The organism is Ideonella sp. (assembly GCF_041914305.1).
Taxonomy (GTDB): domain Bacteria; phylum Pseudomonadota; class Gammaproteobacteria; order Burkholderiales; family Burkholderiaceae_C; genus Ideonella.
In genome coordinates this window covers 54,749-111,004 of sequence record NZ_JAYSDQ010000021.1, presented here as the reverse complement: position 1 = coordinate 111,004, position 56,256 = coordinate 54,749, and the positions used below count along the sequence as shown (strand labels likewise).

The following is a 56,256-nucleotide window of genomic DNA, read 5'->3' as shown; positions in this document are numbered from 1 at the left end:
TGACCAATTTGCTGAACTCGTCGAAGTCCTTGGCAATCACACCGGCGCTCTCCAGAGGTCTCCGTCGCGGTCGAGCAGCGTCGGCTCGGTCACACCGGGCGCACTGCCCTCTCCGAACAGCTCTGCCTTGGCCTTGCGGATGCTCTCGACCAGTTCTTCCTCCGTCATCTGCGCCCCGCTGCGCGGCGGCCTGCGGCCAGTGTTGTCGCTGGGCTTGACCCAAGCGGCACGGAAGCCCTGCCAGGAGTTTTGAGCGGCGGTCTTGATGGCCTGCGCCAGTGACAAACCCGCCGCGGCGGCTTCGACCTCGACACCTTCGAGCGCGAGCATCGAATTCACCGCCCGCTTCCTGGCCCGCACGACCAGCCATGTCGCCGCGGCCTTCGGATCGACTCCCTTGGCGGCCAAGGTGCTGGCATCGAAGAGTTCGATGTCCGGCGCTTTGCCGGTGCCCCGACGCTTGCGTTCAGACCGGGCCCTTGCGGCGCGCGCTACTGGGTCCTTGCTCCCAGTCCGTTCTTTCTTCAAATCAGTCTTTGCTTGTGTCGTATTGGCCGTATCCGGTTGAACCGCTTCCGGATGATCCGGAAGCGGTGAAAAACCGTTGGCGGGCGTAGTCGTGCACTCCTGCGCCGCCGGGGTCGCGTGCGCATCGCCAGCCAGCGGGGCGGCGTTCGCGGCCGGTGGCTCGACGTCGCGCGGAGGCGAACTCGGCCCGGTTGTTCCGGGCGGGGCCGAGGACTGGCCCGTTTCGGAAGACGGTGAATCGGGTGCCGGCGCATCGGTCGATTCCTTCACGGCCGCGAACGAGCGCTTCTTTGCGGCGAGAGACGACCGGCGTTGGGCCAGCTGCTTCTTGGTCAGGAAGTCGTGCCCGAGTCTTTCCTCCGCAAAGGGCATCTCGCTGACGATGTACTCCACCCCGGCCATCGTGCCGTCCTCGCGGCGCTTCTGCACCCGCTTGATGTAGCGGGTGATCATCAGCTCGCGCAGAACGGTGTAGACGGCGTCTCTTCCGCTCGGCACACCAACGGCCTCAGCGGTTTGGTTGACCAGGTTGGCCACCGAGACCGCCCAATGGTCCGGCTTGGACAACAGATAGGTCAACATGCCTCGGGCCGGCCACGACAGTCTCGGATCGGAGCTGACTTCGTTGCTGATGACATAGAAACCTGTCGTGGGACGAGGGCACCGGCGGATCATCTGGGGTATTCCTTGCGAGTTGGGCGCGGCTGCGCCGCGCAATCAAAACTGCGGTCTTCTTTTGGGAAACGAAGGGACGAGACTAGCCCGCAACGCCGCAGAAGCGGCGGCGCAGAAGCGTCTGAAGGGGAAACCGGTGGCCTACACCGTTTGCGTCACGGCCGCCTGGCGTCGCGGCGGCTGAAATGCCGCCGCATGCGCTGCGCGCTTAGTTCAGGCGTCGCAATACTTCTGCTGTCTGGCCCGCATCGCCATTGCTCAGGCGAGCGAACATCGCGGCTGCCGCCTGCTCGACATGCACCGGGTCGACCTCAATGGACGTCGCATTGACGTGGTACTCCACCACCTCGACGACCCCATCGTCCCGGCTGATCTCCTTGCGCTGGACATAGCCGGCGATCATCAACTCGTGCAGCAGGTCATAGATCGCTTCGAGGTCATTGGGCGCATCCTCGGTGTCGGGCGCTTCGCGCATGAGATGGTCGACTGCGTGCGTCCAGGGTCCGGGTTGGTTAATCAGGTACGCCAGCAAACCGCGTGCCGGCCACGACAGCCTCGGGTCGTTGGCGACATCGTCGCTCGCAACACGGTGGGCGCCTTCGGGACGAGGGGCACGGCGAATGAGCATTTGAAGTTCTTCCATTTGTTGAGAATGCACGGCTGTCGCCGTATGAGAGAGAGCACACATTCGGGAAACGACGGCGCGAGTTCGACCGTCACCCCTCGCTGCGCGCGGGGCGAAATTCGTTGAAAAGTGGTTGTGGCGCCTGTGCGTGGCGCCCGAGGCTCTACGCCTGCAGCCGCGCCCGACTGGAGCGTGCTGCGCTGTCCATGGGCACTACGCGACGACGCGCCTGATGCCCTCGTCGCAGGCTCGCCCCGCACGATCCGCAAGTGCCGGCACCGGCGGCAAGCCTCGCAGCACGTTGCAGGGGATCGAGTCATACAGGCGCTCCAGCGTGCGCCCCAAATGAAACCGCGGCGCCTTCGACGCACGCAGGTACAGGTCGCTCACCGCGGCCTGTGACACACCGGCCTCCACGGCCATCTGCGCCTGCGTCTTGCACAGCGCACCCTGGATGGCGTGGATCACCGCGCGCCAGTCGGTCTGGCCGTCAAACTCGATGCGCTTGAACGGCCCACGCCGCGTATGCGAGCAAGACGGGGTGTTCGGGAAGATCGTCAATTGGGAATCCCTGTGTTGTTGTTGAGACCCAGTTTAGTGATTTCCCTATATTTTTCAACTTAACAGGAATTCTTATAAAATCTCACGCAACAGGAGAACGATTCCATGCGCACCCCCCGACGACAGCCCCAAGCACTCACCCCCTTCGCCGACCGCATGCAGACCGCACGCAAGCGCATAGGACTCACTCAGTCGGAGGTAGCCGAGCATCTAGGCTTGACTCAGCCAACCGTGTCCACACTGGAGATCGATGGCGAGCGAAGCGCATATCTACCGGCATTCGCGCGCCTGTATGGCGTCGATGTCTATTGGCTGTACAGCGGCGAAGGCGAGATGCTGACCGGCACGGGGCGCAGGTTCTCCGTCGAGGCGGAAGAACTCGCGCGCAGACTCGACCGCATCGATGACCCGGACGTCAAGCGGCGCGTCTACGCACTGAGCCAGCTCGTCGCCGATCTGGGAACCCTTCCGCCAACGGCCACAGCATCCCGCACCTCGAAGCCCAAATCGGACGCCAGCGCGAGCGCGCCCCGCACGTCACAGACCGGCCGTCCACGCCAAAGCAAGTCTAGTGCTGCAGATAGTCCCGCACCCACCGGCATGCAGACGTCGCGTCGCAAAACACGCGCCTGATCACCCCACGCAGCGCACTTTCGGTCTGGTAGGCCAAGCTCGACTCGGCGTCGCTCCATGGCGCCACCACTACGATCGGCAAGCGCAGCAACGCAATGCCGGTACATCGGTCACAAAGCGACACTGCCGCTTCCTGGCCGAACATCAGTACCGCATGCGACAGGTCCAGCAAGAGGACTTTGACTGGCCCGATGACTTTGCGCTCGATGTCGGCGAGCAGCCTCAAGACCGACTTCAGCGACAACGGCCCAGCTACCGTGACCGTCACGGCGCCACCGCCATCTGCAGCGGTCTTTACGCAAAGCGAATCGCAGTTGTATGTGAACTCGTTGACGATCTTGCGGTTCAATGGGAACTCCCACATGGGGAAATCCATTCTAGACAACAAGTTATCAATTGTGTCAGCACTAATCGGTTTAGCGCACTGACTGCGGACGGATGCTGTGTCGCTCTACGGCCACGCTGATTCGGTCTTCACGGGTTCGCTTCCTGTTGCGATGACGCGATCTTTGGCGCTCGGCAGCTCACCGAGTGAGCCCACGCCCCGTCAGGGCATGACTTTAGTCACTTGACCAATCTCCACACCCGGCCGCCAGAGGTGCCGTGGCCCTTGCTGCGTGGGACCGTTCCCACGCATCGGATCTGACCCGTCCGCACCAGCCACGCGTAGACGGATCCGAACGCCCGGTCGTCGGGAGGAACGATGCCAGCCGCTTTGCAGCTGTTGGTCAGCTCTTCACCGCTGGTATCGCCGCGTCCGCACAAAACAGCCAGAACATGCAGGCGCGCACGAAGCGAAAAGCCCGGCATCGATAGCGATGCGCGTTGCTCGGCGTATTCACCCGCCGTTCGGCCGGCAGCGCGCGCCTGTTCGGGTGAACCGGTTGATCCTTTGGGATCCTTGGGCATCCGGGGCATGCATGGCCTCGTGCGTGGAACATGGCTTCGGATGCTGTGGCACGTGTCTTGCGCGCGGTGCGTGCGTATTCCCAATCGCACGCCAGGCGGAACAGCGAGGCGTGCGCGCGCAGCCGGCCCGACCATCACCGTTGGGAAAACGGCCCCGCCCACCTCGCCACTGTTCTTTCTAAGGTGGCCGCCGACGGACGCGGTTCTTCGCGCCCGCAGTTCCACTCTTTGAAGGAATTTCCTTGCGTCTGAGAACTCCGTTCATCGTGGGCGGCTCTGCTGCCGTCCTGCTCGCACTGTTCTTCACCGATCCCGACGACGGCGTGTCCACAGGCATGCTGCTGCTGGCGCTGCTCGTTGGCATCCTCGCGATTGCCTTTGCACACTTGGGCCGCAAGGCCCTTCACGACTACCCCGAGGCCGACATGCGCCGGCTGTTCGGCGCAGCCGGCAACGACCCTGTCGGCGCGGGCCTGGCGCTCATCGCGCTGGCGATCGTGTTCTCGGCGCTGTTGGGACTCTTCGGCAGCGCGGCTCGTGCGGCCGATGTCCGCAGCTACGTGCCGGCGGGTGCCTATGTGCACCTGCCCACCTTGAAGGCTGAAGCGAAAGCCTACTGGCCCGACCACCCTGCGCCCGAGGTGCTTGCTGCGCTGGTCGAGCACGAGTCGTGCGGGTCGTTGCAGGCAGCGAACTGCTGGAACCCTCGAAGCCGTTTGAAGACCCCACGCGAGGAGGGCGCCGGGTTTGGCCAGATCACTCGGGCCTATCGAAGCAGCGGGGAGGTTCGCTTTGATGCACTGGCCGACCTGCGCAGCCGCCACCCGATTGCGCTGGCGGGCCTGAGCTGGGCCAACGTCTATGCACGCCCAGACCTGCAGCTGCGCGCGCTGGTTCTTCAGTCCAAGGACAATTTCGTGGCGCTGCGCGCCGTGGCCGATCCGTTTGAGCGACTGGCGATGGCAGACGCCGCCTACAACGGCGGGCTGAGTGGCGTTCAGTCTGAGCGGCGGGCCTGCGGGCTCAAAGGCACCTGCGACCCTCAGCGCTGGTTCGGGCACGTCGAGACCGTCTGCCTAAAAGGCCGCCGGCCTCTGTACGGCGGACGCTCCGCCTGCGACATCAACCGCCACCACGTCACCGACGTGATGCTGGTTCGATCCCCGAAGTACCGCGCTCTGATGGCCTGACGCGGGCCCGGCCTCATGCTGAATCGCTCTGTCCCGATCCTGGCCGGCCTGCTCTTAGCGTCGCTCGCCGGCACTGCCGGCGTGTGGTTGCACGGTCGCACTGCGCTTGCCGAGGCCCGGCAGTCGCATCTGGCCTATGTCGCACAGGTCGAGCGCAATGCACGCGAGGCCTCCGAGGCCGCCCGCATCGAAGAACAACGCAGAAAGGAAGCCCAACTTGAAATCGTCCAGCTTGCACGACGGTCGGCGCAACGCACCGCCGAGGATCTGGCTCGCCGCGTGGCTGTGTCTGAGCGGCTGCGCGAGCGCGCCGGCCAACTCGCCATCCGTTGTGCCGGCCCCAGCGATCTACCCGTTGCCGATGGAAGCCAGACAGCCGGTTCGGCCGGCGCTGTGCTCGTCGACATGCTCGGGCGGATTGAGCAAGCTGCAGGAGAGCTTGCTGCCTTCGCCGACGCCGCTTCAAACTCCGGTACAGCGTGTGAGCGAGCCTATGACTCATTGACCGATGGAAGACGGCAAGACATTCCTTGACTCGACGCCACTGAACTGGTCGGCGGGATCGTCCCTCGCCCCGAGCTCGATAGCCCGCTGCAGTTCAGTGCTGTGGCAAGTGTGCTGACATCAAGCGCGACGACCAATGGCGCGAACATCGCGGGCCTTGTTGCTGGCATGCCTCGCCCTCGCAATTTGACATTGCGCGCGCTCCTCATCGGCTTCGCCCTGTTCAGCGAACGCTACCCAGAAGGTGCGCACGTCCGCCAAACGCCAACGTGTACAACGCGGCCTGCGCACCGCAGGTAGCGGCGCATGCCCGGCCGCAACCTGTGCATGCCACCAACTGACCGACATCGCGCCGGTGGCGGCGCAGGCCGCAGCGTCAATGAGCGCGACCTCTGCCAGGTCGGGCAAAACGGCATGTACTGAAGATCGCCGTTGATTCTCTGTGGTCATTGCTGGCCGTAGCAGTTTCGATGAAGAGATTGAACCGCCACGGCCAGTTCAGTCAGCACTCCATTTTCCCAACGACCAACACGGGGCCACTTGCCGTCGGGCACGACGCACGTTCAGATACCGCACGACAAGCAGGCCGGCTTGTGCGTTCAGGTAATCAGGCAGCCTGACTGACAACAGTTGCCACAGGTTTGCCATTGCCGTCACGCAGCTCATCAAGGTAGTCGGCCCACTTTTTCATCATGTCGCGTCGCTGGTCGGAGTATTGAGTACGGTTGTAGGCACGTCCATTCAGGTCCGGCACCGAATGATCGAGCTGAGCTTCAATGATGTGAGGGTCAATATTTAGCCGCTCGGCGATCATGGTTCTGGCCATGGCGCGAAACCCGTGCGCCGTCATGTCATCGTTGCCGTAACCAAGTCGGCGCAACGCGGCGCGAATAGTGTTTTCGCTCATGCACCGTTTTGTAGAAAGCATGGAGGGGAAGATGTAGCGCCCCTTGCCGGTAAGTGGCTGCAGTTCCACCAAGGCTTCGACTGCCTGCCCAGCCAGCGGCACAACGTGGGGCGGATCATTCTCCTTCTGAGTCTTGGCACGCTTCATCAGCATCGAAGGCACGGAGATCGACGCATCATCAAAGTCGACCCATTCCCATTCCAGTTGCCGCAATTCACCGGGCCGCAGCAGAAGCATGGCTGACAAGGACAAGGCCGTACGCGTTACCGGATGCCCGCGGTACCCCATCATGTCTCGCAGCAGTTGGGCCGCCCCCTTCGGATTGGTAATGGCTGCCAAGTGGCGCGTCTGTACCGGTTGCAGTGCGTCCTTTAGATCGGCGGCCGGATTCCTGGGGCAGTATCCGGCAGCTATCCCATACCGAAACACCTGCCCGCATGCGTCTTTGATTCGATGGGCGGTCTCGATTGCACCGCGCTCTTCGACCCGCCGCAGACACTTGAGCAATTCGGGCGGCTCGATAGTGCTCATCTGACGAAAGCCCAACCATGGGAATACGTCCGTCTCGAAACGGATCATCGTCCGTTCGGCAGTCCCTTCGCTGACCTTGACCTGGTGCACCTTGGCCCACCACTCTCGGGCAACGTGTTCAAACGAGCCGGGAGGCGGGAGGCCTTCGGCGACCATGCGTTCGGCATCAGCCTCGGCGATCCTGGCTGCCTTCTCGGCTTTGCGAGCCGCACTTGGGTTGATGCCTGCGGCAACCTGCCGGCGGGCTTCATCGCGTTGCGATCGGGCCTGGGCGAGCGGCACGTCCGGGTAGACGCCGAGCGACAGCATGCCTTCTCGGCCGGCAAACCTGTAGCGGAAACGCCACCAGCCTGTTCCGTTGGGCTGCACTTCCAGGTGAAGGCCGCCGCCGTCGCTCTTCTTAGCCTTCTTGCCGTCTTGAGCCGCGACCTTCAATGCTGCGCGGATCGCCTTGTCTGAGAGGGTGTCTAGGGATGTCATGCGGGCAACTCTATCGGCGCTTGCTCGACCGAGGTACCCGTTATCCGCAAACTTACCCGTCCGATCGCTGGCAACATGGGCCTTTAGCTGGTCCCATGCGGAAAAGAAAAAACCCCTAAGTGGTTGATTCACTTAGGGGTTTTGCACTTTTCTGGTCCTTGCTGGACCCAAATCTGGTGGCCTGGGGCGGAATCGAACCACCGACACGCGGATTTTCAATCCGCTGCTCTACCAACTGAGCTACCAGGCCAAGTAAGCCCAAAAGTATATCACGCCGCTCCGCCGCGCCGGTTGCGCGACAGATCGACACCGAGTTGCTTGAGCTTGCGGTACAGGTGCGTGCGCTCCAGGCCGGTCTTCTCGGCCACGCGCGTCATCGAGCCGTTCTCGCGCGCCAGGTGGAACTCGAAATAGCTCTTCTCGAACGCATCGCGCGCTTCGCGCAGCGGGCGGTCGAGGTCGAAGCTTTGTTCGGCTTGCGGGCCCAGGTCCACCGGCAGCACCGGCAGGCCCATGCCGCCGGTCATCGCCGACTCGACCGTCATCATCTCGGCGTTGCCGCCGCCCAGCAGCGGCTGCGGGGCGGCCATCATCGTCGTGGGTGCGGCGGCCGGCGCCTTGTTGGCCGGCGTGCGGGCCAGCGACTGCTCGACGGCGCGCAGCAGCTTTTGCAGCGTGATCGGTTTTTCGAGGAAGGCGATGGCGCCGTACTTGGTCGCCTCGACCGCGGTGTCGATCGTGCCGTGGCCGCTCATCATGATGACCGGCATCGTCAGCAGGCCGCTCGAGCCCCACTCCTTCAGCAGCGTGATGCCGTCGACATCGGGCATCCAGATGTCGAGCAGGACCAGGTCGGGCCGCAGGCGCTCGCGCGTCGCCCGCGCCTGCGCGGCGTTCTCCGCGAGCTCGATGGTGTGCCCTTCGTCGGTGAGGATTTCCGACAACAGGGCACGAATGCCCATCTCGTCGTCCACTACAAGAATCGTTGCCATGCATGTCCGCGGACCACGGCACCGCTGCGGCTTTGACAAGCCGACTCAAGCGGGCGCCACTGGATCCGCGCGTTGTCCCTGTTCGCTGAAGCTCGAAAATGATAACGAAACCTGCGCCCCGGCCGGGCCACCGTCACCGCCCTCTCGTGGGGGCAGGTTGACGATGCGCACGCTGGCGCCATGTTCGTCGGCGATTTTCTTGACCACGGCGAGCCCAAGGCCGGTGCCTTTGCTCTTGGTGGTCACGTAGGGTTCGAAGGCGCGTTTCTGCACCTTCTCGGCGAACCCGGGGCCATTGTCGGTCACTTTCAGGCGCAGCACGCGGGCGCGGCCGTCGGGGTGGCGCTCGAGCTCGGTGCTGAGCAGCACGCGCGCGTCGGGCCGGCCGGCGCACGCATCGAGCGCGTTCTGCACCAGGTTGTGGATCACCTGGCGCAGCTGGGTCGGGTCGCCGCGCAGCAGCGGCGCGCCGCTGTCGACCTGCGCCACAAGGTGGCCTTGCTCCTGCGCGTCGCCGTACAGCGCCAGCACCTCCGCCACCAGCGCGTTCAGGTCCACCGGCTGCAGTTGCGCCGCCGGCAGGCGGGCGTAGTCGCGAAACTCGTTGACGAGTTGCTTCATTGCTTGCACTTGCGAAACGATGGTGGCGACCGAACGGTTCAGCATCGCCTGGTCGTTGGGCTCGGCCAGCTTGGCCTCGAGCTTGTGCTGCAGCCGCTCGGCCGACAGCTGGATCGGCGTCAGCGGGTTCTTGATCTCGTGCGCGAGCCGACGCGCGACTTCGCCCCAGGCGGCCGTGCGCTGGGCCGAGACGACCTCGGTGATGTCGTCGAAGACCATCAGCCGCGCGCGGCCCGGCAGCGGTGCGCCGCGCACCAGCAGCGTGATGCTGTTGTCGTCGCGCTCGCCCAGGCGCAGCTCGAACGCGTCCTGCCAATGGTCGCGCTCGCCGTCTTCGGGGCTGGCCTGGTGCTGCTCGAAACGCTGCCAGACACCCTCGGCGAAATCGGCCAGCCCGGGCACGTCGCCCAGCAGCCGGCCGACATAGGCCGACAGCGGCGCCCGCAGGATGCGCGTGGCGCCGGGGTTGACGGTGTCGATGTGGCGCTCGCGGTCGAACACGATCACGCCGGCGGTCAGGTTGTCGAGGATGGTCTGCAGCCGTGTGCGCGCACTGTCGAGCTGGCGCAGGCTCGCCTCGGCGTGCGCGCGGGCGCTGCCGAGCTGCTCGGTCATGTCGGCAAAGCTGCGGGTCAGGCCGCCGATCTCGTCGCGCGACGCGAACACCGGCTTGGCCCCCAGGTCGCCGGCGGCCACCTGCTTGACGCCCTCGGCCAGCATCAGCAGCGGCCGGGCCAGCTGGTTGCCGAGCACCACCGCCAGCAGCACCGCACCAAAGACCGACAGCACCAGCGACAGAGTCAAGGTGCCGATGTACATGCGGCGCAGGCCCTCGCGCGCGAGGATGCGCTGCTGGTACTCGCGGTAGGCAGCCTGCACCACCAAGGCGTTGCCGGTCAGCGCGCGCGGCAACGGTTGCACGACCATCAGCGTGAGCTCTTCCTCGGCCAGCGACAGGCTTGCCGACGGCACCCGCGCCAGCGCACGCACGCGTGGCCCGGGCCCGGAGGTGACGCTGATCTCGTCTTCGAGCCCTTCGATCTGGCTGACCGAGCGCTGCAGCCGCGCCTGCCGCAGCAGGGCCTGCGCCGGCCGCTCGGTGCCGAGCGCCGCGCTCTGCCCGGCGGTGACCTTGACCTTGCCGTCGGCGCCGAGCAGCGTCACCTCGTCGGCGCCCAGCTGCTCGCGCAGCCGCTCGAGCACCAGCGTGTTGGTGCTGCCGCGGTCGGCCAGGCGTTCGCCAGCGGTGCGAGTCTTGGCCTCCAGGTCGGCGGCCAGCGCCGCGAGCGTGTCCTTGCCCAGCGCCAGGCCGGCGTCCAGCGCCCGCTCGACGCGGGTGTCGAACCAGGCCTCGATGCTGCGCGAGACGAACTGGTAGCTGACCATGTAGATCAGCGCCCCGGGCAACACGCCGACCAGCGCAAAGATGCCGGCCAGCTTCAGCAGCAGCCGGCTGCCGAACTTGCCCTGGCGAAACCGCAGCGCCAGGCGCACCCCGGCCCCGATCAGGAACAACAGCAGCAGCGCCGCCACCGCGGCATTGACCCAGAACAGCCAGACGAAATGCCGCTCGTAGCGGCTGGGGCCCTGCGCCAGCAGCGACAGCACGAACGCCAGCACCAGGCCCAGCCCGGCGGCCACCAGCAGGGCGACGCCCCAGCCCCAGCGGGTCGATACCTTCATCGCAAGCAGCTGCCAACGACCGCGGCACGGCGAACGCCGCCGCACCCCCAGCGGCGTGCGCGGATCCGGCTTTGCCGGTCCGCTGCGCGAGCCCCCTCGGGGGGCCGAGGCCGGACAGGAACAGTCCTGAGGACTGTTCGTGCCTGCCGAGGGGCCGGGCCTCTGGCCCGGCGCGGCCTGCAAGGCAGGCCCCGGACGGGGCCGTGGGGGCTCATGGTTCTATGCGCACCTTGCGCTCAACCGACAGCTGCCAGTCGGCTTGGGCGGCCAGATCCAGCTGCATCGGGCGCGGCAGCTGGTTGTTGTCCAGCCGGTAGCTGAACTCGACGTAGTACTTCTCGCCCGGCTCCAGCTGGTCGGTCTCGGCCAGCTTCCAGCGCGAGGCACGGGCGGCCATGTCCAGCGCCTCTTCGGCGCTCGGGTAACTCTGGCTCAGGGTGCCGAAGCCCAGGCGCCAGGTCGACGTGAGGGGTTGGTACGACAGGCGCCAGGTGCGCGTGACCCGTGCGACGCGCTCGTCGCGCCAGTACCAGCGCGAGCGGTACAGCGCCGCCTGGGCGACGAAGTAGACCGGCACACCGCGCTGCATCGCGTCTTCGACCGCCTTGCTCAGCACCGGCTTGGCGACGAAATCGAGCAGCAGCGTGCCGTCGGCACGGCTCACCTCGAAGGTCGTCAGGTCGATGCTGCCCTCGGCCCGAGCCGGGGCGGCCAGCGCCATCCAGCACATCAGCAGCGCACCGATCACCGCGCGGAGGACACGGTGTGCAGCGGGTGCGAGGGCCGTGGCAGCGCGGTTCACAACGACGGGCAGGCTTGTTCTAGGGCTTGTGCAACAGGGCGTAGAAGAACCCGTCGGCCAGGGCCGCTTCGGGGTCTGTGCCGGCATTGTCAGCCAGCGGCAGCAGGTGGCCGGGGGAGTCCGGGTCCAGCCGGGCGGCATCGGGGCCTTGGCGTTGCAAAAATGCGTCGATCTGCTCGGCGCCCTCGGCGCGGAAGATCGAACACGTCGCGTAGAGCAGACGCCCGCCCGGCTTCAGCAGCGGCCACAGCGCCAGCAGCAACTCGGCCTGCGTCTGCGCCAGCGCGCGCACGTCGTCGGGGCGGCGCAGCCAGCGGATGTCGGGGTGGCGGCGCACGATGCCCGAGGCGGTGCAGGGCGCGTCGAGCAGGATCGCGTCGAAGGGCTGGCCGTCCCACCATTGGGCGACCTGGCGGGCGTCCGCCGCGCGGGTCTGCACCTGCGGCCCGGCCAGGCCCAGGCGGCGCAGCGTCTCGTCGACGCGGGCCAACCGGGTGGAATCGGCGTCCAGCGCCAGCAGGTCGATCTGCGGCGCCAGCTCGAGCAGGTGCGCGGTCTTGCCGCCGGGGGCGGCGCAGGCGTCGAGCACACGGGCGCCCGCCGGCAAGCCGCTGCCCAGCAACAGCGGTGCGGCGCGCTGCGCCGCCAGGTCCTGCACCGACACCTCGCCCTGTGCGAACCCGGGCAAGCGGTCGACCGGGCAGGGTTGATGCAGCACCAGCGCCTGTTCGTGGCCCGCCCCGTCGGCCGGCCGGGCCGCCAGGCCGGCGGCGGCCAGGCGCTGCTGGTAGTCGGCCCGGCTGATGCGGCGGCTGTTGACGCGCAACACCATCGGCGGGTGTTGCTGTGCCTGGTTCAGCAGCGCTTGCCACTGGGTCGGCCAGTCGTGGCGCAAGCGCTCGACCCACCAGGTGGGGTGGTTCCACGCGCCGAGCACGCTGTGCCCGGCCTGGGCCACGATCGCCGGCCGTTCGCGAATGAAGCGCCGCAGCACCGCGTTGATGAAGCCGGCGGCGGCCGGCACCTTGCGCCGCGCCGCGTTCACCGCCTGGTCGACCAGCGTGTGGTCGGGGTACGGTGGCGCGTCGCTCGGCCACAGCAGGGCCAGCGCGCTGGTCAGCAAGGCATCGACGGCCGGCGGCGGCGTGCGCGGGGCCAGCAGCTCACGCGCGGCGTTGGCGCAACCCCAGCGCCGCAGCACCGCAAACGCCAGCGCCTGGGTGCCGGGGCGCGCCGGCGGCGGACAGGCGGCCAGCACCTCGGTCAACGAGCGGCCGGCCAGCACGGCCTGCACCGCGTCGGCGGTCAGTTCGAGCAGGCGCGACAAGGGCGGCGAGCCGGGCGAGGCGGCGGCGGGGGCAGCAGGGGCGTTCACCGCGGGAGTCTACCCACCACCGATGCGCGCCCCGTCGGGAAGCACCCCGTCGCACCAAGGTTGAACGGCCTGGCTCACAATGATTGCCCGATCCGCAGACCGGCAAGGCGCCCGCATGCCCCAAGACCCATCCCCCGACAAGCAGCGCACGCCGGCGCTGATCCTGCACGAGACCGATCTGGCCCAGTTGCCGGCGTCCGAGCGCATCCGCTACCGGCTGATCGGCGCCGACCGGCGCTACCACGCCAACGACAACATCTCGGCCTTCGTGCGCGAAGGCGAGCTCGACGAGCTCAAGGCCGAGGTGCAAGAGAAGATGAGCGAGGTGCTGAAGGCACTGGTGATCGACACCGACAGCGACCACAACACCCAGAACACCGCCCGCCGGGTGGCCAAGATGTTCATCGAAGAAGTCTTCCGCGGCCGCTACCAGCCGATGCCGCCGGTGACCGAGTTTCCGAACATCTCGCGCCTGAACGAGCTGATGATCGTCGGCCCGATCACCGTGCGCAGCGCCTGCTCGCACCACATGTGCCCGATCCTCGGCCGGGTCTGGATCGGCGTGCTGCCCAACGAGCACTCGAACCTGATCGGCCTGAGCAAGTACGCCCGCATCGCCGACTGGATCATGACCCGGCCGCAGATCCAGGAAGAGGCCGTCATCATGCTGGCCGACGAATTGCAGGACCGCGTCAAGCCCGACGGCCTGGCCATCGTGATGGAGGCCGACCACTTCTGCATGCAGTGGCGCGGCGTGAAAGACAACGACTCGGCGATGACCAACAGCGTGATGCGCGGTGCGTTCCTGAAGGACGCGAACCTGCGGCGCGAGTTTCTGTCGCTGCTGTCGAAGAAGGAGTAAGCCTGTGCTCGTTCGCCTGATGTACGCCAGCCGCGCCGCCAAGCCGCTGGACCCGGAAGAGCTGGCGCAGATCCTGCGCCAATCCCGCGCGACCAACCCCAAGCTGGGCATCACCGGTGTGCTGTGCAGCTCGGGCGAGCTGTTCATCCAGGTGCTCGAAGGCGGCCGCACGGCGGTCAACCGGCTCTACAACCAGATCGTCACCGACAGCCGCCACACCGAGGTGACGCTGCTGTCGTACGAAGAGATCGACGAGCGGCGCTTTGCCGGCTGGGCGATGGGCCAGGTCAACATGGCGCGGCTGAACCCGGCGCTGATGCTGAAGTATTCCGAGACCTCGGCTCTCGACCCGTACGCAGTGTCAGGCAAGGCGGCGGTCGCGCTGTTCGACGAGTTGGTGGCGACGGCGGCGGTGGTCTGCCAGAGCTGAGGCCCGTCGGTCTCGTTCCAGAATCCGCAAAGAAGAAAGGCGCCCGAGGGCGCCTTTCTGTTGGGTCGCGACCGCCGGGAGGCGGCCGCGTCGTTCATCACATGAACTTGTACTGCAGCGACAGCTTCAGCATGCGGCCCTGGACGTCTTCGCTGTCCGGCGGGATGATGCCGCCGAAGCCGAAGGCGCGGAAGTCGGGCGGCGGACGCTGCTTGAACACGTTGCGCACGTGCAGGCCCAGCACCAGGTTCTTGATGCCCGAGTAGGCGATCGAGTAGTCCCAGCGGTTGTAGTCGCCGATCTTGCACTGCTCCGGCGTCACGCCGTTTTCTGCGCAGCCATCCGGCGACCAGGTCGTGTCGTCGAAGTCGGCCTGCAGCGCAGTGCCACTCTTCCACACGTAACGCAGCGACTGGCTGAAGTCGCCCGTCTTCAGGCCGGTGGTGATGGCCGTCACCCAGCGCGGCACGCCATAGCGGCCCGCCTGGTTGTCACCCCAACCGTCGCGGGTGGTGCTCCAGGCGTAGTAGCTGAGGGTGTAGGTCGCATCGACATCCAGCGACACCGGGCCGATCGGGGTCGGCACCTCGCCCTTGACCGAAAGGTCGACCCCGGCGGTCTTCGTCTTCAGCAGGTTCTCGAACTGGCCGTGCACCGATTGCAGCGGGCCGGCAGCAACCCCGTACTGAGCCTGCTCGGCCGACGTGAAGGTGGTGTCGTCCGTCAGCGCGCCGCGATTGAGCACGCCCGGCGGCAGGTTGTCTTCGGTGGTCAGCAGATCCTGCACCGACTTCAGGCCGATCTCGTTCTTGCGGTAGATGTTCCAGTAATCCACCGTCGCGCTCCAGTGACGGATCGGCTGGAAGCCGATCCCGAGCGTGAACGAGCGCGACGTCTCGGGCTTCAAGTCCGGGTTGTTCGCTGTGACCAACGCCACGCTGGTCTGGCACTCGCTTTGCTGAATGTTGTCAGCGCGCGCGTAGAGCAGGGCCTTGTTGGGATCGGAATCGGGCAGACCGTCGGCCTGCGCCACCAAGTCTTCAGCCAGTGCCACGGCTTGCGGGCAACGCTTCGGATCGTCGATGCCCGGCTGGAACGCGAACTTGGTCGACTGCGCGCTTTCGGTCAGGTTCGGCGCACGGAAGCCACCTTCGTAGGTGCCGCGCAGCAGCAGCTCAGGCATCGGCTGGTAGCGCAGACCAACCTTGGGCGAGAAGTGTGTCGGGAAGCCGGGGAAATGGTCGAAGCGGCCAGCGACTTGCGCCTCCAGGTCCTTCATCAGCGGCAGGCTCAATTCGGCAAAGACAGCACCGAAGGAGCGTGAGGCGTCGGACTGACTGACGCCGAAACCGACGATGTCGCCGGTGGCCAGGCGCTCGTCCGGGGTGATCGTCATCTTCTCGTGGCGCAGGTCGAAGCCAGTCGCCAGGCCCACATTGCCGGCATCCCACTTGGCGATGTCGCCGCTGATCTTGCCGTCGAGGAACGTCTGGGTCGATTCACCCTTGTAGCCGAAGGTCGGGAACAAGGTGTTCAACACCGCGGCCGAGTTCTTCTGGCCGATGTGGTAACCGTTGGCCTTGTTGAAAAAGTCGGGCGCCAGCACGTCGGCGTTGTAGTCGCCGATCATGGCCTTGAAGCCGCTGTCGCTGAAGGCGCCGCGCTGCTTGTCCTTGGTGTTGCCGCCCAAGATGCCGCCAGCCACTTCCCAGTCGAAGGTCGACCAAGCGCCTTGCACGCCGGCCAGCACGCGGTACTGGTCGGTGGTGGTGTGTTCTTCCGACGGGCCATCGACGAAGCGATAGCGGAACTCGACCTCTTCGCCGGTCGGGTTCAGCGGATGGCCGGCCGGCAGGCCGCGGTAGTAGAAGGCCTTGCTGCCGCTGGTCAGCGGGTCGCCCCAGAGTGTCGAGCCCAGTCCCACGCCGTAGGCCTGGAACGCACCGTTGTAGGCCGCTTCGATGCGCGAGTACAGCACTTCGGCAAAGCCGGTCATGTCCTCGCCCAGGCGCATCCGGCCCGTCACCAGCAGGTTGGTCCGGTCGGTCGGCGGGATGACCTCGAAACGCTCGTAGCGGTCATAGCGGCACAGGCCGCCGATGATCATGTCGGGGTCGCAGCCATCGACGGGGCCGACGCCAATCACGTTGCCCGGGTACGAGTAGGTCGACGGCGTGCCGAAGCCGGGGGAGAACTCACCGTACTTCTTGTTGGCGTCGCCCAGGACGTCGCTCCAGAAGAAGTTGTCGCGGTGATAGAACTCCAAGTTGGCCAGCACGTTGTAGCCGTCGTTGGACATGTCGCCGAAACCGCCGGTGATCGACGCCGACTGGCTCTGGAACTTGCCGTTGTCGATCGACTGCTGGCCGCTGGCAGCGACCTGCACGCCCTGATAGGACGTGCGGGTAATGATGTTGATCACCCCGGCGACGGCGTCCGAGCCGTACAGCGCCGAGCCGCCGCTCTTCAGGATTTCGATCCGCTCCACCGCATCCAGCGGCAGCGTGTCGAGGTTGCTGAAGACTTCGGAGTAGTCGGCCAACGGGTAGGCGGCGATGCGGCGCCCGTTCAGCAGCACCAGCGTGCTTTGCTTGCCCAGGTTGCGCAGCGAGGCGGACGATGCGCCCGGCGCGAACGAATTGCTGCCGCCGATGTCGGTCAGGCTGCCGGTCGAGCTGGACAGGGTCGCCAGCGCTTCGCTGATCGTCGTGGCGCCGGTCTGCTGGATGTTTTCGCGACGCAGGACCTGGACGGGTGAGGCGCCTTCGGCATCAATGCGCTTGATGCGGGAACCGGTCACCTCGATCTTCTGAGCGGCGGGCTGATTGGTGGTGTCTTCCTGGCTCCAAGCGGCCGTCGCAAGGCTGGCGCAGGCGAGCGCCAAGACCGTGCGCCGGATCGCTGGGCGGGAAGCCTGGTGGCGATGTGGCATGAGGGAGTTCACGAAAGGTTGAAGAACTCTTCACGCTAAGCAACATTCGCCGCCCCGAAACGTCGGGTTAACACTTAGTTTCCAAAACGGCTGACATTTGTTGACCGGAACGCCTTTTTGACAGCGAATCCGCAGCCCAGACGTGGCGTTTTGCCTACAGTCTGGAAGCAGGCCTCATGCCGAAGAGCCGCCCGACGGCGCGTGTCGGGATCTCTTCCAGCGCTGCGTTGTAGGCCTCGGCGGCGTCGCTGAACAGCTGGCGCGCATACACCAGGCGCGGCGCCAGCTCGACCAGCTGGCGCTGCAGCGGCAGCACCGGCTCGTTGCCCGCCAGCTCGGGGTGCTGCTCGAGCAGCGCCTGCAGCCGCGCCAGCGGCGAGGCCAGCTCGGCTTCGGCCAAGACCCAGGCGACCAGGGCCGGCGAGTGTGACGGGCGGGCGCGCACCGCCAGGGCCGCGCTGCGCTGGCGCTGGTCGGCCTGGCTCAGCGCCGCCAGCGTCATGCCTTCGTCGACCAGGTGCTCGCGCACCGCGTCGGCCAGGGCCTCGAGCAGGAGGCTGCGGCGCGCCAGCAGCTCATCGATCTGCGCCCACGCCACGCCAATCGCGCCGCGCAGGCGAACGAGGCGGTTGTAGGCCCCCACGACCCAGAACAGCAGCACGGCCGCGCCGCCCACCTTGGCCAGCAACGGCCCCCAGCTGGCCCAGTCAAAACCGGATTCCATCAGCGCCCCGCCACCCACGCCGCATGGCCGGCAGCCCGCAGTTGGCAGGCCGGGCATTGGCCGCAGCCATAGCCCCAGTCGTGGCGCTGCCCCCGGTCGCCGAGGTAGCAGGTGTGCGTGTGCTCGACGACGAGCTCGTTCAGCGCCGCGCCGCCCAGCTGGTCGGCCAGCGCCCAAGTTTCGGCCTTGGTCAGGAACATCAGCGGCGTCTCGATCGTCAGCGGCGTCGCCAGCCCCAGCGACAACGCGACCTGCATCGCCTTGAGCGTGTTGTCGCGGCAATCGGGGTAGCCCGAATAGTCGGTCTCGCACATGCCGCCAACGAGCACACTCAGCCCGCGGCGGTAGGCCAGCGCTGCGGCAAAGGTCAGGAACAGCAGGTTGCGCCCGGGCACGAAGGTGTTGGGCAGGCCGTTGGCTTGCATCTCGATCGCCCGCTCGCTGGTCAACGCGCTGTCGCCGATCTGGCCCAGCAGCGACAGGTCCAGCAGGTGGTCGTCACCCAGGCGCGGCGCCCAGTGCGGGAATTGCACCGCCAGCTCGCGCCGCACGGTCCGGCGGCAGTCCAGCTCGATGCGGTGTCGCTGGCCGTAGTCGAAGCCCAGCGTCTCGACACGCTCGAAGCGGCTCAGGGCCCAGGCCAGGCAAACGGTGGAGTCCTGCCCGCCCGAGAACAGGACCAATGCGTGGCGGCCGGTCACCTCAGGACCCGCCACCGATCGACCACTCGGTGTCGGCCCACAGCGGCGCCTGCACGGCCAGCACCGCCTTCACATCGACCGGCTCGGCCGGATGCTCTTCGACCCGCGGCGCGTTGGGCTGCAGCGCGCGCTGGAACCAGGCCACGTCGTGCCAGCGGCCCAGCTTGTGGCCCGCGTCGCGGTACACGCCCACCGGCTCGTAACCCATCGCCTTGTGCAGGCCGACACTGCCCTCGTTGGGCAGCGTGATGCCGGCGTAGGCGCTGCGAAAGCCCTGCTGCGCCAGCAGGTTCAGCAGCGCGACATACAGGCGCCGGCCGATGCCGCGGCGCCACTGGTCGTCTCGCACATAGACCGTGGTCGTGACCGACCAGCGGTAGCAGACGCGCTGGGCAAAGGCGCTGGCGTAGGCATAGCCGACCACCGCGCCGTCGGCCTCGTAGACCAGCCAGGGCCAGCGTGGCAGCGTCTGCACGATGCGCTCGGCGATCTCTGCCGGGCCGGGCGGCACCGATTCGAACGTGATGGGCGTGCCCTTCACGCAGGGCGCATAGATCGCCGCGATCGCGGTCGCATCGGCCTCGGTCGCCAGTCGGATCATGACCGCACCTCCCCTTGCCCCAGCACCACCCATTTCATCGAGGTCAACCCTTCGAGCCCGACCGGGCCGCGGGCGTGGAACTTGTCGGTCGAGATGCCGATCTCGGCGCCCAGGCCGTACTCGAAGCCGTCGGCAAAGCGGGTGCTGGCGTTGACCATCACGCTGGCCGAGTCGACCTCGCGCAAGAAGCGCATCGCGTTCGGGTGGTTCGTCGTCAGGATCGCATCGGTGTGGTGCGAGCCGTGGCGGTTGATGTGCGTGATCGCCTCGTCCAGCGACGCGACCTGCTTGATGCTGATCACCGGCGCCAGGTATTCCTCGCCCCAGTCGGCTTCGGTCGCGTCGGCGAGCCTGGCGCCCGGCACGGCGGCGAGCAGCGCCTTGCTGGCCGGGCAGCAGCGCATCTCGACCCCCTTGGCGGCGAACACCTCGCCGATGCGCGGCAAGAAGGCCGCAGCCACCCGCGCATGCACCAGCAGCGATTCGGTCGCGTTGCAGGGGCTGTACTTCTGGGTCTTCGCGTTGTCGGTCACGGTCACCGCCTGGTCGAGGTCGACCTCGGCGTCGACATAGGTGTGGCAGTTGCCGTCCAGGTGCTTGATCACCGGAACCTTGGCCTCGGCGGCGATGCGCTCGATCAGGCCCTTGCCGCCGCGCGGGATGATCACGTCGACCGATTCGGGCATCGTGATCAGGCGCCCGACGGCCGCACGGTCGGTGGTCTCGACCAGTTGCACCGCCTCGGCCGGCAGGCCCGCGGCGACCAGCGCCTGCTGCACCAGCTTCCACAGCGCCAGGTTCGAGTGGATCGCCTCGGAGCCGCCGCGCAGGATGCAGGCGTTGCCGCTCTTGATGGCCAGCGACGCGGCTTCGATCGTCACATTCGGCCGGCTCTCGTAGATCATGCCGAACACGCCCAGCGGCACCCGCATCTGGCCGACGCTGATGCCGCTCGGGCGGCGCTTGACCCCGGTGATCTCGCCGATCGGGTCGGGCATCGCGGCCAGTTGCTCGCAGCCTTCGGCCACCGTCGCGATCACCTTGTCGGTCAGGCGCAGGCGGTCGACCAGCGGCGCGGCGAGGCCCGCCGCCTCGGCGGCGGCGATGTCACGTGCATTCGCCTCGGCCAGGGCCAGGCCGCTGTGGCGCAGGCGCTGCGCCAGGTCGGTCAACGCGGCGTTCTTCTCACGCGTGCCGGCGCGCGCCATGCGCGTGCTGGCGGCGCGCGCCGCGGCGCCCAGGTGGGCCATGTAGGCCGGTATGTCGTGCGCAGTCATGCGTCGATTTTGCCCTCACGGCGCTCCGCAGGTGTCAGGGAGCCGGTGGCACCCTCTTGGGCGCGCGCAGCGCCGCCCCCCGTCAAGTGGCGTGCGCGGATCCGGCTCTGCCGGTCCGCTGCGCGAGCCCCCTCGGGGGGCAGGCCCCGGAAGGGGCCGTGGGGGCTACAACAAATACGCGGCGACCTTGCGCACCCGCGCCTCGGCCAGCCCGAAGGCGCCCGAGCGCTGCTCGGCGCGCGCGGCGGCCAGCTCGCCTTCCACCAGCAGCTCGGCGGTCAACCCGGCCTGCTCGGGCCGTGACGCCTCGGGCGACTGGCGCAGCATGGCCTTCAGCGCCTCGAAGCGTTCGGCCTCGCCGGCCTCGGCCTGCATCAACGCGAGGTGGGTCAGCGCGCGGGCCCGGTCGGCGCCGTGCAAGGCGTCGGCCGCAGTGGCCAACTGGGCGGTGACCTGGAACAGCTCGGGCTGGGCGATGTCGCCCGCCCGGGCGGCCAGGGCGCGCAGTTCTTCGGCCTGGTGCGCCGGCGACCCGCGCTGCGCCCAGACTTTCAGCGCGTCAGCCAGCAGTTTTTCGGCGCGAGACGGCTGGCCCATCAGGTCTTGCGCGCGGGCCCGCAGCGCTTGCAGCTGCAGCACCGCGTAGCCACTGCGCGCCTGGCCGGCCAGCGTGTCCAGTTGCCCGGCCAGCGACTGCGCCTGCTGCCAGCGCCCAAGGCGGCCGTGGCGGGCCAGTTGCGACAGCAGCAGGTCGCCGGTGTCGACCAGCCAATCGTCGATGGCGGTCTGCCGCTGGGCGCCGTCGCTGACGCTCTTCACGGCCTCGCCGGCATCGGCCAGGCAGGCCAGCGCCAGCGCGTCGGGCACGTTGTCGTGTTTGGCCAGCACGGTGGCCACGCGGCCCATCAGCGCAGCCCGCGCCACCGGCGATTCGATGCCGTGCACCAGGCTGCGCAGCGAGGCGATGTTGCGGTCGATGGCCGGGCCGCTGGCGTCGCGCAGGCTCCAGGCCAGCAGCAGCGCCTCGGCGCGCTGGGTGCTGCCGCCGACGGCCGGGTCCCCGCTGAGCACCGCATCAGAGCGCAGGCGGCCAAGCACCTCGCGCGCCCGCCCGGCCTGGCCGAACTCGGCGAGCTGGACCGCCATGTCGGCCATCAGCGTGGCCCGCAACCCGGCCGGCAGCAAGGCCGCGCCGTCGTTGGACCGGCCATTGGCCGACGGGCCGGCCGAGGTCGGCGAGGCGGCGGCCTGTGCCAGCTTGGCCGGCAGCTGGTCGCCCGGCAGCAGCAGGCCGGCGCCGGCCTTGGCGCCCTGCATCTGCGCCACCGCCTGCTCGAGCGTGACGCCGCGGCCCTGCGCCCGCTCGGCCTTGGCCAGCTGGGTCAATGAGTCGGCGGCACCGCTGCTGCCGTCGTCGGCCGAGCCCAGCAGCGCGGCCGAGGCGCTGGGTGCCGCGATCTCGGCCAGCGCCGGCGGCGCGCCCACGGCCACCAGCACCTTGTCGATCGACTGGGTGGTGTTGCCCGACGCGTCGGCCCCGCCCATCCAGGGCAGCGACAGCCGGCCCAGGACGAAGGCGGCGCCGGCCACCGCCAGCAGCGCGACCGCCCACAGCAACGGCGCCAGGCTGCGCCGCCCAGCGCGCGGCGGGGCACGATCGGGCGCCGGCCGGGTCTCGGGGCCGGGCCGCGTGGCAGGCCGGGTGCTGTGCGGCGAGAAGACGGTGTCTTCCTCGTCCGGCTCGGGCTGCAGGTTGAATTCGAAGTCTTCCGGGTCTTCGACGCGCTGGCGCGGGGCCGCCGCAGGCGGGTTGGGTGGCGGTGACGGTATCGGCGGCACCGGGGCGTGCCGCGGCGGCTCGGCCATCGCCGCGGCAGGCGGCGCAGGGGCGAGCTTGGCGGCCGGAGCCATCGGCGCGCTCGGCGCGATCGGGGCGGGGGGCGCCACCGCGGGCGCCGCGGCGGCGAAGTGCATCACCGGCACATCGCCCGGCAGCGCGGCCATCGGCGAAGCCACGGCCGCCGGCGCGCGGGCCTCGGCGGCCACCGTCTCGGCCGGCTCGTGCGAGGCGTCCGGGATCATCGGTGCGTTGGCCGCCGCGTGGGGCACCGTGGGCACCCGCTTGACCTCGATCTTCAGCCCGGCCAGGCTCAGCTGGTGTTCGGTCTTGCGGGCGCGCTGCTCGTCGATGCCCTTGCGCACCTGCACCACCGGCACCTGGCGCAAGGCGGCGCAGATGCTGGCCCCCTGGGCGGCGGTGAGGCCGGCCCGCTCGACGCGCTGCTGCGCCTCCTCGGGGCTCATGCCGCGGGGCAGGCGGATGAACACATCGAAGCGGGGTTCTGCAGCGAGAGGGTTCGGCGGGGTGGGTCGACTGTCCATGAACGGTTCTGTAAGGCAGGCGAGATCCTGGGCAGGTCGATCGACCGCCCGCGCCTGCCTACTTCCTCGGCGCCAACGATGTGGCATTCTTTCACGCCGGCGCTCGACGCGGTACGCCCCGGCCTGCGGGACAACCCCGTCAATCGATGTTACTGGAGCCCTTGGCCCAGCCCCTCGAGAGGATCAGGAAGCCAGGGCCGGACCGTCGACGCTCGAGAAAACGGTCAGCAACCACAGCCACACCGGCGCGGTGGCCACGAAGGCCAGGGTCGAGATCACGTTGACGGCCGTCGTTTCGGCCTCTTGCGCCCGGTAGCGCTGGGCGAACATCAGCGCATTGGTGCCCGAGGGCAGCGCCGCCAGCATCACCACCACCTGCAAAGGCAGGCCGCGCAAGCCGAACACCCACCAGGCAACCGCCCACACCAGCGCCGGTTGCACGACCAGCTTCAGCAGCGTCAAGCCCAGCGCGCCGCGCAGCGAGCGCGGAAAGCCCAGGTAGGCCAGCGACATGCCGATCAGCGTCAGGCACAGCGGCACCACCGCGGTGCCGAGCAGCTGCAGCACCTCGTCGACCGGGCCGGGCAGCGGTACGCCGGTCGCCTGCCAGGCCATGCCTGCCAACACCGGCAGCACCACCGGGTGGATGATGGTGTTGCGCAGCGTGGCCCGCAGCACCGCGCCCAGGCTGCCGATGCGCTGGGCGCCGCGCGCCTGGTCGCGCGCGAGGTCCAGCTCGACCAACGTCGTGGCCACCAGCAGCAGCACCAGCGCATGCACGCTGACCAGCGCCAGGTGCAGCCCCAGGCCGGTTTCGCCGAAGACGCCGGCGGCGATCGGGATGCCGATCTGCAGCGAGTTGCCGAAGGCCACGGTGATCGCCCGCACCGCGGGCGCAGCGGCCGGCAGGCCCCGCTCGGCCCGGCGCCAGCGCTGGGCGGCGTAGTTCAGCCCCATCAGCGCGACCACGGGCACGAAGAAGGCCGCGATCATCGGCCAGGGCAGTTGGGCCAGGTCCAGCCGGGCCGTGGTGCGAAAGAACAGCGCCGGCGCGAACATGAAGAACGCGGCGTTGGACAGCACCCGCGCCGGCTCGGCCTCGGCCGAGCCGAGCCAGCGCAGGCGGCCGACGAGGTAGCCGAAGCCGACGATCAGCATGATCGCCAGCAGCTTGTAGCCGATCGCCGCCGACATGGCGCTCAGGTGCCGCGGCCGCGTCGGCCGGCGGTTGGGGCGCGCTGGCGGCGCCTGGGGTCGATGACGGGTGCGATGGGCATGAGCAGCCCCCGATGATGCCGGCGATCGCGCGGCGCCCGGTTCGTAGTGCCCGCAGTCGCCACCGGGCATCGTGCGGGCCCCAGAGCACCGGCGCGGCCTTGCGGTAAGGTCGCGCCCATGAAAGTCGGCGTGATGGGCACCGGGGCGGTGGGTGGCTACTACGGGGCGATGCTGGCGCGCGCCGGCGTGCCGGTGGTCTTCGTCGGCCGGCCGGGCCAGGTGGCCACGCTGCAGCGCGAAGGCCTGCGGCTGCAGGCCCAGGGCTTCGACGAGCGCTTCCCGGTCCAAGCCAGTGCCGACGCCGCGGCGCTGGCCGACTGCGCGCTGGTGCTGTGCTGCGTCAAGTCGGGCGACACCGAAAGCGCCGGCACCCAGATGGCGCCGCACCTGCCGCCGCACGCGGTGGTGCTGAGCCTGCAGAACGGCGTCGACAACGCGGCGCGCCTGGCCGCGCGGCTGTCGCCGTCGAGCCTGGTCGCGGCGGCGGTCGTCTACGTGGCGGCCGAGATGGCCGCGCCGGACCACGTGCGCCACCATGGCCGCGGCGAGCTGGTGCTGGCGCGTTGGCGCGCGCAGGGCGACCAGCCGACGCCCGAAGCGGTGCAGGCGCTGTTCGCGCGGGCCGGCGTGCCGGTCGACTTGGCCCAGGACGTGGACGCCGCGCTGTGGACCAAGCTGGTGCTGAACTGCGCCTACAACGCGCTGTCGGCGATCAGCCGGCTGCCCTATGGCCAGCTGGTGCAGGGCGAGGGCGTGCAGGCGCTGATGCGCGACATCGTCGCCGAGTGCGTGGCGGTGGCGCAGGCCAGCGGCGTGGCGCTGGCCGACCCGTGGCCGGCGGTGCAGCGCATTGCCGCCACGATGCCGGGCCAGTTCTCGTCGACCGCGCAGGACTTGATGCGCGGCAAGCCCAGCGAGATCGATCACCTGAACGGCTTCGTCGTGCGCCGCGGCCAGGCGCTGGGCGTGGCCACGCCGGTCAACCGGACGCTGCACAGCCTGGTGAAGCTGCTGGAGTCGTCGTCGGGGATTCGCCACACGGCGGGCGGTTCCTGAGCAAAACCTCCAAGAGCCTCCAAGGGGCCGACACGCGGCCCGGCTAGCATCTCGCCTACGCGCATCTCCTCCAGATGCGCGTTTTCATTTCACCGCGGCCCGGCCGCTGTTTCCCCGAGGGAGAGACCCATGCAAACCAAGACCCTTCTGGCCGCCGCCACGCTGGCACTGGCCGCCACCGCCCCCAGCTTCGCTGCGGAAGGCTTCAGCCCGCTGATCGGCGCCACGCTGACCGGCGGCGGCAAGACGCTTGTCGAAGTCCAATTCGAAGGCGACCGCCCCAACGAGAAGATCTCCAGCGGTGGCCTCACGCACCTGTTCGGCGGCGTCGAGTACCGCGACCCGAACGGCCAGTTCGCGATCCAGACCACGATCGGCTACCACTTCGACCGCGTCGACGCGAAGAACGCCTCGCTGAGCTTCTCGCGCGTGCCGCTGGAGGTGCTGGGCCTGTGGAACGCCAACGAGCACATCCGCCTGGGCGGCGGCCTGCGCAAGGCCTTCAACTCGCGCTTCGAAACCTCCGGCGACGCCAGCGGCGCCTTCGCCGACTTCAACATGCGGTCGAGCATCGGCTTCGTGCTGCAGGGCGAGTACCTGTTCGGCGAGCACACGAGCGTGTTCCTGCGCTACGTCAACGAAAACTACAAGAGCAGCCACCTGGTCGGCGGCGAGGTCGATGGCGACCACGGCGGCCTGGGCGTCAGCTACAGATTCTGAGCCCCCACGGCCCATCCGGGGCCTGCCCCCCCCAGAGGGCTCGCGCAGCGGACTGGCAGAGCCAGTTCCGCGCACGCCACTTGATGGGCGGCGACGCTTCGCGCGCCTGGAGCACCCACCGGCCACCCTAGAATCGACGGGTTAACCCGGAGAACCCAGTGGCCGCCACCATTCTGCAAAAGCTTCCCGCCGGCGAACGCGTCGGCATCGCCTTTTCTGGCGGCCTGGACACCAGCGCCGCCGTGCATTGGATGCGCGCCAAGGGCGCCATCCCCTGCGCCTACACCGCCAACCTGGGCCAGCCGGACGAGTCGGACTACGACGAGATCCCGCGCAAGGCCAAGGCCTACGGCGCCGAGATCGCCCGCTTGGTCGACTGCCGCGCGCAGCTGGTGGCCGAAGGCGTGGCCGCCATCCAGTGCGGCGCCTTCCACATCTCGACCGGCGGCGCCACCTACTTCAACACCACCCCGCTGGGCCGCGCCGTGACCGGCACCGCGCTGGTGGTGGCGATGCGCGAAGACGGCGTCAACATCTGGGGCGACGGCTCGACCTTCAAGGGCAACGACATCGAGCGCTTCTACCGCTACGGCCTGCTGGCCAACCCGGCGCTGCGCATCTACAAGCCCTGGCTGGACCAGACCTTCATCGACGAGCTGGGCGGCCGCAAGGAGATGAGCGAGTACCTCATCGCCAACGGCTTCGACTACAAGATGAGCGTCGAGAAGGCCTACTCGACCGACTCCAACATGCTCGGCGCCACGCACGAGGCGAAGGACCTGGAGTTCCTGAACAAGGGCCTGCACATCGTCAACCCGATCATGGGCGTGGCCTTCTGGAAAGAAGACGTGGCGATCAAGGCCGAGACGGTCAGCGTGCGCTTCGAAGAGGGTGTGCCGGTCGCGCTGAACGGCCGCACCTTTGCCGACGCGGTCGCGTTGTTCGAAGAAGCCAACCGCATCGGTGGCCGCCACGGCCTGGGCATGTGCGACCAGATCGAGAACCGCATCATCGAGGCCAAGAGCCGCGGCGTCTACGAAGCCCCGGGCATGGCGCTGCTGCACATCGCCTACGAGCGGCTGGTCACCGGCATCCACAACGAAGACACGATCGAGCAGTACCGCATCAACGGCCGCCGCCTGGGCCGCCTGCTGTACCAGGGCCGCTGGTTCGACCCGCAGTGCCTGATGCTGCGCGAAACGGCCCAGCGCTGGGTCGCCCGCGCCGTCACCGGCGAAGTGACGCTGGAACTGCGCCGCGGCAACGACTACTCGATCATGGACACCGCGAGCCCCAACCTGACCTACGCGCCCGAGCGGCTGTCGATGGAAAAGGTCGAGGACGCCCCGTTCACCCCCGCCGACCGCATCGGCCAGCTGACGATGCGCAACCTCGACATCAGCGACACGCGCGCCAAGCTGGGCATCTACACCCGCACGGGGCTGCTGGGCGCCAGCTCGGATGGCAGCATCCCGCTGTTGACGGGGGGCGAAGGGCCGCTGGCGGACTGAACGCAGGGCACGCAACGACAAAGGGCGCCGAGGCGCCCTTTTCTTTTCCGTGCCGGGCCTACCGCCTCATGGCTTGGCGGCGGGCTTGCCGTAGTTCGGCGAACGCGGGCCGTAAAGAATGCCGTTGACCCGCTGGGGCGAGAACAGGCGCGCATTGGCGACGCCTGCGATGTTGTGGCTGGCATCGGTGGCCGAACTCAGGATCTGCTCAACCAGCGCCTTGACCAACAGGCCGACCAGCCCGCCCTGGCTGCTCGAGTTGTTTTCCGAGGACGACGCCGAGGCGCTGCCTTCCCACAGCAAGGCACCATTGTGAAGGTCGACGATCTTGGCCTCGACCGCCACGGTGGTGTCGCTGGCCACCACGGCATAGGTCGAACCGTAGCGCTTGACCTTGATGTAGACCGCCGCATCGGCACCAAAGACTTCGTGCAGCCGGCGCGGGTCGACGGCGTGAATGTCGTTCGGCGTCGTCATGCCGTTCTGGCGGAAGGTCTCGTCCACCAGCGTGACGGGCAGGACGTAGTAGCCGGCCTCAGCCAGGGGCAGCGTCACCTGCGCCAGCACGCTGTAGGTGGCCTTCACGTCCGGCGAGTCGTTCACCGGCGGCAGCACCAGCAGCGACGCCGGCTTGCTCTGCTTGAAGGTGGTGTAGTCGTAGGGCTTGGGCGGCGATGCGCAACCGGCCAGCAACGCGGCGGCGGTGATCGTGGCCAGCGCAGCGGCCCGCCGCAAGGGGGTGGTCACGGGGAGACTCTTGCTGGTCACGATTTGCCGCCGTTCATCTTGTCGAGCAGCGACTGGATGTAGGGTGCTCCTTCCGGAAACTGCGCTCGTTCGGTTTCCAGTTCACGGCGCGCATCGTCGTCGCGGCCCAGCTTCAGGTACACGAGGCCCAGGTGGGCATGAAAACCCGGCGGCAGCGGCAGCGAGGCGGCCTTGGCCTTCTGCGCCTGCTCGTCGAGCAGGCGCAATTGCTCGAGCGGCCCCTTGCCGTCGGATCTGAAATGGTCGTACACCTGCGCCTGGTAGCTGCCCCAGAAATACAACGGCTTCGGCGCCTGCGCGCAGCCGACCAACGACACCGCGCAAGGCAGTGCCAGCCAGGCGACCGAGCGGCGCCAGGCACGCCCCCTCGCCCGGTGGATCACGGCTTGCCCCAGGCGCTGGCGTCGAAGCCCTTGACCAGGTTGCCGACGGCCTCGCGCACGGCAAGGTCGAGCACTTTGCCGTTGAGCGTGGCGTCGTAGCTGGCTGTGCCGCCGAAGCCGATCACCTCGCGGTTGGACAAGCTGTATTCGCCGGCGCCCTGCGCCGAATAGACGACTTCGGAGGTCAGGCTGTTGACCACATTCAGCGTCACCTTGGCGTAGGCCACCTGCTGCTTGCCTCGGCCCAGGATACCGAACAGTTGCTGGTCGCCAACCTCTTTGCGGCCGAAGTCGGAGACGTCGCCGGTGACGATGTAGTCGGCACCCCGGATGGACTGCGCGGCGGCCTTGAACTGCGCTTCCTGTTTGGCTTCGGCGAGATTGTCCCGGTCCATCACCAGAAAGCGCTGGGTCTGCTGCAGGTGCGAGATCAAGATCGTCTTGGCCTGGCCGCCCAGGCGATCGACGCCGTCCGAAAAAATCCCCCGCATGAAGCTCGAACGGTTGTCGACCTTGCCGACGATCACCATCGCGCGCGGCCCCTTGTAAGGCACCGCGGCGGCCTCGACCTTGGGTACTTCCAGCGAACGAGACGCCTCGGTGGCACATCCCGCCAGCATCGTCGTGGCGACCGCCAGGGCCGCCACCGCAATCCTCAGACCCATCATGATCTCCCTCGAAGAAGCTGCCGGGCGGCAGCGCATTTGGTTACTCTATGTTAGTGGCGGCACGCGCGCATCCGCGGCGCGCAAGAAAGTTCAAGCCGCCGCCTTCTTCGCCGCCGCCTTCTTAGCCGGCACCTTGGCGGCGCGTGGCTCGAACTCGAAGCTGACCTTGCCTTCCTTCTTGTCGTAGGCCAGGAAGGCCTTGAACTTGCGCTTGGTCTTGTTGGAGACGAAGTTTTCCAGCAGGTCGGTCTTGCCGGTCGCCAGCAGCTTGTGGACCTGCTCGTGCGAAACCGGTTGGGTCAGGATGATCTTGCCGGTCTTGAAGTCGCAGGTCACGTGCGCGCCCACCGAGTGTTCGCAGACGTAGTTGCTGCCGTGTTCGTAGACATGGCCCTGGCATTTCGGGCACGGCCCCAGGCTTTGCTGGCCGGAGAAGTCGACCGGTTCGCCGTCGTCCTTGGTCTTGTCGTCTTCGCCGAAGTCGAACTCGAGCTTCCAGTTCTTGATCTCGTCGTCGAAGACCAGCTTCAGCTCGGCGGTGAAGGGCCAACCGGCCTTGGAGCGAAAGCCTTCGAGCGGGCCGATCTTCTTGTCGACCAGGAAACGCTCGACCTCGGCCAGCTCGAAGCTGCGGCTGCCCGGGATCTTGGTGATGCTGAAGTCGCAGGCTTCGCAGGTGAAGCGGCGGTAGTTTTCTTTGACGACGCCACCGCAGTTGGGGCACGGCGCCTTCAGCGTCGCGTAGTCGCCGGGGATCGTGTCGCGGTCGTATTCCTTGGCCTTCTTGACGATGCGTTCGGCCATCTTCGCGATGTCCTTCATGAACGCATCGCGCGACAGCCGACCGTGCTCGATCTCGGCGAGCTGGTATTCCCAGTTGCCGGTCAGCTCGGGTTTGGTCAGGTCTTCCACGCCCAGGCCACGCAGCAGCGTCATCAGCTGAAAGGCCTTGGCCGTGGGCATCAGCTCGCGGCCCTCGCGCAGCATGTACTTCTCGAGGATCAGGCCTTCGATCACCTGCGCCCGCGTGGCTGGCGTGCCCAGGCCCTTCTCGGCCATCGCCTCGCGCAGCTCGTCGTCGTCGATCAGCTTGCCCGCGCCTTCCATCGCCGAGAGCAGCGTCGCTTCGGTGTAGCGCGCCGGCGGCCGCGTGGCCAATGCGACGATGTTGACGCCCTCGTTGCTGACCGTCTCGTTCGGCTGCACCGGCACCAGGTTGGCGTCTTCGTCCTGCGCCTCCTTGCCGTAGACCGCCAGCCAGCCTGGGTTGACCAGCACCTTGCCGTTGGTCTGGAAGCTGTGCTCGCCGACCTTGGTGATGCGGGTCGTGACCATGTACTCGGCCGACGGGAAGAACACCGCCAGGAAGCGCTTGACGACGAGGTCGTACAGCTTGGCCTCGGCCTCGCTGAGCGACTTGGGCGGCTGCAGCGTCGGGATGATGGCGAAGTGGTCCGAGACCTTGGTGTTGTCGAAGACCCGCTTGGTCGGCTTCACGTAGCCTTCCTTGATCCCCTTACGCGCATGCTCGGCCAGCGCCTGCAGCGGGCCGGGCAGGTCCTCTTCGGCGATCATCTTGAAGGTGTCCTTGACGACCGCCAGGTAGTCCTCGGGCAGGTGGCGCGAGTCCGTCCGCGGGTAGGTCAGCACCTTGTGCTTCTCATACAGCGCCTGGGCCAGGCTCAGCGTGGTCTTGGCCGAGTAGCCGAAGCGGCCGTTGGCCTCGCGCTGCAAGGTGGTCAGGTCGTACAGGCCCGGGCTGGCCTGGGTGCTGGGCTTGGCCTCTTCGGTCACCGTGCCGGGCTGGCCGCGCACCGCGTCGGCGATGGCCTTCGCCTCGGCTTCGGTCCAGAGGCGGTCCGCGCGCCGATCGGCGTCGTCGTTCTTCTTGAACTTCGGGTCGAACCACTTGGCGTCGTAGTCGCCCGCCGCGGCGCCGAAGCCGGCCTTGATTTCCCAGTAGTCGCGCGGGATGTGCTTGCGGATCTTTTCTTCGCGCTCGACGACGATCGACAAGGTCGGCGTCTGCACGCGGCCCACCGTGGTGAGGAAGAAGCCGCCGTCGCGCGAGTTGAACGCGGTCATCGCCCGCGTGCCGTTGATGCCCACCAGCCAGTCGGCCTCGGACCGGCTGCGCGCCGCGTCGGCCAGGCCCAGCATCTGCTCGTCGCTGCGCAGCGCGGCAAAGCCGTCGCGGATGGCCTGTGGCGTCATGCTCTGCAGCCACAGCCGGCGCACCGGCTTGTCGATCACCTGCTTGGCACCGCCGGCGTACTGCACGATCAGCCGGAAGATCAGCTCCCCTTCGCGCCCCGCGTCACAGGCGTTGATCAGATCGGTCACGTCCTTGCGCTTGACCAGCTTGACCACCGCCGACAGCCGGCTCTTGGCCTTGTCGATCGGCGCCAGGTCGAAGTGCGGCGGCACCACCGGCAGGTGGGCAAAGCTCCACTTGCCGCGCTTGACGTCGAACTCCTCGGGCGCCTTGATCTCCACCAGGTGGCCGACGGCCGAGGTGACGATGTAGCGCTCATTCTCGAAGTGGTCGGCCGCCTTCTCGAACTTGCCGGCCACCGGCGTCAGCGCCCGGACGATGTCCTGGGCGACGCTGGGTTTCTCCGCGATGATCAGTGATTTGCTCATTTACTTTGCCGGTCTGGCACGAGACCGCTTGGCCCGTGCCTACAATTTGCCTTCTCGCGCACGCACGCACGTACATGCCTGTACACACGTGTGCGCACGCGCCCACAGATTCAATGTACCCAATGAAGCCGGTCAAGCAAGCCCGCCCTGCCAACACCCCACGCGCCACCGCCCGCAAGCCGGCCGACGGCCGCCGCATCCAGGTGCGCCGCAGCGGCGTGCACGGCAAGGGCGTGTTCGCGCTGCAACCGATCGAGCCGGGCGAAACGCTGATCGAATACGTCGGCGAGGTCATCAGCTGGGAAGAGGCGCTGGACCGCCACCCGCATGACCCGAGCCAACCCGACCACACCTTCTACTTCCAGCTCGACGACGGCAAGCAGGTGATCGACGCGCTGTACGGCGGCAATGCGGCCCGCTGGATCAACCACGCCTGCGAGCCTAACTGCGAAGCCGACGAGACCGAAGGCCGCGTCTACATCAAGGCCTTGCGCCCGATCGAGCCGGGCGAAGAGCTGTTCTACGACTACCGCCTGTCGATCGACGAGCGCCTGACCCCGGCGCTGAAAAAGCGCTTCGAGTGCCGTTGCGGTGCCGACAACTGCCGCGGCACCCTGCTGCTGCCCAAACGCGCCGCCTCGGGCTCGGCCCGCCGCAGCAAAGCCCGCTGAATGGACAGCAGCAGCACCCCGCACTCTGCCGACCACGGTGGCCATCACCATGGCACCTGGGGCATCCAGTCGCTGTGGGAGCAGCTGAACCCGCTGCTGCCCGGCGTCTCGATCGAGGTGGTGGACCGGTTGCCGTCGACCAACGGCGCGCTGGTCGACCGGCTGCGCGAGGCCTCGCGCGGTGCGCGCGACTCACACGGCCGCGGCCTGCGCGCCGACGACCTGCGCCCTACGCTGCTGGTCGCGATCGACCAGACCCAGGGCCGGGGCCGGCTGGGCCGCGCCTGGCAGTCCAGCGCCGGCGCGTCGCTGACCTTCTCGCTCAGCCTCGCGCTCGAGCGGGCCGATTGGTCCGGCCTGTCGCTGGCGGTGGGCGTGGCGCTGGCCGACGCGCTCGACCCGGGCGGGCGGCACATCGGCCTGAAGTGGCCCAACGACCTGTGGCTGCGGCAAGACAACCAGGCGCCCTCGGCCACCGACGCGGGGCCCAGCGGCGGCCCGGCCTGGCCAGCCGCCGGCCGCAAGCTTGGCGGCATCCTGATCGAGGCCATCGGCCTGGGCGACCACCGCATGGCCGTGATCGGCATCGGGCTCAACGTGCAGCCGGTGCACCTGGCCGAAGTGGCCGCGAGCCTGAGCGAGATCCACCCGCAGCTGACCCCGGCGCAGGCACTGGCCAGCTTGATGCCGTCGCTGGCACGCGCGCTGCTGCGCTTCGAGCGCGAGGGCTTTGCCGGCTTCCAGGCCGAATACGCCGCGCGCGACCTGCTGCTCAACGGGCCGGTGGTCACCACCGACACGGCCTGCCCGCGGGGCGACGCGGTCGGTGTCGATGCCGATGGCGCGCTGCGCGTGCGCGACGCCGATGGCCAGGTTCACCGCATCCTCAGCGGTGAAGTCAGTGTGCGCCCGGCCCCTGCGGCCGAGCCGCGCGCCTGAGCAGGCCGCCCCGCACCGATGCTGCGCCTGCTGGTCGCCGCACTGTTGGTGGCCAACCTGGTGTTCTGGGGTTGGCATTTCCCGCCCGTCGCCCAGATGCTGGGCCTGGCCGGCGTCGAGCCGGGCCGAGAGCCGCAGCGGCTGCAGCAGCAGATCCACCCCGAGCTGATCCAGCTGCTGTCGCCCACCGGCGCGGCGCTGGCCCCTGCCGCACCACCGGCCGCCGGCCCGGCCACCACCGCCTCGGCCAGCGACACGCCAGCGGCCAGCACCGCAGCCGCCGCCACCTCGCCGCCCCTCTGCCTGGAAGCCGGGCCCTTGAACGACAGCGCGGCCAGCACCGCCTTGCGTGAGCTCGCCCAGGCGGGCGTGCCGGCCGGCAGCTGGGTCGACAGCCGGCGCGAGCTGCCCGGCCGCTGGATCATCTACATGGGCCGCTACCCCGAGCGCGAGGTGATGCAGCGCAAGATTGAGGAAGTGCAGCGCCTGAACCTCAACTTCACCGAGCTGAAAGGCCCACCCGACCTGGCCCCCGGCCTCGGGCTGGGCGAATTCGGCACCCAGGCCGACGCCCAGGCCCGGCTCGACAAGCTGCGCGGCGTGCGCACCGCCCGCGTGGTCCAGCTGCCATCACCGGGCGGCGAGCACCGCATCCGCGTCGACCGCATCCAAGGCGCCGCCGCCGACAAGCTGGCCGCGCTGAACAGCAAGGACGGTGCGACGCGCTGGCAGACCTGCGCGCCGTGACGGCGCGTGAAGCCGGCGGCGCGCGCCGCCGTCAGCACATCAACGGGCCTGTCGCCGCAGCGCCGCCGCGGCCAGCAGCAAGCCCAACCCCCACCCCAGCGACAACGCACCGCCGCCCCCACCACCGCCCGACGACGCCGCGCTGATGGTCAGCGTGCGGCTGGTGCTGGCTTGCAGGCCTGCGCTGTCGGTGATGGTCAGGCGCACGGTGACCGAGCCGGCGGCGGTGGTGGCCAGGGTGGCGGTGGCAGCGTTGGTGGCGCCGCTGAACGAGGCCAGGGTGCCGCCGGAGGTGATCTCCCACTGGTAGGCGGTGATGGTGCGACCGCTGTCGACGACCGAGCCACCGGCGCTGAGCGTGATGTTGTCGCCCACCTCCGGGGCAACCGGGGTGGCGTTGATGGCCGCCGCGATCGCCGAGTCGGCAACTTCGAGCGGCTGGCGGATCGAGGTGCTGGCGCCGAGGTTGTCGGTCAGCGTCAGCTGCACTTCGACGTGGCCGGCGCCGCTGGTCTTGACCGTCGCGGTGCTGGCGTTGGTGGCGCTGCTGAAGCTGGCCAGGTCGCTGCCGGCCGTGATCGACCACTGGTAGCTGGCGATGCTGCGCCCTGTCAGCACGCTGGAGCCGCTGCTGTTGAGCGTGACGCTGGCGCCGGCCACCGGGTCGAGCTTGGACGTGGTCACGGCCGGGAACGGGCCGGTCTTCGCGCGCGACACCGCACCGTTCGCGTCGGCCATGCCGGCGCCGCAGGTGCTGGTGGTGCAGTAGCACTCGCTGTCTTGCGGCGTGTCGGTCGGCGCCACGCAGGCGATCGAGCCGCTGTCGCCGCCGCTCGTCGGGTAGGCGCGGGCGCTGGTCTTCAGTGCGCTGGTCACCTGCGCGGGCGTCAACGCCGGGTTGGCCTGCAACATCAGCGCCACGGTGCCGGCCACGATCGGCGACGAGAAGCTGGTGCCCAGCGTCAGGTGGTTGTCACCGTCGCTGTAGCTGGCCGCCACCGGGCCCTTGGTGCCGGTGTTGACGGCCGACAGCAGCGGGTACAGGCAGGTGCCGGTCTCGTTGACGCAGTTGCCGCCAGGTGCCCCGACGGTGATCTCCGGCCCCAGGTTCGAGAAGCCGACCTTGCTGCCGATGTGGCGCAGGCCGGCCACCGCGACCATGCCCGGGCAGTTGGCCGGCGTGCCGACGGCCAGGCCGTCGTTGCCGGCCGCGGCCACCACCACGACACGCGCGGCGGTCAGGTCGCTCATCGCGGCCAGGTAGGCGTCGTTGCAGACGTCCTGCGAACCCAGGCTCAGGTTCAGCACCTGCGCCGGGTGGGTGTTGACGGGCAGCGTGTTGTCGGTGCTCAGGCCCGCGGCCCAGTACATGCCCGCGACGATGTCGGAGTCGTAGCCGCCGCACTTGCCCAACACGCGCACCGGCAGCACCTGCGCATCACGCGCGATGCCGGCCATGCCGGCGCCGTTGTTGGTCTCGGCGCCGATGATGCCGGCGACCTGGGTGCCGTGCCAGCTCGAATCGGATTCGCCACAGTCCTTGAACTCGCCGCTGGTGTTTTCGGCCGCGGTGATCCAGTCGCCCGGGTCGTGCGGGTCGGCGTCTTCGAGGTCGCCGTCGTTGGCGGTCGCCACGCTGGCGCTGCTGTAGCCAACGAAGTCATAACCCGCGACGACCTTGCTGTTCAGGTCGGGGTGGTCGGTGATGCCGGTGTCCAGCACTGCAACGACGATGCCGGAACCGGTGGCCTGGGCCCAGGCCGGCTCGACGTTGATCGACGACTTCACGCTGCCGCTGTTGGCGCGCAGGTACCACTGACCGGACGCCGGCGTGGTGCCGGTCAGGCCGTCCGGGTACAGCGGGTCGTTCGGCGCCGCCAGCTTGTGGCGTCGGCCATCGACCGTGGCCCATTCGACATCGGGGTCGGCGGCCAGCTTGGCGGCCAGCACCTGCGAGCTCACACCGCTGCCCAGCACCAGCTGCATGCGATCGGCCAGCATGCGGCCGTCGGTCAGGCTCAACCCGTGGCGCGCCGCCAGCGCCTGTGCGTAGCGCAAGGCCAGGCCGCTGCCGGCCTGCGCGGCATGGGTGCGCAGCAGGCTGGCGCCCGGCTTGTAGCGCACGATCACGCGGGCCTGCTCGCCGGCCGCGGCGCGGGCCACCGGCGCCGGGCTGAGCGGGTTGCGCTCACTGGCCGCCAGGCCCACGGCCAAGCCGACGGCGGACAGGGCCAGCAGCGCAGCGGGAAAGTGCTTCAGCCAGGTGCGGGGGCTTTGTTGCGGCATGGAATCTCGCAAAGTCGTTGATGTGGGAGCGCCGGGCGCGAACCAGCCAGTCTACGCAGCCGGTGATTGCTGCATCGTTGCTCCGGTGGCCGGCTAAAGCCTGCGGTGCGCCAGCGCGGGCAGTTGTTCACGCACCGCGTTGCGGCGTTCGATCGCCGCGTCGGCGATGGCCAGGCCTTCGCCTTCGGCCTGCACCGCCAGCACCTCGCCCCAGGGGTCGATCACCATGCTGTGGCCCCAGGTGCGGCGGCCGTTCTCGTGCAGGCCGCCCTGCGCGCTGGCCAGCACATGGCACTGGTTTTCGACCGCGCGGGCGCGCAGCAGAAGCTCCCAGTGCGCCTGGCCGGTGGTGTAGGTGAAGGCGGCGGGCACCACCAGCAGGTCGCAGGCCGGCTGCATCAGCGCGCGGTACAGCTCGGGAAAGCGCAGGTCGTAGCAGACCGACAGCCCGACACGAAAACCGTCGGCGTCGAACGCGACCGGCTCACTGCCGGCTTCGAGCACGCGGCCTTCGTCGTAGCGCTCGCGCCCGTTGTCGAAGGCGAACAGGTGGATCTTGTCGTAGCGGGCCACGCGCGCACCGCTGGGCCCGTAGACGCAGCAGGCGTTGCGCACGCGGTCGGGTGTGGCCGCGCGGATCGGCAAGGTGCCGCCGACGAGCCAGATGCCGTGGCGGCGCGCGGTGTCGGCCAGGAAGGCCTGGATCGGGCCGTCGCCGTCAGCCTCGGCGATGGCCAGCTTGTCGTCGTCGCGCTGGCCCATCAGGCAGAAATACTCGGGCAGCGCGACCAGGCGGGCACCGGCGTCGGCAGCCAGGGCGACCAGGCGGCGGGCATCGGCGATGTTGCGGTCCACGTCGGGCGTGGCGACCATTTGAACGGCGGCGATCTTCATGGCGCCGATTCTGCGCCGGCCGAACGCTGCAGGGGAATCGGCGGCGGCTCGCCGTCGCGCGCCGCCCACGCGCGGGCGCCTGCTCAGCGCGTGGGGTAGGGCGCCGAGGCCGCGGCGTCGAGGTCGGCGCCGGGGTAGTCGCTCGGGCGCGTGCCGCCCAGGCGCTCGTCGGGCTTGTCGCCGGCCCGCTCGACCGGGTTGACCTGCGGCTCGGCCCAGGTGCCGCCGACGTGGAATTCGCGCGTGCCAGCCTGCATCAGCGGCTTGCGCAGGAACAGCTGGGCCAGGAAGGTGCCCAGCCCGATGGCCGGGTTGATCGCCGCATAGGCCAGCGACGCGGTGCCGGCGTTGATCTCGGGCACCACCACCATGTGCAGGTCTTGCGTCTCGTGCTTCAGGTCGGCCTGGCCCTCGATCAGCACGGCCGCCTGCACACCGCGGATGCGCAGGTTGTTGCTGCGCGCCACGCCTTGGTCGAGCGTGATGTCGCCGGCCAGGTTGTCGAACGCGAACCCTTGCTGGAAGACGTCGCGGAAATCGAGAGTCAGCCGGCGTGGCAGCGCCTGCAGGCTCAGCACGCCCAGCAGGCGCGCGGCCCCCGGCTCGGCCTTCAGGAACTGGCCGGCGTCGAGGTTGACCTGGGCCGCGCCGCCCATCGATGCCCAGTCGGGCTGCAGCGCCGCACCGGTCCAGTTGAACTCGCCTTGCACCCGGCCGTGGCCGTTGCGCACCTGCTTGCCCATGCCCAGACGGTCGAGCATCGTGCCGGCGTCGGTCATGTCGAGCTTGAGCTCCAGCGTCATGCGCTTGCGCCCGGCGGCCCACAGGCCGCTGCCGGCCAGGCGCGAGTCGGCGCTGGCGACGTTCAGTTTGGCCAGCCGCCAATCACGCGGCGCCGGGCCGTCGGCCGGGCGGCCTTCGAGCTCGAGCTTGCCCAGCTTCTTGCCACGCCACTCGAGCTCGTCGACGACGAGGTCGATCGCCGGCGGCGTGGTCGCGCTGGCCGCGGTCTGCGCGGCTTCGGCGGCCACGTCGGCCGGGCTGGGGGCGTCGCCCTCGGCCGCCGGCACGGTCAAGCGCGCCAAGCGCGCCTGCCAGCGCGGCCACGGGGCGCCGGCGTTGGTCGGGCGGAAGTCGATCTGGCCCTGCGCGGCGTCCCCCTGCAGCGCGCCGTGCCAGGTTTCGCCGTCGCCGTTGCCGCGGTGCTGCAGCGTCAGGCTCAGGTTGCCCAGGCGGCGCCGGGCCAGCGTCAGGTTGCCGGTGCGCAGCGACAGCTCGCTCGGCAGGTAACCGGCCACATCGGGCTCGTGCGCCTCGGCCACGCGGCCCGCGGCGGCCGGGCGCTGCTCGGGCAGGCCGGTGCGCACGCGGGCCCACCAGGCATCGGCATCGAGTTGCGGCACCTGCACCGCCGCGGCCACGCCGTTGGCCGGCACCGGCGGCAGGCCGGCCTCGCCGAGCGCCACCACGCCGCGCTGCACCCGCGCGCCTTCGGCCGTCAGCTGGCGCTCGTAATCGGCCTGCAGCGCGCTGCCGACCTCGATGCGCAGCCGGTCGCGCGGCCCGCTCGCGTCGGCCGGCAGCAGCTGGGTCTGGATGCGCAGCGGCCAGCTCGCCTCGGCCGGCTTGCGCAGTGGCGCCGGCAGGTCGAGCGCGAGGCCGGTCAGCGGGCTGGTGATCTGCAGCTCGGTCTGGCCCTTGGTCACGCCCAGCTGCAGCTTGTAGGGCGCCTGGCCGGTCATCGCGCTGGCCAGGCGCGGCACCAGGCCCAGCTCGTGCGCCTGGCGCAGGCCATCGGCGCTGGCAGTGCCCTGGGCCGAGAAGCGCACCACGCCGTCGCCGGCCAGCCCACCCTCGAAGCTGACATCGCCGCCGAGCGCACGCGCCGTGCCCGGCGCGATGGAGAACCCACGCTGGCTGAACTCGATGCGGGTCTTGGCGTTGCTCAGCAGCGGCACGTCGGGCCGCACCCGCACATCGTTGCCGCCCAGCGTCAGCGCGCCCTTCACCGTCGTGTTGTGCGAGTCGTTCAGCGGGATGTTCAGCGCCAGCTGCAGGTCGGCCTGGCCGGTGCCGGTGGCGTCGCGCAGCGCGTGCGACAGCCAGCCGTCGATCGGCGTCGCGCCGACGAAACGCAGCGCGTCGCCCAACGGCCCGCGGCCGCCGCCCTCGATCACCAGCGTCGGCTCGTGCGTCAGGTTGGCGATCTCGCCGTTGACGTTCTTCAGCTCGATGCCCCACAGCTTGGCCCGTGCATCGCGGATGCGCATCGTCGTGCGGTCGAAGACCAGCTCGCCGTTGAGCTCGGTGAACGCGGGCCAGCGCGAGACGCCCTCGGTCAGCACCGGCGGCACGTAGGCGAAGGTGAGGTTCTCGGCCTGGGTGGTGACGACGAACTCGCCGTCGCGGCTGCCACTGCCGCCCGCGCCCTGGGCGAACGGGAACTCGTGCAGGTCCCCTCGCAGGCGCAGGCGCGCATGGCGCACCGTGCCGCCCTGGATTGCGCCGGCGAGGTAGGCGCGGGTGTGCTGCAGGCCGACCGGCATATAGCGCGGCACGCTCGCCGCCTGGCCACGCTCGATCTGGGCGGTCAGGTCGATCACGCCGGGGAAGCGGCCGCCCTGGCCATGGCCGCTGCCTTCGCCGGTGTGCCAGTGCGCCTGCAGCTCGCCGCGCGCGTCGGCGTTGGCGAACTGGCCGTCGAGCAGGCGCAGGTCGATCAGCGGCGGCGGCGCGCTGGCGCCGGCCGCCGGGCGCTGCGGCTGCACGCGCCAGACCAGGCGGCTGCTGAAGTGGTCGACCGGCAGCAGCGGGTCTTCGAACACGCCGGGCAGCTCGAGCGCGCCGTGGCGCACCTGCAGCTTGGCCTCGCCGCCGGCCTCGTTGGCGTCGATCTCCAGGTCGGCGCCGCGCCAGCCTGGCCGGCCCACATGCGCCGCGCCGGATGCGGCCTCTGCCGCCGGCAGTGCGGCGATCGACAAGCCGCCGACGCGCCCCTTGACGCGGTAGTGCGCCGGCTGCGCCGGGGCACCAACCCAGCTCAGCTGCAGCCCCTGCACCACGCCGGTCGGCGCCATCTCGGCCAGGCCTTGGCGCACCGGGTCGGGCAGTGGCAGGCGGCCAGCGATGGCGGCCATCAGCGCCAGGTCCAGCCGATCGGCGGTGAACTCGCCGCCGGCCACCGGCTGGTCTGACAACGCCGCTTCGCCCAGCTGCTGCTGCTGCGTCAGCGCGAGGCTGAAGCGGCTGGCCGGCCAGCTCGCGCCCTCGGCCGTCGTGAAGGCCAGGCGCTGGCCCGCCAGCTGCACGCCGCCGCCATGGCGCTCGGCCTCGATCCGACCTTGCAGGCGCTGCAGCGCCAGCGGCTGCAGCGTGGGGCCCAGGCGCAGCGCGACGTTGTCGAGCGCCGCGTCGAGCGTCGCGCGGCGCCATTGGCCTTTGGACAGGTCCAGCCACAGCCGGGCCGCGCCCGAGCCGGCCTGCAGGTCGAACGGCAGGCTGACGTAGTCGCGCAGCTGCGCCAGGTCGACCCCCGGCAACTGCGCGTAGGCCGTGCCGGACCAGCGGGCCCAGTCGCCGCTGCGCGCCAGCAGCGGCTGGCTGAAGCGGCCGGTGAGCGTGAAGCGCTCGCCCAGGCCGGTGCCGGGCGTCGCGTCGAGCCGCATCTCGTGGCGGCGCAGGCCGTTGCGCAGCACCAGGTCGGCGTCGCGCAGCTCGAGCGGCGGCGCGCCGCGCTGCTGGTCGACCCAGCGCAGCGTGCCATGGCGCAGCACGAACTCGGGCTGGCTCAGCAGCCAGTCGAGGCCACCGCCGTCGCTGCCGCTGTCCAGCCGGGCCGAGCTGCCCATGTCCAGCCCGGCCACGTGCAGCCGGCCCTGCGGGTCGCGCCGCACTTCGAGCTCGGGGTTCTCGATGTAGAGCTGGGCCAGCACCAACCGGAACGCGAGCAGGGTCTTGGGCGACAGCGCGGCGCTGACCCGCGGCAGCCGCAGGGCCTGGTGGCCGTCGCGGTCGGACAAGACCACGTCGCGCAGCTCCAGCGCCGGCACCCAGCCGGAGGATTTCACGCTGATCTGGCCTATCTGCACCGGCAGCCCGATCGCCTGGCTCGCCCGCTGCTCGATCTGCGGACGCCATTCGTCGATGTACGGCAAAATCCCCCAGTGCAGTGTCAGCCACGCGATCAGTACGATGCTCCACAACGTGAGCATCAGAACCATGGCCCCTCGCAGGGCAAAGCGTGACAAGCCCAGCAGCCAGCCGATCCGCGAACGAGAGGGCGGGTGCCAGGCCGGGCTGGGATTGTTGGGCAACAAGCTGCTGACGAGGCGGCGAAGCAAAGGCACGCGCTCGGTGGAACGAGAGGGCATCAAAGGCATGAACAAAACCGGGCGGCAGGCCCCGGCGCCAGCCTTTTGGACGGGCGCGGTCGTGAGGGGCCGACGGCCCATTGCCGCGCCAGCGGGTCAATCTAGCACAGAGCCCTCGTGGACCTGATCGGTTCCTTGCCGCCGGCCGCCCTGGGCCCCGACGCGACGACGCCGTCGCCCGAGGTGCTGCCGCCCACCACCCCGCCCACCCCACCAGCGGCCGACCACAGCCGCTTCGTCCAGCGTGTGCGCCGGCGCTATGCGGCCGAGCTGCCGCTGCTGCCACCGGGCGTGCCCGATGGGCCGACGATCCTGGCGCTGATCGCCACGCTCGAACAGGGTGGCCGGCCGCTGCCGGCGGCCCTGCGTGTGGCGCGCCAACTGGTGATCGAGCGCCTGGCGGTGCTCGACATCGAACAGGCCGCGCCGCTGGCCGACGTGACCGCCGCGATGACCGCGCTGGCCGAGTCGACGCTCGAACGCGCACTGGCCCAGGCGCAGGCCGAGGCCGACGCCCGCCACGGCCCGCCGCTGGACGCCGCCGGGCAGCGCGTCGATTTCTGGATCGTCGGCATGGGCAAGCTCGGCGCGCGCGAGCTGAACGTCTCGTCCGACATCGACCTGATCTACGTCTACGAGGAAGACGGCCAGACCACCGGCGGCCCGGCCGGCGTGATCTCGGCCCATGAATACTTCTCGCAGGTCGCGCGCCAGCTGTACACGCTGATCGGCGACGTGACCGACGACGGCTTCGTCTTCCGCGTCGACCTGGCGCTGCGGCCCAACGGCAACTCGGGCCCGCCGGTGGTCAGCCTGGCGATGCTGGAAGAGTATTTCCTCGTTCAGGGCCGCGAGTGGGAGCGGTTCGCCTGGCTGAAGAGCCGCGTGGTCGCGCCACGGGCGGCCATCAGCAGCGGCCGCGCGGTCGCGCTGCGCTCGCTGGTCACGCCGTTCGTCTACCGCAAGTACCTCGACTACGGCGTCTTCGAGGGCCTGCGCCAGCTGCACCGCAAGATCCGCGACGAGGCCCAGCGCCGCGCCGCCGGCCGGCCCGAGCGGGCCAACGACGTGAAACTCTCGCGCGGCGGCATCCGCGAGATCGAGTTCATCGTGCAGCTGCTGCTGGTGGCCCGCGGTGGCCAGTTCCCCGAGATCCGCACCCGCTCGACCCTGAAGGCGCTCGACAAGCTCGCCGCCGGCGGGCTGATGAAGGCCGACAACGCGCGCAAGCTGGCCGACGCCTATGTCTTCTTGCGCCAGGTCGAGCACCGCATCCAGTACCTCGACGACCAGCAGACCCATTTGCTGCCCACGGTCGACGGCGACCTGGCGTGGATCGCAGGCAGCCTGGCATCGCTGACCGAGAACGACACCGCACCGCGCTACGACGGCAGCTGCCTGCCGCTGCCCGAGGCGTGCCGCCAGCCCGGCGGCGGCTTGTCGCCCTCGTGCGCGCTGCTCGACCGCCTGTGCGGCGTGCGCGAGCTGGTCGCGACCGAGTTCGACGCCTTGCTGCACGACGGCCAGGCGCCCGCCGCCGGCCGGCCGGGCAACGGCGGCTGCAAACAATGCGGCGACGGCCCGCTGGCGCTCGACAACGAAGCGCTGCTCGACCGCCTGCCGCCGGCGCTGGCCGAGCGGGTGCGCAGCTTCGCCACCCACCCGCGGGTGCAGGCGCTGCGCGACGAGAGCAAGCTGCGCCTGGGCAAGCTGATGCTGCGCGCCGCCGCCGGCGTGGCGAAAGAAGAGTGCACGCTCGACGCCGCGCTGCGGCTGGTCGACTGGGTCGAGCCGTTGCTGCGGCGCGAGAGTTACCTCGCGCTGCTGGTCGAGCGGCCCGAGGTGCAGCGCCGGCTGCTGCGCCTGCTGGGCCTGGCCCGCTGGCCGATGCGCTACCTGATCCGCCACCCGGGCGTGATCGACGAGCTGGCCGACGAGCGCCAGCTGCGCGAGCGCTTCGACCGCGCCGGCTTCGTGGCCGACCTCGAAGAGCGCCACGCCGCGTGGGTGCGCTCGGGTGAGGCCGACGAAGGCTCGCTGCTGGACACCCTGCGCCGCGCGCACCATGCCGAGGTCTTCCGCACGCTGGTGCGTGATGTCGAGCGCCGGATCACGGTCGAAGAGGTGGCCGACGACCTGTCGGCGCTGGCCGACGCGGTGGTCGACTGCTGCCTGCGCTGGGCCTGGCGCCACCTGAAGCAGCGCCACCGCGAGGTGCCGCACTTCGCCGTCATCGCCTACGGCAAGCTGGGCGGGCTGGAGCTCGGCTACGGCAGCGACCTCGACCTCGTCTTTCTCTACGACGATGCCGACGAGGCCGACCCCGACCGGGCGCAAGAGGTCTACGGCGCTTTCGTGCGCAAGCTGATCAACTGGATGACGCTGCGCACGGCCGCCGGCGAGCTGTTCGACATCGACACCGCCCTGCGGCCCAACGGCAACTCGGGCCTGCTGGTGACCTCGATCGACTCGTTCGAGCGCTACCAGCGCGGCCGCGGCAGCAACACCGCATGGACCTGGGAACACCAGGCCTTGTCGCGGGCCCGCTTCTGCGCCGGCTCGCCCGACCTGGGCGCGCGCTTCGAGGCGACGCGGCGCGAGGTGCTGTCGATGCCGCGCGAGGCCGAGGCGCTGCGGGCCGAAGTGGCGGCAATGCGCGACAAGGTGCGCGCCGCGCGGCCGGTGCCCAGCGGCCGCTTCGACGTCAAGCACAGCGACGGCGGCATGATGGACGCCGAGTTCGCCGTGCAGTACCTGGTGCTGGCCGAAGGTGCCCGCCACCCGGCGCTGCTGGACAACAAGGGCAACATCGCGCTGCTGCAACGGGCCGAAGACGCCGGGCTGCTGCCCACCGGCGTGGGGGCGGCCGCCGCCGATGCCTACCGCGAGCTGCGCCGGGCCCAGCACCGGGCGCGGCTGGACGAGCAGCCGACCCAGTTCGACCCGGCGCTGCTGGCCACCGAACGCGCGGCGATCCACGCGTTGTGGCGCGCGGTGTTCGGGGGCTAGCGCTTGCCTCAACCACCGGCCCGGCGCCGCCCGATGTCGGCCTGGGCCTGGCCGCTGGCCACCGCCGTGGCGGCGCTGGGCGCGGTGTTGGCCTTTCCGCTGCCCAGCGAGCTGCTCGATTGGCAGCCCTCTCTGGCGGGGTCGCAACCGTGGCGTGCGGTCAGCGCAGCCTGGGTGCACTGGAGCCTGCACCACCTGCTGATGAACCTGGCCGGCTGCGCCGCGCTGGCGTGGCTGGGCTGGCGCGCCCAGCTGGGCACGCGGGCGGTGGCCGCCTGGGCATTGGCCTGGCCGCTGACGCAGGCCGGGCTGCTGGCCCAGCCGGCGCTGCGCCACTACGGCGGCCTGTCGGGCGTGCTGCACGCCGCCGCGGCGATCGCCGGCTGCCACCTGCTGGCGCGGCGCGGCGACCGCCGCGGCCAGGCGGTGGGCGCGCTGCTGCTGCTCGGCCTGCTGGCCAAGATCCTGTCGGAGGCGCCCTGGGGCCCGGCCACCCGCACGGTCGATGGCTGGGATTTCGCGCTCGCGCCCGCCGCCCACGCCAGCGGCGCGCTGGCCGGGCTGCTGGCCTGGGGCCTGATCGGCCGCACGCCGCGCAGTGCCGGGCCGACCGATGACTGACGGCCGCCGCGCCCACCTCGACGGCTGGGCCGTCGCCAGCCTGCTGCTGTGCGCCGCGCTGTGGGGCGTGAACCAGAGCGCGTCGAAGGTCGCGGTGGCCGAGATCCCGCCGCTGCTGCAGGCGGCCCTGCGCTCGACCGGCGCGGCGCTGCTGCTGGGGCTGTTCACGCTGGTGCGCCGGATCGACCTGCGCCCGCGCGGCAACGCCACCGCCACGGTGCGTGGTGGCCTGCTGGCCGGCGCGTTGTTCGCGCTCGAGTTCGGCTGCATCTTCGTCGGCCTGCAGTACACCAGCGCGTCGCGGATGGCGGTGTTCATCTACCTCGCGCCGTTCTTCGTCGCGCTGGGCATGCCGTTCATCGCGCCGGGCGAAACACTGCGTGGCCGGCAGCTGGCCGGGCTGCTGCTGGCCTTTGCCGGTGTCGCCGCGGCGTTCGGCGACAGCTTCTCGGGCCATGCACCCGCCAACCCGCACCAGTGGTGGGGTGACACGCTGGGTGTGATGGCCGCGGCGCTGTGGGCCGGCACGACGCTGACGATCCGCGCGACGCCCTTGTCCAGCGCGCCGGCCGAGCAGACGCTGATGTACCAGCTGGTGGTGTCGGCCCTGCTGCTGGGCGGCGCCACGCTGGCCACCGGCGAGGGCTGGCCACACCACGCCAGCGTGCTGGCCTGGGGCTCGCTGGTGTTCCAGACCGTGGTCGTCACCTTCGCCAGCTACCTGCTGTGGTTCTGGCTGGTGCGCCACTACCCGGCCACGCAGATCTCGTCGTTCACGCTGTTGACGCCGATTTTCGGCCTGGCCGCCGGGGTGGGCCTGCTCGGCGAGCCGCTGACACCGCGCCTGGTGCTGGCGCTGGTGGCGGTGGTGGGCGGCATTGCGCTGGTCAGCCGGCGGCGGCGCCCGGGCTGAGCGCTGTCGCCTCGGCGGCAAGGTAGGCCAATCAAGCTGGCTAGACTGCGCCGATCGATTTCAAAGGAGACCCCTCGATGATCACGCTGTGCGGCTTTGCCGTCTCGAACTACTACAACAAGGTCAAGATGGTGCTGCTCGAAAAGGGCATCGCCTTCACCGAGGAATACGTCGGCACCGGCGCCAAGGACGACACCACGCTCAACGCCTCGCCGCTGGGCAAGGTGCCGTTCATCCGGCTCGAAGACGGCCGCACGCTGTGCGAGAGCGAGGTCATCGTCGAGTACCTCGAAGCCGCCTACCCGGCGCCCGCGCTGGTGCCGGCCGACCCGTGGGCCGCGGCCAAGGTGCGCGAGCTGACGACCTTCATCGAGCTGCACCTCGAGCTGGTGGCGCGCGAGCTGTACCCGCAGGCCTTCTTCGGCGGCACCGTCAGCGAGGCCAACCAGGCCCGCGTGCGCAAGCTGCTGGAAAAGAACATCGTCGCCTTCAAGCGCCTGGCCAAGTTCGCGCCCTACGTGGCCGGGCCTGAATTCACCAGCGCCGACTGCGCCGCGTTCGTGACGCTGCCGCTGGTGGCGATGGCCAGCAAGACGATCTACGGCGTCGACCTGCTGGCCGAAGGCGGCATCGACTGGAAGCCCTACATCAAGCTGGTCGGCGAGCGCCCGTCGGCGGTGACCGTCTCGGCCGATCGCAAGGCCGCGCAGGACGCGCAGATCGCCGCGATCAAGGCCAAGGCCGCCGCCGCAGCGAAGCCGGCGGCCTAACCCGTCACGCTGACAGCGTCCGGCCCGCTCGGGCCCGCCGCGGCCGTCAGCGCTGGCGCGATCAGCCGCAAGTCGCTGATTCGCACCACACCCGCCAGGCCGCGCAGGCCGCTAGCGGCCGAGCCGCCCAGCCACAAGGCCGTGCCCGGCGCCAGGCGCTGGTGCAGCTGGGTCAGGCCCTGGCGCAACCAGCGCACCGGCAGGCTGCCGGTGGCGCTCAGGCCCACGATCTGCGCGTGGTGCCAGCCGGCCGCCGCGACGATGTCGTCGATCGGCGTCTGCGGCCCGAGGTTGACGCACCACGCGCCTTCGAGCGCGCACATCGCCTCTGCCATCAACAGCCCCAGCCCGTGCGGCTCGCCGGGCAGCGTGGTCAGCAGCACCCGCGGCGCCGCGCCCGGCACCGGCTCGGGCAAGGCCAGCAAACCCTGGCGCAGCACGCTGTGGGCCACCTCGGTGAACAGGTGCTCTTCGGCCACGCGCAACTCGCCGCGCATCCAGCCCAGGCCCACCGCAGTGGCCAGCGGCGCCATCAAATCGGTCACGAAGGCCGCCAGGCCCAGCCGCGTCAATGCTTGCTGCAGCTGCCGGCGCAGGCCCAGGCCGTCGCGGCGGGTCAGCGTGTCCAGCACCGCCGTGATCGTGGCCGACTGAACGGCCGACGCGCCGGGTTCAGCCCGTTCGGTGGCCGCGCCGGCCGGCGCCGGGCTGGGCGCCGGGTTCAGCAAGCTCAGGCGCCCAGCCTCGTCCAGCGGCACCACCCCGCCGGGCCGGTACCCCGCGCGCAGCAGCGACGCGATCTGGCGCAACCGATCGACCTCGGCCTGCGTATAGAGGCGCTGGCCCTGGGCATCGCGCGCCGGGGCCGGGAAGCCGTAGCGCCGCTCCCACACGCGCAACGTGTCTTTGCCCAGCCCGGTGTCGCGTTCGACCTCGGCAATGGACAACAAAGGGGCGGCAGAAGGTGGCGGATTAGACATGGTCGACAAGATTGTCATGGACAACGCCGTGCAAGACGCGCGGATTCCTTCTAAGATGCGCTTGCTCGATTGATTTGTCTAGGACAAACATGAAATTGCTCGTTGTTTTGCCGTCGCCAACCCGCCCGGCTGCGGTCGATTCGCAGAAAAACCCTCATGCTGGGCGGAACTTCGCTGCTGAGGGAAACTCCCAACGAGCAGGGAAGACCGCTTCGGCGGCCCTCCCGGGTCTGGGTTTGCGACGCCCGGGCCTGTCCTCTTTCGGCCGCGCAGCCTGCCAGTTCGACTGGTTGTCCCCCGGGAGCGCCTCTCCTCCTCCCTCCCTCCCTCATTCGCTCCAGGGCGCTGCGCGGCTCTCTTCTCTTCCCGCCCACGGGGGCTGCCGGTGATGGCCGCCTCCGTGGCGCCGCGCCGCGTGGCGGTGGTCGGCTCCGGCATCGCCGGCCTGTCGTGCGCCTGGCACCTGGCCCACGACAGCAGCCGCACCGCCGTCACCCTGTTCGAGGCCGATGACCGTTTCGGCGGCCATGCCCACACCGTCGACCTGACGCTCGATGGCATTCGCCATGGGGTGGACACCGGCTTCCTGGTCTTCAACGAGCGCACCTACCCGGGGTTGATCGGGCTGTTCGAGCGCCTGGGCGTGCCGACCGCCGGGTCAGACATGTCGTTTTCCGTCCAGGCCCCGGCGCGCGGGCTGGAGTGGGCCGGCAGCGACCTGAACGCCGTCTTCGCCCAACGCCGCAACTTGGCGTCGCCGCGCTTTCTGGCGATGCTGGCCGACATCCTGCGATTCAATCGGCTGGCCACCGGCATTGCCGAGCGTGGCGACGACCAGGCGCTGAACCAGAGCGTCGGCCACTTTCTCGACGAGCACCGCTTCGGCCCGCTGTTCCGCGAGGCGTATTTCCTGCCGATGATCGGCAGCATCTGGTCGTGCCCGATGGCGCAGATGCTGGCGTTTCCGGTCGGCACGCTGATCCGCTTCTGCCACAACCACGGGCTGCTGCAGGTGGCCAACCGGCCGCGCTGGTTCACCGTGGCGGGCGGCTCGCGCGAGTATGTGCGGCGCCTGGTCGCCAAGCTGCCCGACGCCCGCCGCCACTGCGCGGTGTGTGCGGTGCGGCGCCGCCCGCCCGGTGCGCTGGGTGGCCAGGCCGGGGTCTGGGTCGACAGCGACGCCGGCAGCGAGCGCTTCGACGCGGTCGTGCTGGCCGGCCACGCGCCGCAGAGCCTGGCGCTGCTGCCCGATGCCGGCGCCGACGAACGCGCGGTGCTCGGTGCGATCCGCACCCAGCCGAACCGCGCGGTGCTGCACACCGATGCGCGCCTGCTGCCGCAGCGCCGGCGCGCCTGGGCCGCCTGGAACTACGAGGCCGCGGCCGCCGGCGCCGAGCCGGGCCGCGTCTGCCTGCACTACCTGATCAACCAGCTGCAGCCGCTGCCCTGGCAACAACCGGTGATCGTGTCGCTGAACCCCTTGCGTGAGCCCGACCCGGCGCTGGTGCATGGCGAGTTCAGCTACGCGCACCCGGTGTTCGACCAGGCCGCCGTCGAGGCGCAGCGCCGCCTGCCGGCGCTGCAAGGCCGCGGCGGTGTGTGGTTTGCCGGCGCCTGGACACGCTACGGCTTCCACGAAGACGGCTTCGTCTCGGGCCGCCAGGTGGCGCAGGCCTTGTCCACCCAATGGGCCGACACGCCCGTGTGGCGCGACGCCGCGTGATGAACCCGCCGGCCACCGACCGCCCCCCGCAGCCGCTGCTCGGTATCGGCGAGGTGCGCCATGCCCGCTTGCGGCCGGTGCAACACGCCTTTGCCTACCCGGCCTTCTTCTGGCTGTTGCCGTTGCGCACGCTGCGCACGCAGCCCGAGGCCGCGCTGGCGCGCAACCGGTTCGGCTGGGCCAGCTTCCACGACGCCGACCACGGCGACGGCCGCGCCGATTGCCTGGCCTGGTTCGACGAGCTGCTGGCCCGCGAGGGCGTGGCCGATGCCGACGGCGAGGTCTGGCTGCACTGCCTGCCGCGCATGCTGGGCCACGTCTTCAAGCCGGTCAGCTTCTGGTACGCCCACCGCGCCGATGGCTCGCTCGCGGCGATCGTCGCCGAGGTCAACAACACCTTCGGCGAGCGCCACTGCTACCTGCTCGCCGGCCCGCAGCTGGGCTGGGGCACCGAGCTGCAGGCGCGCAAGGTCTTTCACGTCTCGCCGTTCTGCCGCGCCGACGGCCTTTACCGCTTTCGTTTCATGCGCACCGCGGCGCGCACGGTGGTGCGCATCGAGCACGACGACGCCGAGGGCCCGCTGCTGACCACCAGCGTCAGCGGCCGGCTGCAGCCATTGACCACCGCCAGCTCGCGCGCCGCGCTGTGGCGCATGCCGCTGCAGAGCCTGGCGGTCGTCGCGCGCATCCACCTGCAGGCGCTGCGCCTGTGGTGGCGCGGGGTGCCGTTCTTTCGCAAGCCGGCACCGCCGGTGCACAGCGTGTCCGCCCCGGACCGCGCCCCTTTGTCCGACCCTGCCGTTGTGAGCTCCCCATGAACACCGACACCCTGGCCCGCCCCGGCGTCTTCGGCGCGCTGCCCCGCACCGCCCCCGCCGCCGCCCGCACCGCGTTGCGATTGCTGCAGCGGCTGCAGGCCGGCACGCTGCACCTGCAGTGCCCCGATGGTCGGCAACTCGTCTTCGGCACCGGCGGCGCACCGCAGGCCTGCCTGCGCCTGCACGACTGGTCGGTCTGCGCCGCCACGCTGCGCAGCGGCGATGTCGGCTTCGGCGAGGCCTACATCGACGGCGGCTGGAGCTCGCCCGACCTGGTCGCGCTGCTGCGGCTGTTCCTGGCCAACCGCGAGGCGATCGACCGCGCGCTGTATGGCCACTGGTGGGGCGCGCTGTGGTACCGCCTGCGCCACGTGCTGAACCGCAACTCGCGCGCCGGCAGCCGGCGCAACATCGCCGCGCACTACGACCTGGGCAACCCGTTCTACCGGCTCTGGCTCGACCCGACGATGAACTACTCCAGCGCCTGGTTCGGCGGCGACGCGACCCAGTCGCTGGCCGACGCCCAGCGCGCCAAGATGCGCCGCGCGCTCGACGAATGTGGCCTCGGCGCGGGCCAGCGCGTGCTGGAGATCGGCTGTGGCTGGGGCGCGGTGGCCGAGCTGGCCGCCGGCGAGCGCCAGCTGGCGGTGACCGGCGTGACCTTGTCGAAAGAGCAGCTGGCCCACGCCCGGCAGCGCCTGGCCGGCCAGGGCCTGGCGGCAGACCTGCGGCTGCAGGACTACCGCGACATCCCCGAGACGGGTTTCGACGGCATCGTCTCGATCGAGATGTTCGAGGCGGTGGGCCGCGAGTACTGGGCCGGCTACTTCCGCAGCGTGCACGACAAGCTCAAGCCGGGCGGCCGGGCCTGCATCCAGTCGATCACGATCCGTGACGACCTGTTCGAGCGTTATGTGCGCGGCACCGACTTCATCCAGCAGTACATCTTCCCGGGCGGCCTGCTGCCCAGCCCGTCGGCCTTCCGCGCGGCCGCGGCCGAGGCCGGGCTGGCGGTGGTCAACGAGCTGGACTTCGGCGCCGACTACGCGCTGACGCTGCAGCACTGGCGGCGCGCCTTCCTCGCGCAAGAGGCGCAGGTGCGCGCCCAGGGCTACGACGACCGCTTCATGCGGCTGTGGGAGTTCTACCTCGCGTACTGCGAGGCCGCGTTCGAGGCCGGCAGCACCAGCGTCATGCAGTTCACGCTGCAGCGCGCCTGAAGGCCCGCGCCGTGATGCAACGCCGCCTGCTGCTGGCCCTGCCGCTGAGCCTGCCCTGGCTCGGCCGCGCCGAGGTCGCGGCACCGCCCGAGTTGCGCGGCGAATGGCCCGACGCGCCCGCGCCGCGCCGGCAGGGCCAGGGCCGGATGCGTTTTCTCGGCCTGCCGGTCTACGACATCACGCTGTGGGCGCCCGAGCCGGTGCGGGCTGGCGAGGCCGATCGCCAGCCGCTGGCGCTCGAGATCACCTACCGCCGCGCGCTCAGCGGCGAGCGCATCGCCGAGCGCTCGCTGGCCGAGATGCAGCGCGCCGGCCCGCTCGACGAGGCCACCTCGTCGACCTGGCTGGCAACGATGAAGCGCCTGTTCCCCGACGTAGGCGACGGCGACCGCATCACCGGCGTGCAGGTGCCGGGCCAGGCGGCACGCTTTCACCTCAACGGGCGCTTCGTCGGCGAGTTGCGCGACACGCGTTTCACCGCGCTGTTCTTCGGCATCTGGCTGGCGCGCTGGACGTCGGAGCCGGGCCTGCGGCAGGCGCTGCTCGAAGGCCCGCGATGACGCCGGTGGGCCGAGCACTCGGCGCCGTGCCCCCAGCCGGAGCCGGGGCCGCGCAACGGCCACGTCTTCCAGGGCTGTTCTATGGCCTGCTGGGCCTGCCGCTGGCCTTCGTCGCGCTGCCGCTGTATGTGCTGCTGCCGCACCACTACGCCGCCGGCCTCGGCGTGCCGCTGGCCTCGCTCGGCGCGCTGCTGCTGGCGGTGCGGGCGCTCGATGCGCTGCTCGACCCGCTGATCGGCCGCCTCGTCGACCGGCTGCTCGACTGGCCAAGGGCCCGCCTGATGGCGGTGGCCGGGGCGGCGGCGCTGCTGCTCGCGGCGGCGTTCCAGGCGCTGTTCTTTCCGCCGGTGCGCGGCACGCCGGCGCTGCTGGCCTGGGCCGGCGGCGCGCTGGTGGCGTGCTACCTCGCCTACAGCGGCCTCAGCGTGCTGCACCAGGCTTGGGGCGCGCGGCTGGGCCAGACGGCCGCCGAGCGGGCGCGGGTGGTCGCGTGGCGCGAAGGTGCGGCCTTGCTCGGCGTGATCGTGGCCAGCGTGTTGCCCAGCGCCGCCGGGCTCGGCGCGACGAGCGCGGCGCTGGCCCTCGCGCTGGCGTTGGGCCTGGCCACGCTCGGCCTCGCCCCGGCGCCGCAGGCCACCGGCGGCACCGCAGCGCCGGCCGGGTTGTGGGCACCGTGGCGCTGGCCGGCGTTTCGCCGCCTGCTCGGCATCTACCTGCTGAACGGTGTGGCCAGCGCACTGCCGGCGACGCTGGTGCTGTTCTTCATCCGCGACCGGCTGCAATGGCCCGCGGGCGAGCCCTGGCTGCTGGGCCTGTACTTCAGCGCCGCGGCAGCCTCGCTGCCGGTGTGGGTGCGCCTCATCGGCCGCCTCGGCCTGGCACGGGCCTGGGCCCTGGGCATGGCGCTGGCGATCGTGAGCTTCGTCGGCGCCGCCGCCCTGGGCGCGGGCGATGGCCTGTGGTTTGCCCTGGTCTGCGCCGCCAGCGGGCTGGCGCTCGGCGCCGATCTGTGCGCGCCGGCGGCGCTGCTGGCCGGGCTGCTGCGCCAGGCCGGTGGCCGAGCCGAAGGCGTGGCCTTCGGCTGGTGGAGCGCCGCCACCAAGCTGAACCTCGCGCTGGCCGCCGGCCTGGCGCTGCCGCTGCTGCAGTGGCTGGGCTACCAGCCCGGCCAGGCGGACCCGGCCGGCGTCTCGGCGCTGGCGGCGGTCTACGCGCTGCTGCCGTGCGCGCTGAAGGCCGCGGCACTGGCCGGCCTGTGGTGGGGATGGATACGACGGGAGCCTGACGCATGAAACGCACTGACCAACGATGGATCACGGTCGCCCTGGTGATCGCCGGCCTGGCCGGCTGTGCCGGCCCGACCCCGGCCGACTACGCCCACGAGACACCGGTGCTCGACCTGGCGAACTATTTCAACGGCCCGCTGCAGGCGCACGGCGTGTTCACCGACCGTTCGGGCAAGGTCGTGCGCCGCTTCACGGTCGCCCTGGTCGGGCGCTGGACCGGCGACGAGGGCGTGCTGGAAGAAGACTTTCGCTACAGCGACGGCCAGACCCAGCGCCGTGTCTGGCACCTGACCCGCGGTGCCGACGGCCGCTACACCGGCCGCGCCGACGACGTGGTCGGCACCGCCGAGGGCCAGGCGCGCGGCAATGCGTTGAACTGGCGCTACACGCTGGCGCTGCCGGTCGACGGCCGGGTCTGGAACGTCGCCTTCGACGACTGGATGTGGCTGGTCGACGACAAGGTGATGCTGAACAAAGCCCGCATGAGCAAGTTCGGCATCGACCTGGGCGAGGTCACACTGTCGTTCCACAAGCCCTGAAGCCCGGTGATGCCCTTGAACCCGCGGATCGACGACTGGCAGGGCCGGGTGGCCTGGCTGGTGGGCGCGTCCACCGGCATCGGGCTGGCGGTCGCGCAGGCGCTGCACGCCCGCGGCGCGCGGGTGATCGTCTCGGCGCGCAGCGAGCCCGCGCTGGCCGCCTTCGTCACCGCGCACCCGGGCGCCGAGGCACTGGTGCTCGACGTGGCCGACCGCGCGCTGGTGCAAAGCGCGGCCGATGCACTGCACGCGCGCCACGGCCGGCTCGACCTGGTGCTCTTCGCGGCTGGCATCTACCAGCCGCTGCGCGCGACCGAGTTCGACCTCGACACGATGCTGCAGCACCAGCAGGTCAACGTGACCGGCGCGCTGCACCTGATCGCCGCGGTGCTGCCGCGGTTGCGCGCGCAGGCTGCCGCGCGCCAGCCGGCGCACCTGAGCCTGGTGGCCAGCGTGGCCGGCTACCGCGCGCTGCCGAAGGCGCTGGCCTACGGGCCGACGAAGGCGGCGCTGATCCACCTGGCGCAGTCGCTGCACCTGGACCTGGCGCCGCTGGGCGTGGGCGTGTCGCTGGTCAACCCGGGCTTCGTGCGCACGCCGCTGACGGCCGGCAACGACTTCCGCATGCCGGCGCTGATCGAGCCCGAGCAAGCCGCCCAGGAGATGTTGGCCGGCTGGGCCCGCGGCGACTTCGAGATCCACTTCCCGCGCCGCTTCACGCGGCTGCTGAAGGCCATGCGCTGGCTGCCGACCGGGCCGTACGAGGCGCTGGTGCGCCGCGCCACCGGCCTTTGAACCCTTCGACCCTTTCGCCACGATGCCGACCGCCCACCCGCCCCGTCACCCCGAACCCCACCTGGCCCGGGTGGTCTCGTTCTTCGAGGCGATGGCCCCGGCCGACCTCGACCGCCTGGGCGACATCTACGCCGCGCAGGCCCGCTTCAAGGACCCGTTCAACGACGTGGTCGGCGTCGACGCGGTCCGCCGCATCTACGCCCACATGTTCGACGCGCTGCAGTCGCCGCGCTTTCGCATCGCCCAGGTCATCGGCAGCGCCACCGACTGCGCGCTGGTGTGGGACATGGATTTCGCGCTGCGCGGCAAGCCGATGACGATCCACGGCGCGAGCCACCTGCGCTTCGACGCCGGCGGGCGCATCACACTGCACCGCGACTACTGGGACGCCGCCGAAGAGCTGTACGCCAAGCTGCCGGTGCTGGGCGTGCTGATGCGGGCCTTGCAGCGCCGGCTGGCCACGCCGCCGCGCTGACCGCGCGGCTCAGCGCGGCGGCGCCACCGTCCAAGGCGCACGCCAGACCTGCCCGCCGGCCTGCAGCCAGGCGTGGCCCTCGGCCAGCGTGAGCGTGAAGCCCGCGCCGTCCGGCCCATGCACGCGCCAGGCCGGCGCCGCGTCGACCGACGGCGGCAGGGCCTGCGGCCAGGCTTGCCAGCGCCCGGCGGTGCCGGCCAGCATCGCCTGCCACCACGCGCGGCGTGGCGTGGCCATCTCGGCCGGGCCTTGCACCTGCCAGCCCGGTGGCCACTCGGCCGCGTCGTTCAACGCGCTCGAAAAGCGCGCCAACGGCGGCGGCCAGGTGCCGGGGGCCGCCGACTTGTCGGCCGGTGCGGCGCTGGTCGGCGATTCATTCGCCATTGGAGCCGCCGGTTGGGTCGCCGCCAGGGGCGCGGGCTGGCGGCTCAAGCGGCCGGTGGCGACATCGGCCGGCGCTGGCGCCGCGGCCACACCGGCCGGTGCCGCCGCCGGTGCCATCGCGGGCGCCGTGGCCTGTTGCGCCAGGCCGCTGCGGGCGCGCGCATCACGCGGCGCGGCATCGGCCAGCACGCCGGTGTTCGCGCGCTCTTCCTTGGCCAACGCTTTGGCTTCGGCTTCCAGCGCAGGGGCGGGTGGTGCGGTGACGGCCGGCGCGGGCGGCGGCGGCGAGGCCGTGGCCACGATG

The 56,256-nt window shown here is 70.1% G+C and carries 50 protein-coding genes and 1 tRNA gene (2 of these 51 only partly in view); 23 read left to right on the top strand and 28 right to left on the bottom strand.

Annotation, left to right across the window (positions count from 1 at the left end; all coding sequences use genetic code 11):
• The 4 genes from ACE3SG_RS23990 to ACE3SG_RS23975 all read right to left on the bottom strand — a co-directional run.
• Positions 1-40, bottom strand: partial view of a hypothetical protein gene (locus ACE3SG_RS23990; protein ID WP_374568752.1) — the 5' end (the start) only. The gene continues 821 nt to the left of window position 1, outside the view; 40 of the gene's 861 nt are visible here — the first part of the coding sequence; the start codon lies at positions 38-40; the stop codon falls past the left edge of the window.
• On the bottom strand, positions 37-1,110 hold the full coding sequence (locus ACE3SG_RS23985) for a hypothetical protein (RefSeq protein ID WP_374568751.1): 1,074 nt from the start codon (positions 1,108-1,110) through the stop codon (positions 37-39). Before ACE3SG_RS23985 ends, ACE3SG_RS23990 begins: the two co-directional genes overlap by 4 nt.
• Positions 1,111-1,411: 301 nt before the next feature.
• Positions 1,412-1,831 (bottom strand): hypothetical protein, encoded by a 420-nt coding sequence (locus ACE3SG_RS23980; protein WP_374568750.1) that lies wholly within the window; start codon positions 1,829-1,831, stop codon positions 1,412-1,414.
• 210 nt (positions 1,832-2,041) lie between these two features.
• Entirely contained in the window at positions 2,042-2,389 is a 348-nt protein-coding gene (locus ACE3SG_RS23975) for a hypothetical protein (protein WP_374568749.1), read from the bottom strand.
• 105 nt (positions 2,390-2,494) lie between these two features.
• On the opposite strand from ACE3SG_RS23975, the gene ACE3SG_RS23970 reads away from it, so the two are divergent.
• Complete coding sequence (locus ACE3SG_RS23970; RefSeq protein WP_374568748.1) at positions 2,495-3,022, top strand: helix-turn-helix domain-containing protein; 528 nt, start codon at positions 2,495-2,497, stop codon at positions 3,020-3,022.
• Here the strand turns inward: ACE3SG_RS23970 and ACE3SG_RS23965 are convergent.
• Positions 2,958-3,371, bottom strand: coding sequence for a hypothetical protein (locus tag ACE3SG_RS23965; protein WP_374568747.1), 414 nt, complete (start codon positions 3,369-3,371; stop codon positions 2,958-2,960). The two genes, ACE3SG_RS23970 and ACE3SG_RS23965, sit on opposite strands and share 65 nt — an antisense overlap.
• 215 nt (positions 3,372-3,586) lie before the next feature.
• A complete protein-coding gene (locus ACE3SG_RS23960) occupies positions 3,587-3,940 on the bottom strand; it encodes a hypothetical protein (RefSeq protein ID WP_374568746.1) in 354 nt (117 codons plus the stop codon).
• Between the two features lie 233 nt (positions 3,941-4,173).
• On the opposite strand from ACE3SG_RS23960, the gene ACE3SG_RS23955 reads away from it, so the two are divergent.
• Entirely contained in the window at positions 4,174-5,121 is a 948-nt protein-coding gene (locus ACE3SG_RS23955; protein WP_374568745.1) for a hypothetical protein, read from the top strand.
• Positions 5,122-5,136: 15 nt separating this feature from the next.
• Positions 5,137-5,655, top strand: a complete 519-nt coding sequence (locus ACE3SG_RS23950) for a DUF2514 family protein (protein ID WP_374568744.1) — start codon at positions 5,137-5,139, stop codon at positions 5,653-5,655.
• A gap of 577 nt (positions 5,656-6,232) precedes the next feature.
• Here ACE3SG_RS23950 and ACE3SG_RS23945 read toward each other — a convergent pair.
• The 6 genes from ACE3SG_RS23945 to rsmB all read right to left on the bottom strand — a co-directional run bounded on the left by ACE3SG_RS23945 (position 6,233) and on the right by rsmB (position 13,016).
• Positions 6,233-7,543: a tyrosine-type recombinase/integrase gene (locus tag ACE3SG_RS23945; protein WP_374568743.1), complete on the bottom strand. Its 1,311-nt coding sequence runs from the start codon at positions 7,541-7,543 to the stop codon at positions 6,233-6,235.
• Positions 7,544-7,717: 174 nt separating this feature from the next.
• A tRNA-Phe gene (locus ACE3SG_RS23940) sits at positions 7,718-7,793 on the bottom strand.
• 19 nt (positions 7,794-7,812) lie between these two features.
• A complete protein-coding gene (locus ACE3SG_RS23935) occupies positions 7,813-8,535 on the bottom strand; it encodes a response regulator (protein WP_374568742.1) in 723 nt (240 codons plus the stop codon).
• A gap of 45 nt (positions 8,536-8,580) precedes the next feature.
• Positions 8,581-10,839: an ATP-binding protein gene (locus ACE3SG_RS23930; protein WP_374568741.1), complete on the bottom strand. Its 2,259-nt coding sequence runs from the start codon at positions 10,837-10,839 to the stop codon at positions 8,581-8,583.
• Positions 10,840-11,050: 211 nt separating this feature from the next.
• Positions 11,051-11,587 carry a DUF4390 domain-containing protein gene (locus tag ACE3SG_RS23925; protein ID WP_374568740.1) on the bottom strand — a complete coding sequence of 179 codons (537 nt, stop codon included), beginning with the start codon at positions 11,585-11,587 and terminating at the stop codon, positions 11,051-11,053.
• A 73-nt stretch (positions 11,588-11,660) separates the two neighbouring features.
• Positions 11,661-13,016 (bottom strand): 16S rRNA (cytosine(967)-C(5))-methyltransferase RsmB, encoded by a 1,356-nt coding sequence (gene rsmB / locus ACE3SG_RS23920; RefSeq protein WP_374568739.1) that lies wholly within the window; start codon positions 13,014-13,016, stop codon positions 11,661-11,663.
• Between the two features lie 115 nt (positions 13,017-13,131).
• Between rsmB and folE the strand changes: the two genes are divergently transcribed.
• Positions 13,132-13,878: a GTP cyclohydrolase I gene (gene folE / locus ACE3SG_RS23915; protein WP_374568738.1), complete on the top strand. Its 747-nt coding sequence runs from the start codon at positions 13,132-13,134 to the stop codon at positions 13,876-13,878.
• Between the two features lie 4 nt (positions 13,879-13,882).
• Entirely contained in the window at positions 13,883-14,308 is a 426-nt protein-coding gene (locus tag ACE3SG_RS23910; RefSeq protein ID WP_374568737.1) for a BLUF domain-containing protein, read from the top strand.
• A gap of 97 nt (positions 14,309-14,405) precedes the next feature.
• On the opposite strand, the gene ACE3SG_RS23905 is transcribed toward ACE3SG_RS23910, so the two are convergent.
• The 7 genes from ACE3SG_RS23905 to ACE3SG_RS23875 form a co-directional block, all read right to left on the bottom strand.
• Positions 14,406-17,108 carry a TonB-dependent receptor domain-containing protein gene (locus ACE3SG_RS23905; RefSeq protein ID WP_374568736.1) on the bottom strand — a complete coding sequence of 901 codons (2,703 nt, stop codon included), beginning with the start codon at positions 17,106-17,108 and terminating at the stop codon, positions 14,406-14,408.
• 286 nt (positions 17,109-17,394) lie between these two features.
• The gene (locus ACE3SG_RS23900) at positions 17,395-17,964 is read right to left on the bottom strand and encodes a LemA family protein (RefSeq protein ID WP_374568735.1); all 570 of its coding nucleotides are present in this window, start codon (positions 17,962-17,964) and stop codon (positions 17,395-17,397) included.
• Positions 17,964-18,680, bottom strand: a complete 717-nt coding sequence (gene queC / locus ACE3SG_RS23895) for a 7-cyano-7-deazaguanine synthase QueC (protein WP_374568734.1) — start codon at positions 18,678-18,680, stop codon at positions 17,964-17,966. The genes ACE3SG_RS23900 and queC overlap by 1 nt, the downstream gene beginning before the upstream one ends.
• On the bottom strand, positions 18,667-19,266 hold the full coding sequence (locus ACE3SG_RS23890; protein ID WP_374568733.1) for an arsinothricin resistance N-acetyltransferase ArsN1 family B: 600 nt from the start codon (positions 19,264-19,266) through the stop codon (positions 18,667-18,669). The genes queC and ACE3SG_RS23890 overlap by 14 nt, the downstream gene beginning before the upstream one ends.
• Positions 19,263-20,543: a glutamate-5-semialdehyde dehydrogenase gene (locus tag ACE3SG_RS23885; protein WP_374568732.1), complete on the bottom strand. Its 1,281-nt coding sequence runs from the start codon at positions 20,541-20,543 to the stop codon at positions 19,263-19,265. The genes ACE3SG_RS23890 and ACE3SG_RS23885 overlap by 4 nt, the downstream gene beginning before the upstream one ends.
• Before the next feature lie 165 nt (positions 20,544-20,708).
• Complete coding sequence (locus ACE3SG_RS23880) at positions 20,709-22,925, bottom strand: hypothetical protein (protein ID WP_374568731.1); 2,217 nt, start codon at positions 22,923-22,925, stop codon at positions 20,709-20,711.
• A 183-nt stretch (positions 22,926-23,108) separates the two neighbouring features.
• Positions 23,109-24,119, bottom strand: coding sequence for an AEC family transporter (locus tag ACE3SG_RS23875; RefSeq protein ID WP_374568730.1), 1,011 nt, complete (start codon positions 24,117-24,119; stop codon positions 23,109-23,111).
• Positions 24,120-24,320: 201 nt separating this feature from the next.
• On the opposite strand from ACE3SG_RS23875, the gene ACE3SG_RS23870 reads away from it, so the two are divergent.
• The 3 genes from ACE3SG_RS23870 (at position 24,321) to argG (ending at position 27,490) form a co-directional block, all read left to right on the top strand.
• A complete protein-coding gene (locus tag ACE3SG_RS23870) occupies positions 24,321-25,259 on the top strand; it encodes a ketopantoate reductase family protein (RefSeq protein WP_374568729.1) in 939 nt (312 codons plus the stop codon).
• A gap of 129 nt (positions 25,260-25,388) precedes the next feature.
• Positions 25,389-25,979 (top strand): hypothetical protein, encoded by a 591-nt coding sequence (locus ACE3SG_RS23865; RefSeq protein ID WP_374568728.1) that lies wholly within the window; start codon positions 25,389-25,391, stop codon positions 25,977-25,979.
• A gap of 158 nt (positions 25,980-26,137) precedes the next feature.
• A complete protein-coding gene (argG, locus tag ACE3SG_RS23860; protein ID WP_374568727.1) occupies positions 26,138-27,490 on the top strand; it encodes an argininosuccinate synthase in 1,353 nt (450 codons plus the stop codon).
• Between the two features lie 66 nt (positions 27,491-27,556).
• Here argG and ACE3SG_RS23855 read toward each other — a convergent pair whose 3' ends face one another.
• From ACE3SG_RS23855 to ACE3SG_RS23840, 4 genes are all read right to left on the bottom strand, one after another.
• Positions 27,557-28,237 carry a DUF799 domain-containing protein gene (locus tag ACE3SG_RS23855; protein ID WP_374568726.1) on the bottom strand — a complete coding sequence of 227 codons (681 nt, stop codon included), beginning with the start codon at positions 28,235-28,237 and terminating at the stop codon, positions 27,557-27,559.
• Positions 28,238-28,254: 17 nt separating this feature from the next.
• The gene (locus ACE3SG_RS23850) at positions 28,255-28,575 is read right to left on the bottom strand and encodes a DUF4810 domain-containing protein (protein WP_374568725.1); all 321 of its coding nucleotides are present in this window, start codon (positions 28,573-28,575) and stop codon (positions 28,255-28,257) included.
• Between the two features lie 62 nt (positions 28,576-28,637).
• A complete protein-coding gene (locus tag ACE3SG_RS23845) occupies positions 28,638-29,306 on the bottom strand; it encodes a CsgG/HfaB family protein (RefSeq protein ID WP_374568765.1) in 669 nt (222 codons plus the stop codon).
• A gap of 93 nt (positions 29,307-29,399) precedes the next feature.
• Complete coding sequence (locus ACE3SG_RS23840) at positions 29,400-31,952, bottom strand: DNA topoisomerase III (RefSeq protein WP_374568724.1); 2,553 nt, start codon at positions 31,950-31,952, stop codon at positions 29,400-29,402.
• A 122-nt stretch (positions 31,953-32,074) separates the two neighbouring features.
• Between ACE3SG_RS23840 and ACE3SG_RS23835 the strand changes: the two genes are divergently transcribed.
• Genes ACE3SG_RS23835 through ACE3SG_RS23825 form a run of 3 tightly spaced genes read left to right on the top strand, consistent with a single transcriptional unit; the run spans position 32,075 to position 34,309 of the window.
• Positions 32,075-32,623, top strand: coding sequence for an SET domain-containing protein (locus tag ACE3SG_RS23835; protein ID WP_374568723.1), 549 nt, complete (start codon positions 32,075-32,077; stop codon positions 32,621-32,623).
• On the top strand, positions 32,624-33,562 hold the full coding sequence (locus ACE3SG_RS23830) for a biotin--[acetyl-CoA-carboxylase] ligase (RefSeq protein ID WP_374568722.1): 939 nt from the start codon (positions 32,624-32,626) through the stop codon (positions 33,560-33,562).
• Between the two features lie 18 nt (positions 33,563-33,580).
• Positions 33,581-34,309, top strand: a complete 729-nt coding sequence (locus tag ACE3SG_RS23825; RefSeq protein ID WP_374568721.1) for an SPOR domain-containing protein — start codon at positions 33,581-33,583, stop codon at positions 34,307-34,309.
• A gap of 39 nt (positions 34,310-34,348) precedes the next feature.
• On the opposite strand, the gene ACE3SG_RS23820 is transcribed toward ACE3SG_RS23825, so the two are convergent.
• The 3 genes from ACE3SG_RS23820 to ACE3SG_RS23810 all read right to left on the bottom strand — a co-directional run bounded on the left by ACE3SG_RS23820 (position 34,349) and on the right by ACE3SG_RS23810 (position 41,709).
• Positions 34,349-36,595 (bottom strand): S8 family serine peptidase, encoded by a 2,247-nt coding sequence (locus ACE3SG_RS23820; RefSeq protein WP_374568720.1) that lies wholly within the window; start codon positions 36,593-36,595, stop codon positions 34,349-34,351.
• Positions 36,596-36,688: 93 nt separating this feature from the next.
• Positions 36,689-37,489, bottom strand: coding sequence for a carbon-nitrogen hydrolase family protein (locus tag ACE3SG_RS23815; RefSeq protein ID WP_374568719.1), 801 nt, complete (start codon positions 37,487-37,489; stop codon positions 36,689-36,691).
• 83 nt (positions 37,490-37,572) lie between these two features.
• Positions 37,573-41,709, bottom strand: coding sequence for a YhdP family protein (locus ACE3SG_RS23810; RefSeq protein WP_374568718.1), 4,137 nt, complete (start codon positions 41,707-41,709; stop codon positions 37,573-37,575).
• 333 nt (positions 41,710-42,042) lie between these two features.
• Between ACE3SG_RS23810 and glnE the strand changes: the two genes are divergently transcribed.
• The 4 genes from glnE (at position 42,043) to ACE3SG_RS23790 (ending at position 47,172) form a co-directional block, all read left to right on the top strand.
• Complete coding sequence (gene glnE / locus ACE3SG_RS23805) at positions 42,043-44,868, top strand: bifunctional [glutamate--ammonia ligase]-adenylyl-L-tyrosine phosphorylase/[glutamate--ammonia-ligase] adenylyltransferase (protein WP_374568764.1); 2,826 nt, start codon at positions 42,043-42,045, stop codon at positions 44,866-44,868.
• Between the two features lie 33 nt (positions 44,869-44,901).
• Positions 44,902-45,489: a rhombosortase gene (gene rrtA / locus ACE3SG_RS23800; RefSeq protein ID WP_374568717.1), complete on the top strand. Its 588-nt coding sequence runs from the start codon at positions 44,902-44,904 to the stop codon at positions 45,487-45,489.
• On the top strand, positions 45,482-46,402 hold the full coding sequence (locus ACE3SG_RS23795) for a DMT family transporter (protein ID WP_374568716.1): 921 nt from the start codon (positions 45,482-45,484) through the stop codon (positions 46,400-46,402). Before rrtA ends, ACE3SG_RS23795 begins: the two co-directional genes overlap by 8 nt.
• A 77-nt stretch (positions 46,403-46,479) precedes the next feature.
• Positions 46,480-47,172: a glutathione S-transferase gene (locus tag ACE3SG_RS23790; RefSeq protein ID WP_374568715.1), complete on the top strand. Its 693-nt coding sequence runs from the start codon at positions 46,480-46,482 to the stop codon at positions 47,170-47,172.
• Here the strand turns inward: ACE3SG_RS23790 and ACE3SG_RS23785 are convergent.
• Positions 47,169-48,119, bottom strand: a complete 951-nt coding sequence (locus ACE3SG_RS23785) for a MerR family transcriptional regulator (RefSeq protein ID WP_374568714.1) — start codon at positions 48,117-48,119, stop codon at positions 47,169-47,171. The genes ACE3SG_RS23790 and ACE3SG_RS23785 overlap by 4 nt on opposite strands.
• Positions 48,120-48,540: 421 nt before the next feature.
• Here ACE3SG_RS23785 and ACE3SG_RS23780 point away from each other — a divergent pair, with 421 nt between their 5' ends.
• From ACE3SG_RS23780 to ACE3SG_RS23745, 8 genes are read left to right on the top strand one after another with little or no spacing between them, the layout of a single operon-like run.
• Positions 48,541-49,875: an NAD(P)/FAD-dependent oxidoreductase gene (locus ACE3SG_RS23780; protein WP_374568713.1), complete on the top strand. Its 1,335-nt coding sequence runs from the start codon at positions 48,541-48,543 to the stop codon at positions 49,873-49,875.
• Positions 49,875-50,693, top strand: a complete 819-nt coding sequence (locus tag ACE3SG_RS23775; RefSeq protein ID WP_374568712.1) for a DUF1365 domain-containing protein — start codon at positions 49,875-49,877, stop codon at positions 50,691-50,693. The genes ACE3SG_RS23780 and ACE3SG_RS23775 overlap by 1 nt, the downstream gene beginning before the upstream one ends.
• Entirely contained in the window at positions 50,690-51,913 is a 1,224-nt protein-coding gene (locus ACE3SG_RS23770; protein ID WP_374568711.1) for a class I SAM-dependent methyltransferase, read from the top strand. Before ACE3SG_RS23775 ends, ACE3SG_RS23770 begins: the two co-directional genes overlap by 4 nt.
• A gap of 14 nt (positions 51,914-51,927) precedes the next feature.
• Positions 51,928-52,473 (top strand): chalcone isomerase family protein, encoded by a 546-nt coding sequence (locus tag ACE3SG_RS23765; protein WP_374568763.1) that lies wholly within the window; start codon positions 51,928-51,930, stop codon positions 52,471-52,473.
• Positions 52,470-53,765 (top strand): MFS transporter, encoded by a 1,296-nt coding sequence (locus ACE3SG_RS23760; RefSeq protein ID WP_374568710.1) that lies wholly within the window; start codon positions 52,470-52,472, stop codon positions 53,763-53,765. Before ACE3SG_RS23765 ends, ACE3SG_RS23760 begins: the two co-directional genes overlap by 4 nt.
• The gene (locus tag ACE3SG_RS23755; RefSeq protein ID WP_374568709.1) at positions 53,762-54,298 is read left to right on the top strand and encodes a DUF3833 domain-containing protein; all 537 of its coding nucleotides are present in this window, start codon (positions 53,762-53,764) and stop codon (positions 54,296-54,298) included. The genes ACE3SG_RS23760 and ACE3SG_RS23755 overlap by 4 nt, the downstream gene beginning before the upstream one ends.
• Positions 54,299-54,307: 9 nt before the next feature.
• A complete protein-coding gene (locus tag ACE3SG_RS23750; RefSeq protein WP_374568708.1) occupies positions 54,308-55,093 on the top strand; it encodes an SDR family NAD(P)-dependent oxidoreductase in 786 nt (261 codons plus the stop codon).
• A 22-nt stretch (positions 55,094-55,115) separates the two neighbouring features.
• Entirely contained in the window at positions 55,116-55,568 is a 453-nt protein-coding gene (locus ACE3SG_RS23745) for a nuclear transport factor 2 family protein (protein ID WP_374568707.1), read from the top strand.
• A gap of 9 nt (positions 55,569-55,577) precedes the next feature.
• Here ACE3SG_RS23745 and ACE3SG_RS23740 read toward each other — a convergent pair whose 3' ends face one another.
• Positions 55,578-56,256 carry the 3' portion of a hypothetical protein gene (locus ACE3SG_RS23740; protein WP_374568706.1) on the bottom strand. The gene runs 509 nt beyond the window's last position, so the window shows 679 of its 1,188 coding nt (coding positions 510-1,188); its start codon lies off the right edge, out of view — the gene reads right to left on this strand; its stop codon occupies positions 55,578-55,580.

Excerpts from the sequence above, each read along its gene's own strand:
- ACE3SG_RS23835 (WP_374568723.1), top strand. The coding sequence starts at position 32,075 with ATGAAGCCGGTCAAGCAAGCCCGCCCTGCCAACACCCCACGCGCCACC.
- ACE3SG_RS23815 (WP_374568719.1), bottom strand. The coding sequence starts at position 37,489 with ATGAAGATCGCCGCCGTTCAAATGGTCGCCACGCCCGACGTGGACCGC.
- ACE3SG_RS23950 (WP_374568744.1), top strand. The coding sequence starts at position 5,137 with ATGCTGAATCGCTCTGTCCCGATCCTGGCCGGCCTGCTCTTAGCGTCG.
- ACE3SG_RS23765 (WP_374568763.1), top strand. The coding sequence starts at position 51,928 with ATGCAACGCCGCCTGCTGCTGGCCCTGCCGCTGAGCCTGCCCTGGCTC.
- rrtA (WP_374568717.1), top strand. The coding sequence starts at position 44,902 with ATGTCGGCCTGGGCCTGGCCGCTGGCCACCGCCGTGGCGGCGCTGGGC.
- ACE3SG_RS23845 (WP_374568765.1), bottom strand. The coding sequence starts at position 29,306 with ATGGGTCTGAGGATTGCGGTGGCGGCCCTGGCGGTCGCCACGACGATG.
- ACE3SG_RS23960 (WP_374568746.1), bottom strand. The coding sequence starts at position 3,940 with ATGCCCCGGATGCCCAAGGATCCCAAAGGATCAACCGGTTCACCCGAA.
- ACE3SG_RS23980 (WP_374568750.1), bottom strand. The coding sequence starts at position 1,831 with ATGCTCATTCGCCGTGCCCCTCGTCCCGAAGGCGCCCACCGTGTTGCG.
- ACE3SG_RS23775 (WP_374568712.1), top strand. The coding sequence starts at position 49,875 with ATGAACCCGCCGGCCACCGACCGCCCCCCGCAGCCGCTGCTCGGTATC.
- ACE3SG_RS23755 (WP_374568709.1), top strand. The coding sequence starts at position 53,762 with ATGAAACGCACTGACCAACGATGGATCACGGTCGCCCTGGTGATCGCC.
- ACE3SG_RS23830 (WP_374568722.1), top strand. The coding sequence starts at position 32,624 with ATGGACAGCAGCAGCACCCCGCACTCTGCCGACCACGGTGGCCATCAC.
- ACE3SG_RS23900 (WP_374568735.1), bottom strand. The coding sequence starts at position 17,964 with ATGGAATCCGGTTTTGACTGGGCCAGCTGGGGGCCGTTGCTGGCCAAG.
- ACE3SG_RS23840 (WP_374568724.1), bottom strand. The coding sequence starts at position 31,952 with ATGAGCAAATCACTGATCATCGCGGAGAAACCCAGCGTCGCCCAGGAC.
- ACE3SG_RS23780 (WP_374568713.1), top strand. The coding sequence starts at position 48,541 with ATGGCCGCCTCCGTGGCGCCGCGCCGCGTGGCGGTGGTCGGCTCCGGC.
- ACE3SG_RS23970 (WP_374568748.1), top strand. The coding sequence starts at position 2,495 with ATGCGCACCCCCCGACGACAGCCCCAAGCACTCACCCCCTTCGCCGAC.
- ACE3SG_RS23870 (WP_374568729.1), top strand. The coding sequence starts at position 24,321 with ATGAAAGTCGGCGTGATGGGCACCGGGGCGGTGGGTGGCTACTACGGG.
- ACE3SG_RS23790 (WP_374568715.1), top strand. The coding sequence starts at position 46,480 with ATGATCACGCTGTGCGGCTTTGCCGTCTCGAACTACTACAACAAGGTC.
- ACE3SG_RS23875 (WP_374568730.1), bottom strand. The coding sequence starts at position 24,119 with ATGTCGGCGGCGATCGGCTACAAGCTGCTGGCGATCATGCTGATCGTC.
- ACE3SG_RS23760 (WP_374568710.1), top strand. The coding sequence starts at position 52,470 with ATGACGCCGGTGGGCCGAGCACTCGGCGCCGTGCCCCCAGCCGGAGCC.
- ACE3SG_RS23865 (WP_374568728.1), top strand. The coding sequence starts at position 25,389 with ATGCAAACCAAGACCCTTCTGGCCGCCGCCACGCTGGCACTGGCCGCC.
- ACE3SG_RS23945 (WP_374568743.1), bottom strand. The coding sequence starts at position 7,543 with ATGACATCCCTAGACACCCTCTCAGACAAGGCGATCCGCGCAGCATTG.
- folE (WP_374568738.1), top strand. The coding sequence starts at position 13,132 with ATGCCCCAAGACCCATCCCCCGACAAGCAGCGCACGCCGGCGCTGATC.
- ACE3SG_RS23930 (WP_374568741.1), bottom strand. The coding sequence starts at position 10,839 with ATGAAGGTATCGACCCGCTGGGGCTGGGGCGTCGCCCTGCTGGTGGCC.
- ACE3SG_RS23795 (WP_374568716.1), top strand. The coding sequence starts at position 45,482 with ATGACTGACGGCCGCCGCGCCCACCTCGACGGCTGGGCCGTCGCCAGC.
- ACE3SG_RS23890 (WP_374568733.1), bottom strand. The coding sequence starts at position 19,266 with ATGATCCGACTGGCGACCGAGGCCGATGCGACCGCGATCGCGGCGATC.
- ACE3SG_RS23885 (WP_374568732.1), bottom strand. The coding sequence starts at position 20,543 with ATGACTGCGCACGACATACCGGCCTACATGGCCCACCTGGGCGCCGCG.
- ACE3SG_RS23935 (WP_374568742.1), bottom strand. The coding sequence starts at position 8,535 with ATGGCAACGATTCTTGTAGTGGACGACGAGATGGGCATTCGTGCCCTG.
- ACE3SG_RS23880 (WP_374568731.1), bottom strand. The coding sequence starts at position 22,925 with ATGGACAGTCGACCCACCCCGCCGAACCCTCTCGCTGCAGAACCCCGC.
- ACE3SG_RS23750 (WP_374568708.1), top strand. The coding sequence starts at position 54,308 with ATGCCCTTGAACCCGCGGATCGACGACTGGCAGGGCCGGGTGGCCTGG.
- ACE3SG_RS23825 (WP_374568721.1), top strand. The coding sequence starts at position 33,581 with ATGCTGCGCCTGCTGGTCGCCGCACTGTTGGTGGCCAACCTGGTGTTC.
- ACE3SG_RS23820 (WP_374568720.1), bottom strand. The coding sequence starts at position 36,595 with ATGCCGCAACAAAGCCCCCGCACCTGGCTGAAGCACTTTCCCGCTGCG.
- ACE3SG_RS23770 (WP_374568711.1), top strand. The coding sequence starts at position 50,690 with ATGAACACCGACACCCTGGCCCGCCCCGGCGTCTTCGGCGCGCTGCCC.
- ACE3SG_RS23810 (WP_374568718.1), bottom strand. The coding sequence starts at position 41,709 with ATGGTTCTGATGCTCACGTTGTGGAGCATCGTACTGATCGCGTGGCTG.
- ACE3SG_RS23985 (WP_374568751.1), bottom strand. The coding sequence starts at position 1,110 with ATGTTGACCTATCTGTTGTCCAAGCCGGACCATTGGGCGGTCTCGGTG.
- ACE3SG_RS23745 (WP_374568707.1), top strand. The coding sequence starts at position 55,116 with ATGCCGACCGCCCACCCGCCCCGTCACCCCGAACCCCACCTGGCCCGG.